The 55,045-nt window shown below is 63.5% G+C and carries 54 protein-coding genes, 3 tRNA genes and 1 pseudogene (1 of these 58 cut by a window edge); 33 read left to right on the top strand and 25 right to left on the bottom strand.

Annotated elements, in window-relative coordinates; genetic code table 11:
• From C6A77_RS12400 to C6A77_RS12390, 3 genes are all read right to left on the bottom strand, one after another.
• On the bottom strand, positions 1 to 1,025 hold the 5' portion of the coding sequence (locus C6A77_RS12400) for an AcvB/VirJ family lysyl-phosphatidylglycerol hydrolase (protein ID WP_114169726.1). Its footprint begins 268 nt before the window's first position; only the first 1,025 of its 1,293 coding nucleotides appear in the window; the start codon lies at positions 1,023 to 1,025; its stop codon lies beyond the left edge, outside the window.
• A complete protein-coding gene (gene mprF / locus C6A77_RS12395) occupies positions 1,025 to 3,667 on the bottom strand; it encodes a bifunctional lysylphosphatidylglycerol flippase/synthetase MprF (RefSeq protein ID WP_114169725.1) in 2,643 nt (880 codons plus the stop codon). The genes C6A77_RS12400 and mprF overlap by 1 nt, the downstream gene beginning before the upstream one ends.
• 260 nt (positions 3,668 to 3,927) lie before the next feature.
• Positions 3,928 to 4,004 (bottom strand) — tRNA-Met (locus C6A77_RS12390).
• Between the two features lie 220 nt (positions 4,005 to 4,224).
• Here C6A77_RS12390 and dinB point away from each other — a divergent pair.
• Positions 4,225 to 5,283, top strand: coding sequence for a DNA polymerase IV (dinB, locus tag C6A77_RS12385; RefSeq protein WP_161959666.1), 1,059 nt, complete (start codon positions 4,225 to 4,227; stop codon positions 5,281 to 5,283).
• Positions 5,284 to 5,387: 104 nt separating this feature from the next.
• Here the strand turns inward: dinB and C6A77_RS12380 are convergent, their stop codons facing one another.
• From C6A77_RS12380 to C6A77_RS12370, 3 genes are all read right to left on the bottom strand, one after another.
• Entirely contained in the window at positions 5,388 to 6,341 is a 954-nt protein-coding gene (locus C6A77_RS12380; protein WP_114169723.1) for a hypothetical protein, read from the bottom strand.
• Positions 6,342 to 6,361: 20 nt separating this feature from the next.
• Complete coding sequence (locus tag C6A77_RS12375) at positions 6,362 to 8,077, bottom strand: proline--tRNA ligase (RefSeq protein ID WP_114169722.1); 1,716 nt, start codon at positions 8,075 to 8,077, stop codon at positions 6,362 to 6,364.
• A 160-nt stretch (positions 8,078 to 8,237) separates the two neighbouring features.
• Positions 8,238 to 9,503 carry an OprD family porin gene (locus C6A77_RS12370; RefSeq protein WP_114169721.1) on the bottom strand — a complete coding sequence of 422 codons (1,266 nt, stop codon included), beginning with the start codon at positions 9,501 to 9,503 and terminating at the stop codon, positions 8,238 to 8,240.
• A gap of 689 nt (positions 9,504 to 10,192) precedes the next feature.
• On the opposite strand from C6A77_RS12370, the gene C6A77_RS12365 reads away from it, so the two are divergent.
• Both C6A77_RS12365 and C6A77_RS12360 read left to right on the top strand, forming a co-directional pair.
• Positions 10,193 to 10,612 carry an HIT domain-containing protein gene (locus C6A77_RS12365; RefSeq protein ID WP_114169720.1) on the top strand — a complete coding sequence of 140 codons (420 nt, stop codon included), beginning with the start codon at positions 10,193 to 10,195 and terminating at the stop codon, positions 10,610 to 10,612.
• Position 10,613: 1 nt separating this feature from the next.
• Positions 10,614 to 10,820: a SlyX family protein gene (locus tag C6A77_RS12360; protein WP_114169719.1), complete on the top strand. Its 207-nt coding sequence runs from the start codon at positions 10,614 to 10,616 to the stop codon at positions 10,818 to 10,820.
• Between the two features lie 58 nt (positions 10,821 to 10,878).
• On the opposite strand, the gene C6A77_RS26120 is transcribed toward C6A77_RS12360, so the two are convergent.
• Positions 10,879 to 11,472: a cold-shock protein gene (locus tag C6A77_RS26120; RefSeq protein WP_114169718.1), complete on the bottom strand. Its 594-nt coding sequence runs from the start codon at positions 11,470 to 11,472 to the stop codon at positions 10,879 to 10,881.
• A 279-nt stretch (positions 11,473 to 11,751) separates the two neighbouring features.
• Between C6A77_RS26120 and C6A77_RS12350 the strand changes: the two genes are divergently transcribed.
• From C6A77_RS12350 to C6A77_RS12260, 18 genes are all read left to right on the top strand, one after another.
• The gene (locus C6A77_RS12350; protein ID WP_084854477.1) at positions 11,752 to 12,225 is read left to right on the top strand and encodes a Dps family protein; all 474 of its coding nucleotides are present in this window, start codon (positions 11,752 to 11,754) and stop codon (positions 12,223 to 12,225) included.
• 252 nt (positions 12,226 to 12,477) lie between these two features.
• Positions 12,478 to 12,807, top strand: coding sequence for a ribbon-helix-helix domain-containing protein (locus C6A77_RS12340; protein ID WP_114169716.1), 330 nt, complete (start codon positions 12,478 to 12,480; stop codon positions 12,805 to 12,807).
• 92 nt (positions 12,808 to 12,899) lie between these two features.
• Complete coding sequence (locus tag C6A77_RS12335; protein ID WP_003254776.1) at positions 12,900 to 13,121, top strand: zinc ribbon domain-containing protein; 222 nt, start codon at positions 12,900 to 12,902, stop codon at positions 13,119 to 13,121.
• A 93-nt stretch (positions 13,122 to 13,214) separates the two neighbouring features.
• Complete coding sequence (gene aspS / locus C6A77_RS12330) at positions 13,215 to 14,990, top strand: aspartate--tRNA ligase (RefSeq protein WP_114169715.1); 1,776 nt, start codon at positions 13,215 to 13,217, stop codon at positions 14,988 to 14,990.
• A 114-nt stretch (positions 14,991 to 15,104) separates the two neighbouring features.
• Positions 15,105 to 15,851 (top strand): YebC/PmpR family DNA-binding transcriptional regulator, encoded by a 747-nt coding sequence (locus tag C6A77_RS12325; RefSeq protein WP_013973810.1) that lies wholly within the window; start codon positions 15,105 to 15,107, stop codon positions 15,849 to 15,851.
• Positions 15,852 to 16,038: 187 nt separating this feature from the next.
• Complete coding sequence (gene ruvC / locus C6A77_RS12320) at positions 16,039 to 16,563, top strand: crossover junction endodeoxyribonuclease RuvC (protein ID WP_085622805.1); 525 nt, start codon at positions 16,039 to 16,041, stop codon at positions 16,561 to 16,563.
• A 109-nt stretch (positions 16,564 to 16,672) separates the two neighbouring features.
• Positions 16,673 to 17,290, top strand: coding sequence for a Holliday junction branch migration protein RuvA (ruvA, locus tag C6A77_RS12315; protein ID WP_114169714.1), 618 nt, complete (start codon positions 16,673 to 16,675; stop codon positions 17,288 to 17,290).
• Entirely contained in the window at positions 17,287 to 18,333 is a 1,047-nt protein-coding gene (gene ruvB, locus C6A77_RS12310; protein WP_114169713.1) for a Holliday junction branch migration DNA helicase RuvB, read from the top strand. The genes ruvA and ruvB overlap by 4 nt, the downstream gene beginning before the upstream one ends.
• 125 nt (positions 18,334 to 18,458) lie before the next feature.
• Entirely contained in the window at positions 18,459 to 18,911 is a 453-nt protein-coding gene (ybgC, locus tag C6A77_RS12305) for a tol-pal system-associated acyl-CoA thioesterase (RefSeq protein ID WP_114169712.1), read from the top strand.
• A gap of 2 nt (positions 18,912 to 18,913) precedes the next feature.
• Positions 18,914 to 19,609: a protein TolQ gene (tolQ, locus tag C6A77_RS12300; RefSeq protein WP_114169711.1), complete on the top strand. Its 696-nt coding sequence runs from the start codon at positions 18,914 to 18,916 to the stop codon at positions 19,607 to 19,609.
• A 14-nt stretch (positions 19,610 to 19,623) separates the two neighbouring features.
• Positions 19,624 to 20,076: a protein TolR gene (gene tolR, locus C6A77_RS12295; RefSeq protein ID WP_003254760.1), complete on the top strand. Its 453-nt coding sequence runs from the start codon at positions 19,624 to 19,626 to the stop codon at positions 20,074 to 20,076.
• Positions 20,076 to 21,182 (top strand): cell envelope integrity protein TolA, encoded by a 1,107-nt coding sequence (tolA, locus tag C6A77_RS12290; RefSeq protein ID WP_114169710.1) that lies wholly within the window; start codon positions 20,076 to 20,078, stop codon positions 21,180 to 21,182. Before tolR ends, tolA begins: the two co-directional genes overlap by 1 nt.
• Before the next feature lie 26 nt (positions 21,183 to 21,208).
• Positions 21,209 to 22,480 carry a Tol-Pal system beta propeller repeat protein TolB gene (gene tolB, locus C6A77_RS12285; RefSeq protein WP_241507417.1) on the top strand — a complete coding sequence of 424 codons (1,272 nt, stop codon included), beginning with the start codon at positions 21,209 to 21,211 and terminating at the stop codon, positions 22,478 to 22,480.
• A gap of 53 nt (positions 22,481 to 22,533) precedes the next feature.
• Positions 22,534 to 23,034, top strand: a complete 501-nt coding sequence (gene pal, locus C6A77_RS12280) for a peptidoglycan-associated lipoprotein Pal (RefSeq protein ID WP_003254755.1) — start codon at positions 22,534 to 22,536, stop codon at positions 23,032 to 23,034.
• Positions 23,035 to 23,040: 6 nt separating this feature from the next.
• A complete protein-coding gene (ybgF, locus tag C6A77_RS12275; protein ID WP_114169708.1) occupies positions 23,041 to 23,847 on the top strand; it encodes a tol-pal system protein YbgF in 807 nt (268 codons plus the stop codon).
• A 160-nt stretch (positions 23,848 to 24,007) separates the two neighbouring features.
• Positions 24,008 to 24,655 carry a 7-carboxy-7-deazaguanine synthase QueE gene (gene queE, locus C6A77_RS12270; RefSeq protein ID WP_114169707.1) on the top strand — a complete coding sequence of 216 codons (648 nt, stop codon included), beginning with the start codon at positions 24,008 to 24,010 and terminating at the stop codon, positions 24,653 to 24,655.
• Positions 24,656 to 24,672: 17 nt separating this feature from the next.
• Positions 24,673 to 25,347 (top strand): 7-cyano-7-deazaguanine synthase QueC, encoded by a 675-nt coding sequence (gene queC / locus C6A77_RS12265; protein ID WP_114169706.1) that lies wholly within the window; start codon positions 24,673 to 24,675, stop codon positions 25,345 to 25,347.
• Positions 25,348 to 25,407: 60 nt separating this feature from the next.
• Positions 25,408 to 25,483 (top strand) — tRNA-Lys (locus tag C6A77_RS12260).
• Positions 25,484 to 25,546: 63 nt separating this feature from the next.
• Here C6A77_RS12260 and C6A77_RS12255 read toward each other — a convergent pair.
• The 5 genes from C6A77_RS12255 to C6A77_RS25515 form a co-directional block, all read right to left on the bottom strand.
• The gene (locus C6A77_RS12255; RefSeq protein ID WP_241507416.1) at positions 25,547 to 26,251 is read right to left on the bottom strand and encodes a CatB-related O-acetyltransferase; all 705 of its coding nucleotides are present in this window, start codon (positions 26,249 to 26,251) and stop codon (positions 25,547 to 25,549) included.
• Positions 26,252 to 26,327: 76 nt separating this feature from the next.
• Positions 26,328 to 27,287 (bottom strand): cation transporter, encoded by a 960-nt coding sequence (locus tag C6A77_RS12250; RefSeq protein ID WP_114169705.1) that lies wholly within the window; start codon positions 27,285 to 27,287, stop codon positions 26,328 to 26,330.
• A 148-nt stretch (positions 27,288 to 27,435) separates the two neighbouring features.
• Positions 27,436 to 29,499 (bottom strand): methyl-accepting chemotaxis protein, encoded by a 2,064-nt coding sequence (locus tag C6A77_RS12245; protein WP_114169704.1) that lies wholly within the window; start codon positions 29,497 to 29,499, stop codon positions 27,436 to 27,438.
• Positions 29,500 to 29,563: 64 nt separating this feature from the next.
• On the bottom strand, positions 29,564 to 30,916 hold the full coding sequence (locus C6A77_RS12240; protein ID WP_114169703.1) for an APC family permease: 1,353 nt from the start codon (positions 30,914 to 30,916) through the stop codon (positions 29,564 to 29,566).
• 285 nt (positions 30,917 to 31,201) lie between these two features.
• Positions 31,202 to 31,360: a hypothetical protein gene (locus C6A77_RS25515; protein WP_161959665.1), complete on the bottom strand. Its 159-nt coding sequence runs from the start codon at positions 31,358 to 31,360 to the stop codon at positions 31,202 to 31,204.
• 2 nt (positions 31,361 to 31,362) lie between these two features.
• On the opposite strand from C6A77_RS25515, the gene C6A77_RS12235 reads away from it, so the two are divergent.
• Both C6A77_RS12235 and nadA read left to right on the top strand, forming a co-directional pair.
• Complete coding sequence (locus C6A77_RS12235; RefSeq protein ID WP_114169702.1) at positions 31,363 to 32,871, top strand: YdgA family protein; 1,509 nt, start codon at positions 31,363 to 31,365, stop codon at positions 32,869 to 32,871.
• A 295-nt stretch (positions 32,872 to 33,166) separates the two neighbouring features.
• On the top strand, positions 33,167 to 34,225 hold the full coding sequence (gene nadA / locus C6A77_RS12230; RefSeq protein ID WP_003254747.1) for a quinolinate synthase NadA: 1,059 nt from the start codon (positions 33,167 to 33,169) through the stop codon (positions 34,223 to 34,225).
• Between the two features lie 124 nt (positions 34,226 to 34,349).
• Here the strand turns inward: nadA and C6A77_RS12225 are convergent, their stop codons facing one another.
• Positions 34,350 to 35,786, bottom strand: coding sequence for a M48 family metalloprotease (locus tag C6A77_RS12225; protein ID WP_114169701.1), 1,437 nt, complete (start codon positions 35,784 to 35,786; stop codon positions 34,350 to 34,352).
• Positions 35,787 to 35,907: 121 nt separating this feature from the next.
• Between C6A77_RS12225 and C6A77_RS12220 the strand changes: the two genes are divergently transcribed.
• A complete protein-coding gene (locus C6A77_RS12220; RefSeq protein ID WP_008097503.1) occupies positions 35,908 to 36,147 on the top strand; it encodes a sulfurtransferase TusA family protein in 240 nt (79 codons plus the stop codon).
• 19 nt (positions 36,148 to 36,166) lie between these two features.
• Positions 36,167 to 37,237, top strand: coding sequence for an AI-2E family transporter (locus C6A77_RS12215; protein WP_114169700.1), 1,071 nt, complete (start codon positions 36,167 to 36,169; stop codon positions 37,235 to 37,237).
• Between the two features lie 115 nt (positions 37,238 to 37,352).
• On the opposite strand, the gene C6A77_RS12210 is transcribed toward C6A77_RS12215, so the two are convergent.
• Both C6A77_RS12210 and C6A77_RS12205 read right to left on the bottom strand, forming a co-directional pair.
• Entirely contained in the window at positions 37,353 to 37,826 is a 474-nt protein-coding gene (locus C6A77_RS12210; protein ID WP_114169699.1) for a peroxiredoxin, read from the bottom strand.
• 11 nt (positions 37,827 to 37,837) lie between these two features.
• On the bottom strand, positions 37,838 to 38,398 hold the full coding sequence (locus C6A77_RS12205) for a glycine cleavage system protein R (protein ID WP_013973793.1): 561 nt from the start codon (positions 38,396 to 38,398) through the stop codon (positions 37,838 to 37,840).
• 259 nt (positions 38,399 to 38,657) lie between these two features.
• Between C6A77_RS12205 and dapA the strand changes: the two genes are divergently transcribed.
• From dapA to C6A77_RS12180, 5 genes are all read left to right on the top strand, one after another.
• Complete coding sequence (dapA, locus tag C6A77_RS12200) at positions 38,658 to 39,545, top strand: 4-hydroxy-tetrahydrodipicolinate synthase (protein WP_114169698.1); 888 nt, start codon at positions 38,658 to 38,660, stop codon at positions 39,543 to 39,545.
• Positions 39,546 to 39,560: 15 nt separating this feature from the next.
• Complete coding sequence (bamC, locus tag C6A77_RS12195; protein WP_114169697.1) at positions 39,561 to 40,682, top strand: outer membrane protein assembly factor BamC; 1,122 nt, start codon at positions 39,561 to 39,563, stop codon at positions 40,680 to 40,682.
• Entirely contained in the window at positions 40,683 to 41,441 is a 759-nt protein-coding gene (locus C6A77_RS12190; protein WP_114169696.1) for an MBL fold metallo-hydrolase, read from the top strand.
• Positions 41,442 to 41,471: 30 nt separating this feature from the next.
• Entirely contained in the window at positions 41,472 to 42,182 is a 711-nt protein-coding gene (purC, locus tag C6A77_RS12185) for a phosphoribosylaminoimidazolesuccinocarboxamide synthase (protein ID WP_011535129.1), read from the top strand.
• A gap of 91 nt (positions 42,183 to 42,273) precedes the next feature.
• Positions 42,274 to 42,363, top strand: a tRNA-Ser gene (locus C6A77_RS12180).
• 94 nt (positions 42,364 to 42,457) lie between these two features.
• On the opposite strand, the gene C6A77_RS12175 is transcribed toward C6A77_RS12180, so the two are convergent.
• The 4 genes and pseudogenes from C6A77_RS12175 to C6A77_RS12160 all read right to left on the bottom strand — a co-directional run bounded on the left by C6A77_RS12175 (position 42,458) and on the right by C6A77_RS12160 (position 43,648).
• Entirely contained in the window at positions 42,458 to 42,805 is a 348-nt protein-coding gene (locus tag C6A77_RS12175; protein WP_114169695.1) for an addiction module antidote protein, read from the bottom strand.
• Positions 42,802 to 42,963 (bottom strand): annotated as a pseudogene (locus C6A77_RS25975) (type II toxin-antitoxin system RelE/ParE family toxin); the annotation flags it as partial. The gene C6A77_RS12175 and the pseudogene C6A77_RS25975, both read right to left, overlap by 4 nt.
• Before the next feature lie 11 nt (positions 42,964 to 42,974).
• Positions 42,975 to 43,247: a DUF3077 domain-containing protein gene (locus C6A77_RS12165; RefSeq protein WP_114169694.1), complete on the bottom strand. Its 273-nt coding sequence runs from the start codon at positions 43,245 to 43,247 to the stop codon at positions 42,975 to 42,977.
• 137 nt (positions 43,248 to 43,384) lie between these two features.
• Positions 43,385 to 43,648, bottom strand: coding sequence for a hypothetical protein (locus tag C6A77_RS12160; RefSeq protein ID WP_114169693.1), 264 nt, complete (start codon positions 43,646 to 43,648; stop codon positions 43,385 to 43,387).
• Positions 43,649 to 44,083: 435 nt separating this feature from the next.
• Here C6A77_RS12160 and C6A77_RS12155 point away from each other — a divergent pair, with 435 nt between their 5' ends.
• Positions 44,084 to 44,275: a YhfL family protein gene (locus tag C6A77_RS12155; protein ID WP_046616491.1), complete on the top strand. Its 192-nt coding sequence runs from the start codon at positions 44,084 to 44,086 to the stop codon at positions 44,273 to 44,275.
• 329 nt (positions 44,276 to 44,604) lie between these two features.
• On the top strand, positions 44,605 to 46,242 hold the full coding sequence (gene mqo, locus C6A77_RS12150) for a malate dehydrogenase (quinone) (protein ID WP_114169692.1): 1,638 nt from the start codon (positions 44,605 to 44,607) through the stop codon (positions 46,240 to 46,242).
• Between the two features lie 140 nt (positions 46,243 to 46,382).
• On the opposite strand, the gene C6A77_RS12145 is transcribed toward mqo, so the two are convergent.
• The gene (locus C6A77_RS12145; protein WP_114169691.1) at positions 46,383 to 46,718 is read right to left on the bottom strand and encodes a helix-turn-helix domain-containing protein; all 336 of its coding nucleotides are present in this window, start codon (positions 46,716 to 46,718) and stop codon (positions 46,383 to 46,385) included.
• Between the two features lie 50 nt (positions 46,719 to 46,768).
• Between C6A77_RS12145 and xenA the strand changes: the two genes are divergently transcribed.
• Entirely contained in the window at positions 46,769 to 47,860 is a 1,092-nt protein-coding gene (gene xenA, locus C6A77_RS12140) for a xenobiotic reductase XenA (RefSeq protein ID WP_114169690.1), read from the top strand.
• Between the two features lie 289 nt (positions 47,861 to 48,149).
• Here the strand turns inward: xenA and C6A77_RS12135 are convergent, their stop codons facing one another.
• The 5 genes from C6A77_RS12135 to C6A77_RS12115 all read right to left on the bottom strand — a co-directional run bounded on the left by C6A77_RS12135 (position 48,150) and on the right by C6A77_RS12115 (position 54,680).
• Entirely contained in the window at positions 48,150 to 49,397 is a 1,248-nt protein-coding gene (locus C6A77_RS12135) for an FAD-dependent oxidoreductase (RefSeq protein ID WP_114169689.1), read from the bottom strand.
• A gap of 2 nt (positions 49,398 to 49,399) precedes the next feature.
• Positions 49,400 to 50,977 carry an aldehyde dehydrogenase (NADP(+)) gene (locus C6A77_RS12130; RefSeq protein WP_114169688.1) on the bottom strand — a complete coding sequence of 526 codons (1,578 nt, stop codon included), beginning with the start codon at positions 50,975 to 50,977 and terminating at the stop codon, positions 49,400 to 49,402.
• A 150-nt stretch (positions 50,978 to 51,127) separates the two neighbouring features.
• Positions 51,128 to 52,075 (bottom strand): dihydrodipicolinate synthase family protein, encoded by a 948-nt coding sequence (locus tag C6A77_RS12125; protein ID WP_114169687.1) that lies wholly within the window; start codon positions 52,073 to 52,075, stop codon positions 51,128 to 51,130.
• A gap of 43 nt (positions 52,076 to 52,118) precedes the next feature.
• A complete protein-coding gene (locus tag C6A77_RS12120) occupies positions 52,119 to 53,045 on the bottom strand; it encodes a 4-hydroxyproline epimerase (RefSeq protein WP_114169686.1) in 927 nt (308 codons plus the stop codon).
• A gap of 24 nt (positions 53,046 to 53,069) precedes the next feature.
• Positions 53,070 to 54,680 carry an APC family permease gene (locus C6A77_RS12115; protein WP_114169685.1) on the bottom strand — a complete coding sequence of 537 codons (1,611 nt, stop codon included), beginning with the start codon at positions 54,678 to 54,680 and terminating at the stop codon, positions 53,070 to 53,072.
• Positions 54,681 to 55,045: the final 365 nt, after the last annotated feature.

Here is a 55,045-nt window from a genome sequence, read left to right as displayed (position 1 = left end):
TCGAAGCTGCCGCTGCGGGCAAAGGCCAACAACATCACGGCGTCGATACGCTGCTGATCCTCGGCCGGCAGGCGGTTGTAGATCGCAGGCAGTACATCGGCACCGAACGAATAGCCGGTCAGCACGAAGCGCTTGGTGCCCCATTTCTGCCGGTAGTGCTGCATCAGCTCGGACAGGTCGGCGGCGCTCTGCTCCGGGGTCTTGTGCTGCCAGTAGTAGCGCAGCGTGTCGATGCCCACCACCGGATAGCCCAGCTTGGCCATTTCCCCGGCCACATCGCGGTCCAGGTCACGCCAGCCACCATCACCGGAGAGGAACAGGGTCACCGTGTCGGTGGTCTGCCCGGCGGGCACCTCCACCACCGGGATGGCCAAGGTGTTGCCGTCGTGGCCGACCAGGGCCTGGGTCAGCTGGGCCTTGAGCACCTGGGGCAGGTGGATGTCATAGTCGCTGATGCTGGTTTCGGCATTGGCCTGGTCGCGCACGAAGGCGGCGCTGGCATCATCCGGGTTGTCGTTCCAGGCAACGTTCCAGTGGCCGTGGGCGGCGGCCTTCGGCAGCGGCGCCTGGCAGCCCGGTTGCTCCAGGCTGAAATCCACGGAAATCGCCCGCGCCTTGTCGTCGTTCTGGCTGGCCAGCCAGCGCCAGGCCTGGGCGGCGCCAGGGCCGATACCGGCGACCAGGGTCGGCTTTTCCGGCAACTGCGCCAGGGCCAGGTCCAGCGCCTGTTGCTGCTTGTTGCAGTCGCTGGGCGGCAAAATCACTTGCACCAGCTGCGCTTCGCCGGCCTGGGCCAGGTCCAGCAACTGCCGGTCGCTCAGCGCCTGGCCCTGGGGTACACCGATGGCCACCCGGGCCTTGGGGTGCACACCAGGGGTGACGCGGGTGATACGGGTATCATTCATGCCCAGTTGCTCCAGGCGCGGCTCGGGGGCCGGGCGCGTCCACAGCCAGAACGCTAGCGCCCCGCCCAGGGCAGCCAGCAGCAGAGGAACCAGCAGGTACAGCCAAAAGCGTCTGCTCATCAACGTTTCACCAATCCAGTCAGGCCGCCCGCGATCAGGGCGGCAGTGTCGGCCAGCGCTACCAGCGGGTCGAGCCCGGCCGGCACGGCCATGTAGCGGGGTTCCCAGTCCGGTTGGAATTTGTCCTTGAAGCGGCGAAGCCCCTGGAAGTTGTACAACTGCTCGCCACGGCGAAACACCATCGAGCCCAGACGCTGGGTCAGGGGCGCGCCACGCCGCGGCTGCAGCCCGGATAGCGGCACCATGCCCAGGCTGAAGCGGGCGTAGTCATGGCTTTTGTAATGCAGGATCAGGCCGATCATCATGAATTCCATGGTCAGCTTCGGCGCCTCGGGGTGCGCACGCATCAGGTCGAGGCTGGCCAGTTCGTTGCCATGGGTTTCGAGCAGGTTGGCGAAGGCCACCGGCCGGCCCTGGAAGCGGATCAGGGCAATGCGGAAGTGTTGCAGGTAGTCCGCGCTGAAGCGTCCCAGCGAGAAGCCTTTCTCGCGTACGTTCTTGCCGGCCAGCCAGGCATCGGAAATTTCTTTCAGCTCTGCCAGGGGCGCATGGCCGGGTTCGTGGATTTCCAGGGTCAGGCCGTCACGGCCGCCGCGGTTCCAGGTGTAACGCAGGTCTTTCATCTCCTTGCCCTTGGCTTCCAGGTCGAAGCGGCGCAAATCGACCCGGGCTTCTTCGCCCAGCTTCAGCGCGGTCAGGCCGATGTCCATATAGAACGGCAGGTTCTCGGCACGCACCTGGTAGAACACCGGGCGGGCATGGTGCAGGTCGCACAGGTCGCGGAACTGCCAGATCATCTCGGCGCGCTCCTGGGCCGGGCCGATCGGGTCGTACAGCGCCACCAGGCTGCGGCCGCGCCGCGCGTACATGAGAAAGGCGTTGTCGGCCGGGTGGAACAGCAACGCCTTGTCGCCGGTCAGCGCCAGGCCGCCATCGGGTTGGTCAGAGGCAAGCAGAATGCGGTTGGCGCGCTGCAGTTCCTGTTCATCGGGCAGGTGGATCACCGGTGGTGCCGTGCGCAGCAGCCAGGTCAGGGCTACCGCCGCCAGCAGCAAGGCGCTGCCCATGGCGGCGCGCAGGCCGCGCGGGGCGTCGGCATCCAGGGTGAACTGCCACCACAGCTGATGGCTGTAGGGCACATCCTGGTAGGCGAACAGCAGCAGCCACACCGATGCGCCAAGCACGCAGGCGCTGGCTACCAGAAACACCGGCGAGAACGGCAGCTCGAGCAAGCGGCTGGGGCGGTAGAAGGAGCGACGGAACAGGGCGAGCAGGGCGGCCGTCAGGGTCAGCAGGCAGGCTTCCTCCCAATCGAAACCTTTGAGCAGCGACAGCAGGGCACCGACCAGCAACAGCACGGTGGTCAACAGCCAGGCGGCGGACAGACGCCGGCGCAGGCCCTGGGCCAGCAGCAGGCACAGCACGCCGATCAGGCTGGCACCGAAGTGCGAGGCATCGATCAGGCGGTGCGGCACCAGAAAGCCCATGTGTTCCAGGCGTGTATCGATCTCTGGCGTGGCCCCGGAGAACAGCAGCACTACCCCGGACAGGAACACCAGAATCGACAGAATCGGCGCCGCCAACCCGGACGCAGCCTTGATCGCCTGTTGCGCGAACAGCAGGCGCCGGGCCTCGTTGGCCAGCAGCAGCACACAGGCCAGCAGCAGCGGCAGCACCACGTAGATCAGCCGATACAGCAGCAGCGCCGCTGCCAGTGGCGCCGCGCCAAGCTGGTCGGCGAAGGCCGCCAGCAGGATCGCTTCGAACACCCCGACGCCACCGGGTACGTGGCTGAGCACCCCGGCGGCCAGCGCCAACAGGTAGACCAGCACGAACGCACCGAACGGCGGTGCCTCGGGCAGCAGCAGGTACAGCACGGTGGCGGCAGCCGCGACATCCAGTGCGGTGATCAGCAGTTGCAGGGCGCTCAGGCGGGCGCCGGGCAGGCGCAGTGTGCGCCGGCCTAGCTGCACCAGCAGGTTATCGGCCAGTGGCTGTTCGGCCAGGCGCCGGCGGTACAGGCCGAACACCAGCACGCTGCACAGCACCAGCACGGCGATGGCGATAGCCGCCAGCAAGCCCGGCGCCAGACCCAGTGCGGCCGAGGCCGCCGGCAGGTCGCTCAGGGTCGCCAAGGCGGCCAGGGGCGGTAGCGCACAGCCCAGCGAAAGGCTGGCGAACACGCTCATCCGCGCCACTTCGCCTGCGCCGACCCCTTGCCGCGCATACAGGCGGTAGCGCACCGAACCTCCCGACAACATCGACAGGCCGATGGCATTGCCGATGGCAAAGGCACTGAAGCCGCCCAGCAGCAGGCTGGGCAGCGGCAGTTTCACACCGGCATAGCGGCTGGCCGACCACTCGTAACCCAGCAGAATCAGGAAACCGGCCACGGTTGCCAGCAAGGCACCCAGCAGTGACTGGGTCGGTACGCTGAGCATGGCATCGTGCAAGGCATAGATATCCAGCTCGCTCAGCAGGTGGCGGCAGGCGATCAAGGCCATGGTGAACAGCACCAGGGTCACTGCCAGGCTGATGGGCTGACGGTAGCGGCTCAGGCGCTCGAGCAGCGGCAGGCGCTGCACGGCCCCCGGCAGCGCCGAGGCGAGCGGCGCTGCGGGTTCTGGGTTTGGCGAAGTCATGGGTTGCCTCGGGCAAGCAGCGCGAGGTGAGGGGAAGGTGCGGCCAAGTGAAAGTCCCTTAGAAAAACGTATCCCATGTTACTCCGGCGTCGGGCGCTTGCAGCGGCCTGGCCGGGTTAAAGATAGTTCATCCAGGGCACGCCATCTCTAGCCTGGGGGGGGGCTGAGGGCGAGGGAATTCAAGGCGAGGAAAAAGCAGAGGGGCGAAAACAACAAACCCCGCGCTGCTGTTACACAGGCGGGGTTTGTTCTGACGAATATGGTTGCGGGAGCCGGATTTGAACCGACGACCTTCGGGTTATGAGCCCGACGAGCTACCAGGCTGCTCCATCCCGCGCCTGTGAGATCGAATTCTACGGATTTGCTTCCCATTGTCAAGCAAATGTTCTGAAAAAACCTTTTTTGTTCAAACCCTTAGCGTCTTCAAATGGGTGCAGCTCAGGCGCGGCGGGGCTTCCAGGCCGATTATCGTGTGCCGATGCGGGTGAGCTGTTTCACAACAGTACGCATGCGATACTATCTGTATGAATTTACAGTGCTGACGGTCATCCATGTCCTTGCGCAAGATCATCCATGTCGACTGCGATTGCTTCTACGCCGCCATCGAAATGCGTGACGACCCGCGCCTTGCCGGGCGGCCCATGGCAGTGGGGGGCTCGCCTGACCATCGCGGGGTGATCGCCACCTGCAACTATGAGGCGCGTGCCTATGGCGTGCGTTCGGCCATGTCGTCGCGGCACGCGCTGAAGCTGTGCCCCGACCTGCTGATCGTCAAGCCGCGTTTCGAGGCCTACCGTGAGGCTTCGCGGGAGATCCACACGATCTTTCGCGACTACACCGAGCTGATCGAGCCGTTATCGCTGGACGAGGCCTACCTGGATGTGAGCGACAGCCAGTGGTATGCGGGCAGCGCCACGCGCATCGCCGAAGACATCCGCCGACGCGTTGCCCGCACCTTGCATATCACCGTTTCGGCCGGCGTGGCGCCGAACAAGTTCCTGGCCAAGATCGCCAGCGACTGGCGCAAGCCCAATGGCCTGTTCGTGATTACCCCGGGTGAGGTGGAGGCTTTCGTCGCCGCCTTGCCGGTAGCCAGGCTGCACGGGGTGGGCAAGGTAACGGCAGACAAGCTGGCACGCCTGGGTATCGAAACCTGCCTGCAGCTGCGCGACTGGTCGCGTTTGGCGCTGGTGCGCGAATTCGGCAGTTTTGGCGAGCGTTTGTGGGGGCTGGCGCGGGGTATCGACGAGCGTGCAGTGCACAATGACAGCCGCCGGCAATCGGTCAGCGTGGAAAATACCTACGACACCGACCTGCCGGACCTGGCCAGTTGCCTGGCACGGCTACCCGAACTACTGGAAAGCCTGGACGCGCGTATCGCCCGTATGGACAGCAGTTACCGGCCGGAAAAACCCTTCGTCAAGGTCAAGTTCCATGACTTCAGCCAGACCACCCTGGAACAGGCGGGGGCGGGCAGGGACCTGGAAAGCTATCGACAGTTGCTGGGGCAGGCGTTTGCCCGTGGTGGCAAGCCGGTGCGCTTGCTGGGGGTAGGGGTGAGGTTGCGCGACTTGCGCGGGGCGCATGAACAGCTGGAGCTGTTTCCGCCTAAATGAAGGCCCGGGCCGCGCTGCGGCCCCAGGTTTCAGCAGTGATGCATCAATTGTCGGGGCTGCTCTGCAGCCCTTTCGCGACACAAGGCCGCTCCCACAGGGAGCAGTTATTGCACACCCGGATCAGCCACCAACCGGCCGGTGGCCTTGGTCAGCGATTGCAGAAACTCCTGCTGCAGCTCCGGGTCGTTGCGGGTCAGTTCGATCAGGCTCTGTTCCATTTCACTGGCTTCTTCTTCCAGGCCCAGCTCGGACAAGCGTTTGACCCGGTGTACCCATTGCCCGACATCGTCATCCTCGAGGTCATCGAAGATCAGCTCATGGGCTTCGAGCAGCTTGTTGCGCAGGGTGGCGCTGACCAGCAGGCTGGCATCGCCACGTACCGCGTTGTCCTCGTCGACCACGCCCAGGTGCAGGGTGCCGATGTGGTTGAGGTTCTGCTCGGAGAACGGGCTGTCGAGCAGGTTCAGGCGCAGCACGCCGTTCCTGTCGGTGGTCAGCTCGTGGGTCATCCGGCCGGCCTTGACCTCGACCAGGCGCTCGCTCCAGGGCACGCTGGTCGATTCCTCGCGCTTGCCTTTCTGCACTTCGCTGATACCAGCCAGGTTCTGCTGGGCGCGGCCGTTGGACGGCACGTTCATGAACGGGTTGAGCCCGTCCACGCCGTAGCTGAGCCAGTCGTGGGTGACGCTTTCCGGCAGGTTGCCCAGGGCGAAGACGTTGACCACATTGGCACCCACGCCCGCCACCACGGCCACCGCACCCAGCGGGATCTCGTAGATCTCCCGCCAGGGTTGGTATGGCGTGTAGCGGTCGTAGCTGCGGGTGACTTCGAATTCGGTGACTTCGAAGCGCTTCTGCTCATGCACGCGCACACGCCGTTGCGGAAGCTCCATGACCTTCGGCTCGCCGACATCGATCTGCAGGGTGTGCTCGAGCAGTTTGCGCTCGACGCGCTCCTCATGGTCGCTGCGCTGGGACATCTGGTTGGCGCAACCGCTGACGAGCAGGGCGCCGCACAGTGCGGCGCCCCCCAGGGGAAAGGTACTTCGCTTGAACATGATCACTCGTGCATTGGTTATCAGCGGCGAACGCGGGCCTGCAGGAAGGTCAGCACTTCATCGAGCGGCAACGCCTGGGCGTCCTGCTCGGTGCGATGCTTGTACTCCAGGTTGCCTTCGGCCAGGCCGCGATCGCTGACGACGATGCGGTGCGGGATGCCGATCAGCTCCATGTCGGCAAACTTGATGCCTGGGCTGGTCTTCTTGTCGCGGTCGTCCAGCAGCACTTCGAAGCCGGCGGCGGTCAGTTCGGCGTACAGCTTGTCGGTCGCCTCGCGGACCACGTCGGTTTCGTAGCGCAGCGGCACCAGGGCGATCTGGAACGGCGCCAGGGCGTCGTTCCAGATGATGCCCTTGTCGTCATAGCTCTGCTCGATGGCGGCGGCGACCACGCGGGACACACCGATACCGTAGCAGCCCATGGCCAGGGTGACCGGCTTGCCGTTCTCGCCCAGTACCTGGCACTTCAGCGCTTCGCTGTACTTGGTGCCCAGCTGGAAGATGTGGCCCACTTCGATGCCACGCTTGATCACCAGGGTGCCCTGGCCGTCCGGGCTCGGGTCGCCTTCGACCACGTTGCGCAGGTCGGCGACCTGTGGAACCGGCAGGTCGCGCTCCCAGTTCACGCCGAAGTAGTGCTTGTCGTCGATGTTGGCGCCGATGCCGAAGTCGCTCATCAGGGCAACCGAACGGTCGATGACGATTTCCAGCGGCAGGTTAAGCGGGCCGAGCGAACCGGCACCGGCACCGATGGCCTCGCGCAGTTCGCTGTCGGTGGCCATGACCAGCGGGTCGGCAACCTGTTCCAGCTTGGCCGCCTTGATTTCGTTGAGCTCATGGTCGCCACGCACGATCAGTGCAACCAGCTTGCCTTCTTCGGCGCCGCGCACGATCAGGGTCTTGACGGTCTTCTCGATCGGCAGGCCGAAGTTTTCCACCAGCTGGGCGATGGTCTTGGCGTTCGGCGTATCGACCAGGCGCAGCTCCTCGGTAGGGGCGGGGCGCACGGTTTCGCGCGGGATGGCCTCGGCCTTCTCGATGTTGGCGGCGTAGTCGGAGCTGTCGCTGAAGATCACATCGTCTTCACCGGACTCGGCCAGTACATGGAACTCGTGCGAGTAGCTGCCGCCGATCGAGCCGGTGTCGGCCTGCACCGGGCGGAAGTCCAGGCCCAGGCGGGTGAAGATGTTGCTGTACGCCTGGTGCATGCGGTCGTAGGTTTCCTGCAGGGAAGCCTGGTCGGCATGGAACGAGTAGGCGTCCTTCATGATGAACTCGCGGCCGCGCATCAGGCCGAAGCGCGGGCGGATCTCGTCACGGAACTTGGTCTGGATCTGGTACATGTTGAGCGGCAGCTGTTTATAGCTGGACAGCTCGTTACGGGCCAGGTCGGTGATCACTTCTTCGTGGGTCGGGCCGACGCAGAAGTCGCGCTGGTGGCGGTCCTTCAGGCGCAGCAGCTCGGGGCCGTACTGTTCCCAGCGGCCGGATTCCTGCCACAGTTCGGCGGGCTGGATGCTGGGCATCAGCACTTCCAGGGCGCCGGCGGCGTTCATTTCCTCACGCACCACGGCCTCGACCTTGCGCATCACCCGCAAGCCCATCGGCAGCCAGGTGTACAGGCCGGAGGCCAGTTTGCGGATCATGCCGGCACGCAGCATGAGCTGATGGCTGATGACCACTGCGTCGGCAGGGGTTTCTTTCTGGGTGGCGAGCAAATATTGACTGGTGCGCATGGGGAGCCGTGTCGATTGCCTAAGACATTGAATTGACCCCGCATTGTACGGGGGCGAAACGAAGGCGTACAGGATGCCCCAGGGCGTGACACTTGTCAGCCAAGAAAAAGCCCGGCGTGATCGCCGGGCTTTTTCAGGTGCGGGGCACTGCAAGCCAGGCTTACAGGATGCTCAGCGGGTACTCCACGATCAGGCGCAGTTCGTCGATCGATGGGGAATCGTAGTAGGTGCCATCGGAAGAACGGTAGGTGGCCTGACGCAGGCGGAAGCTCAGGTCTTTCGCCGGGCCGCTCTGCAGCACGTACTTGACATCGACGTCGCGTTCCCATTCCTTGCCGTTGCTGGTGCCGGTGACATTGGCATCGGTACCACGGACATAACGGGTCATGAAGGTCAGGCCCGGGATGCCGTACTCGGCGAAGTTCAGGTCGTAGCGAGCCTGCCAGGATTTCTCGTCTTCGGCGTTGAAGTCGGAGCGGGCAACGGAGTTGGCCAGGAAGATGGTGCCGCCACCGTCGATGCCGTAGCCGTAGTCGCCGTCACCGGTAACTTTCTGGTAGGCCAGGGTGAAGGTGTGAGCGCCGATGTTGTAGGCGCCCGACAGGCTGAATGCACGGTTGTCCAGCTTGTCGCCATCGAACGCGCGGTATTCGGCCGAGCCTTCGCTCTTGGTGTCATAGATGTTGAAGTCGAACACCAGGCCTTGCTTGTCGGAGATCGGCAGCGCCCAGTTGACGTTGGCGTAGTATTTGCGCCAGTAGTCTTCAACCTTCGAGTAGTACAGGCTGGTGCTGAGGTTGTCGGTGAAGGCGTAGGTACCACCGACCACGTTGGCTTCCTTCAGGCGGAAGCTGTCGCGGTTGGTCTGCTCCTGGGCGGTCAGGCTGGTGAAGTGACCGGCGTGCAGGGTCAGGCCGTCGATTTCGTTGCTGGTGATCAGGGTGCCCTGAGCGATTTCTGGCAGCAGGCGGCTGTCGTCGGTGGCGAAGACCGGCAGCGCGGTGAACTGGTCACCCACTTTCAGCACGGTGTCGGAGATGCGGAATTTGACCGCAGCGCCGCCCTTGGAGTAGTCGTCCTGCGAACGGCCGTCGGAGCCGGTCGGGAACAGGCCGGTGCCGGCACGGCCCTTGCCGCTGTCCAGTTTCAGGCCGAGCATGCCGATGGCGTCCACACCCACACCTACGGTGCCTTGGGTGAAGCCGGACTCGAAGGTGCCGAGGAAGCCCAGGCCGGTTTCTTCGCGACGGCTCTGGCCGCCTTCGTTGTTACGGAAGTCACGGCTGAAGTACAGCATGCGGGTCTTGACGTTCAGCTTGCTGTCTTCGATGAAACCTTTGGACTCGTCCTGGGACGAGGCCACTGCCAACTGCGAGGTCCCTGCCGCAACGGCCAGGGCGATCATGCTCCACTTCATCACGCGCATCGTGATTTGCTCCTTTGGTTTTTAGGAAGAGTACCGCTGCGTCCAAGTTTTTTAGTTATATGGAGCAGCTCTTTCTTGTTATGTCGGCGAAAATGTATAGCACGCTGACTGTTGTTGGCGATATGGCTATAAACATCCTTTGCGGAACTTTTTCACCATGTCGCTTTCAGGTAGTTCCATGTCGCAAATCACGCCCCGGTTTAAGGGCCGTACAACCCCAGCGCTGTTCCTGTCACCGTCATGAATCGGTAACTGCCGATTCCGGTTGCAGAACTCCCTGGTAACCAATGCCGCTGTTGTTATTTGTCGCGCCACCTGGCGTTGCAGGTGCCGTGCCGACCTGCGTGAAAGGAATGCAACAAGCGTGCTCAAAATTCGCAACGCTTCATGAAATTTTCACAAAACCCGCTACCGAAGGTCGGAAAGTGCCGTAAATACGGGGCCGCAGCTGCTTCGATGTTTGTTGCAGCCGAGAATCATTAAAAACTGGAAAGCTGCCATTAAAGTCAATGTGTTACCGCAACTTGTTCATGCAGTGTCATTTGTGGGGTGGCGAGTGGGGTGCGGGGTGTGCGGGCGGCCTCATTTTGGTGCGAAAAGTAGCGCTGTGTTACCGGGAATGTGCAAGGTATCCTTGCAGGCCTGTTTTCCGCGTGCCGCGGGTTGGTTCTGCCTGAAGGAGATTTGCCGTGTTCGTCCTCGATTCGCGTTTGCAGCAGGATTCCCTGGTGCTGGGGGAATTTGCGCTGTGCCAGCTGTTGCTGAGCAAGGATGCCAATTATCCGTGGTTCATCCTGGTGCCCAAGCGCGCAGGTATCAGCGAACTGTTCGAGCTCGACGCTGCCGAGCAGCAGCAGTTGTGGCAGGAAACCACTCGCCTGGCCGAAGCGCTGAAGGCCAGCTACGGCGCCGACAAGATGAACGTGGCCACCCTCGGCAACGTGGTCAGCCAGTTGCACATGCACGTGATCGTGCGCCAGCGCGACGACGCCGCCTGGCCGGCACCGGTTTGGGGCAAGTGCACGGCGGTGGCCTACACCGACGCGCAGGTGCAGGCCATTCGCCAGCGCCTGCGCGGGCTGCAACTCGACGGTTATAAGGAGGCCTGACATGTCGCTGGAGTTGCGAGTGATCGAACTGGAAACCCGCCAGGCGTTCCAGGATGACACCATCCAGGCGCTGAACGACGTCGTGGTCGAGCAGGGGCGGGTGATCGATCGGCTGCAGTTGCAAATGGCCGAGCTGATCAAGCGTTACGAAGAGATGGTTGGCCAGTACGGCAGCGAAGGGGACGAGGCGCCGCCGCCTCATTATTGATCCTTGTGCGGGCGCGGGCATGCTCGCGCCGGCACAAGGATGGTTGCTGCAGATGGAATCAGCGGCGTGTTACCGCAACCACATCCTCGGCCTGCAGGCCCTTGTCACGGTGCATCACAGAAAACTCCACGCGCTGGCCTTCGACCAGGATGCGGTGGCCTTCACCGCGAATGGCGCGAAAGTGCACGAAGATATCCTCGCCCGAGTCGCGCGAGATGAAGCCGAAGCCTTTGGACGTATTGAACCACTTGACCGTGCCGGTATCACGGTTGCCAGCGTCTTGCGCGGTGTGCTGGCTGGCGCGTGGCTTGCGCGGGCTGCGGGCAAAGCCAACGGCCAGGTGCACGGCCACGGCCAGCGCCGCGCAGACCAGGGCGGCCAGGTTGCCCATTTCCGGGCGGGCCAGCAGCGTCAGGGTTTGCAATACCACGGCCACCACCAGCAGGGCACAGGCCAGGTGCTGCAGTTGTTGCCGGGCGCCGCGGTAGTAAAGGGGTACGACCGGGGCCAGCACCAGGTTGAGCAGGCCGAGCAAGGCCAGGTAGACCGCATCGGGTTGTTGCAGGAAGGGTGTCGCGTCGGTTTTCAGGCTGGGTATGAGCGATAGCAGCAAGGCTGCCATGCCCGTCACCAGATGGACGATCTTGAACATGGGGTTGGCTCACAGTTGATAAGGCCGATCACAGGAAGAGCGGGCAGCACGGTGCGCATGAGGTGTAGCGCGCGAACACGTGGCAGCCAGCCTATGCACCCGGCAATGGCAATCCGCACGGGTGGCACCGTGCCTATTTAACAGTAAAGCCGCGGGCTACTCAAACCGCTGGCCGCCGCGGGCGATGTGTTGCGCCATGTCACATGCGTTGCCGGCCAAGTGTTGCTACAGTGGTCGGCGCCCGCTTGAGATCTCAAGCCTTATGGAAAGGGGAACTTCATGGCAATCGATATCGGTATCAGTGAAGAAGATCGCAAGTCCATCGTCGATGGGCTGTCCCGTCTGTTGTCGGATACCTATGTGCTGTATCTGAAAACCCATAACTTCCACTGGAACGTCACCGGTCCGTCGTTCCGCACCCTGCACCTGATGTTCGAAGAGCAGTACAACGAACTGGCACTGGCGGTCGACTCTATCGCCGAGCGCATCCGCGCCCTGGGCTTCCCGGCGCCGGGGTCGTACGCATTCTATGCCAGGCACTCGTCGATCAAGGAGGAGGAGGGCGTGCCGCCTGCGGACGAGATGATCCGCCAGCTGGTGCAGGGCCAGGAGGCCGTGGTGCGTACCGCGCGCAGCATCTTCCCGGTGGTCGACAAGGTCAGTGACGAACCGACCGCCGACCTGCTGACCCAGCGTATGCAGGTGCACGAGAAAACCGCCTGGATGCTGCGGGTGCTGCTCGACGGCAATTGATTACCTGAGACGAACTATTGTCTCTGTGGGAGCGGGTTCACCCGCGAACGAGGCATCGCGGTGCATGGCACCGGCTTTGCCGGTGTTCGCGGCTAAAACCGCTCCCACAGTGGTCTGGCGCCGGCGTTGGAGATCATGGAAGAAAAACCGGCCGGATTGTGCATTTTATGCAGGAACATTTTGCCGCTGCTTTAAGCTCGCCCATCAGCGCTTCATAGGCCACCTGGTACCTGTGACGAGGAAGTGTGGCGCATGATGCAAGCAAGCAAGCGTGTGGCTGGCCAGGGGGGCTGGCCTGGAAAACAGTGCATCGACCCGTTCAAGGCGGATTTCGACATGTTGCAGATTCAGCCGGTATCGCGCTCGGTGCGGCTCAACGGCTTTTCTACCTGTCTGCGCCTGGAGGCCGTCTACTGGGGCATCCTCGAGCGTATCGCCGCGGCCAATCGCTGTTCGGTCAGTGCAGTGCTGTCCTACGTGGACCGCGAAGTCCACCTGCGTCAGGGCGGGGTGCGCAACTTCAGCGGGCTGATCCGGGTCATCTGCGTGGCCTGGCTGCAAGACCCGCCAAGTGCGCGCTGATCGCCTGGCGGGCTGCGCAGTGCTTGCTAACCATATATAATCCCGCTTTTTGCTGCCCCGGCAGCCAGCGTTATGGTTGACGAGAGACACCCATGCCCCTTTACGACTATCAATGTGCATCCTGCGAGCACCGCATGGAAGTGCTGCAGAAGATCAGCGCCGCGCCGCTGACCGATTGCCCGGCCTGCCAGGCGCCGGCACTGAAGAAGCTGTTGTCGGTGCCAGGCTTCCGCCTGAGCGGTAACGGTTGGTACGAAACCGACTTCAAGACCGGGGCGAAAAAGAATCTGGCAGGCGGCGACAAGGCCGACTGAGTTGAATGCTGTGACCGGGTCTTGCAGTATTAGCCCTCCGGGCGGCCAAGGCCTCCACCGAATACACGAATCACGAGAAGCGAAACCACCATCATGATGCGCAGCCATTATTGCGGCCAACTGAACGAGAGCCTGGACGGCCAGGAAGTCACCCTTTGCGGCTGGGTCCATCGTCGCCGCGACCACGGCGGGGTGATCTTCCTCGACATCCGTGACCGCGAAGGCATGGCCCAGGTCGTGTTCGACCCGGATCGCGCCGAAACCTTCGCCGCTGCCGACCGCGTGCGCAGCGAATACGTGGTGCAGATCACCGGCAAGGTCCGCAAGCGCCCGGAAGGTGCAGTGAACGCCAACATGGCGTCCGGTGCCATCGAGATCCTCGGCTACCAGCTGAACGTGCTCAACGAAGCGGAAACCCCGCCGTTCCCGCTGAACGAGTACTCCGACGTTGGCGAGGAAACCCGCCTGCGTTACCGTTTTATCGACCTGCGTCGCCCGGAAATGGCCGACAAGCTGCGCCTGCGTTCGCGCATCACCAGCAGCATCCGTCGCTTCCTCGACGAAAACGGCTTCCTCGACGTCGAAACGCCGATCCTCACCCGTGCCACCCCGGAAGGCGCGCGTGACTACCTGGTACCTAGCCGTACCCACGCCGGTAGCTTCTTCGCCCTGCCGCAGTCGCCACAGCTGTTCAAGCAGCTGCTGATGGTCGCCGGTTTCGACCGCTACTACCAGATCGCCAAATGCTTCCGTGACGAAGACCTGCGTGCCGACCGTCAGCCGGAATTCACCCAGATCGACATCGAGACCAGCTTCCTCGATGAAAGCGAGATCATGGGCCTGACCGAAAGCATGATCCGCAAGCTGTTCAAGGAAGTGCTGGACCTGGAGTTCGGTGATTTCCCGCACATGACCTTCGAAGAGGCCATGCGCCGCTACGGCTCCGACAAGCCGGACCTGCGTATCCCGCTGGAGCTGGTCGATGTTGCCGACCAGCTGAAGGACGTCGACTTCAAGGTGTTCGCCGGCCCGGCCAACGATCCGAAGTGCCGCGTCACCGCCCTGCGCCTGCCAGGCGGCGCCAGCATGCCGCGCAGCAAGATCGACGAGTACACCAAGTTCGTCGGCATCTACGGTGCCAAGGGCCTGGCTTACATCAAGGTCAACGAGCGCGCCAAAGGCGTCGAAGGCCTGCAGTCGCCGATCGTCAAGAACATCCCTGAGGCCAACCTCAACAACATCCTCGACCGCGTTGGCGCCGTAGATGGCGACATCGTGTTCTTCGGTGCCGACAAGTTCAAGGTGGTCAGCGAAGCGTTGGGCGCGCTGCGTATCCGCCTGGGCCACGACTTCGAGCTGCTGACCTGCGAGTGGGCGCCGATGTGGGTCGTCGACTTCCCGATGTTCGAAGAGAACGAAGACGGCAGCTTCACTGCACTGCACCACCCGTTCACCGCGCCGAAGTGCACCCCGGAAGAGCTCGAGGCCAACCCGGCCACGGCCCTGTCGCGTGCCTACGACATGGTGCTGAACGGTACCGAGCTGGGTGGCGGTTCGATCCGTATTCACCGTAAAGAGATGCAGCAGGCCGTGTTCCGCCTGCTGGGCATCGAGGCCGAGGAACAGGAAGAGAAGTTCGGCTTCCTGCTCGACGCGCTGAAGTTCGGTGCACCGCCGCACGGTGGCCTGGCCTTCGGCCTGGACCGCCTGGTCATGCTGATGACCGGCGCCCAGTCGATTCGTGAAGTGATCGCCTTCCCGAAAACCCAGAGCGCCGCGTGCGTGATGACTCAGGCCCCTGGCCTGGTCGATGCCAAGGCCCTGCGCGAGCTGCACATCCGACTGCGCGAACAGACCAAGGTCGAGTAAGCAGTCCCCGGGCGCATCCACATGGATGCGCCTTTGCGTTCCGGCGCAGGCAATTTCCCGTCCCGCCCCGTACAGGGGCGGGGCTGTTTGTGTTTCAAAGGATTCGGAGTCGTTATGGCTGGTCATTCCAAGTGGGCGAACATCAAGCACCGCAAAGAGCGCCAGGATGCCAAGAGAGGCAAGATCTTCACCAAGTGGATCCGCGAACTGACGGTCGCCGCCAAGCAGGGTGGTGCTGACCCAGCCTCCAACCCGCGCCTGCGTCTGGCACTGGACAAGGCCCTGGGCGCCAACATGAGCCGCGATATCATCGATCGCGCCGTGGCCCGTGGTGCCGGCACCAACGAAAGCGACAACGTCGAAGAACTCAGCTACGAAGGTTACGGCCCGGGTGGCGTGGCGATCATGGTCGAGGCCATGACCGACAACCGCAACCGCACCGCCGCCGCCGTGCGTCATGCCTTCACCAAGTGTGGCGGCAACCTGGGCACCGATGGTTCGGTGGCCTACCTGTTCGAGCGCAAGGGCCAGATCAGCTTTGCCCCGGGCGTGGAAGAGGACGCGCTGATGGAAGCGGCGATGGAAGCCGATGCCGACGATGTGGTGGCCAACGACGACGGCTCGTTCGACGTGTTCACCTCGTTCAACAGCTTCTACGCCGTGCGTAACGCTTTGGAAGAGGCGGGCTTCAAGGCCGCTGATGCGGAAATCGTCATGCAGCCGACCACCAGTGCCGAACTCGACCAGGACGGTGCCGAAAAGGTACTCAAGCTGATCGACATGCTCGAAGACCTGGATGATGTGCAGAACGTCTACTCCAATGCCCAGATTTCCGATGAGATCATGGAAAACCTCGGCTAAGGTGTTCTGAGCATTCGGGGTAAGTAGCTTTTTGGGGCTGCTGTGCAGCCCATCGCCGGCAAGCCGGCTCCCACAGGTACAGTGCAGCCCCCATGTCTTGCACTGTACCTGTGGGAGCCGGCTTGTCGGCGATGGGCCGCGCAGCGGCCCCAATGGTGTTAAAAATAAGCTTTGTACGACAGGCGCTATGACTCTGATTCTTGGTATCGACCCCGGCTCGCGCATCACCGGTTATGGTGTGGTGCGCCAGACCGCCCGTGGTTGCGAGTACGTGGCGTCGGGCTGCATCCGCACCGGCAGCGGCGAGCTGCACGAGCGGCTGCAGATCGTTTTTCGTGGTGTCAGTGAAATCATCAGCCAGCACGGCCCGGTGACCATGGGCATCGAGCGGGTGTTCATGGCCCGCAACGCCGACTCGGCGCTCAAGCTCGGCCAGGCCCGTGGCGCGGCCATCGTCGCCGCCGCCGAAGCCGGCCTGGAAATCGCCGAATACAGCGCGACCCAGGTCAAGCAGGCCGTGGCGGGCACCGGCGGGGCCAACAAGGAGCAGGTGATGATGATGGTCATGCACCTGTTGAAGCTGACGCAGAAGCCGCAGATCGACGCCTCCGACGCCCTGGCCATCGCCCTGTGCCACGCCCACACCCGCTCCAGCCTGGTGCCGCATGGCCTGGCCACGGCGCGGCGACGCGGCGGGCGCTTGCGTCTGTAGGCGCTTCATGCGCTGATACACATTTTGTCCGGGGGAAGCATTCACCCGGCGCATTTGCTGATAGGGTTGAGCGGTCTTTGACCGGCTCCCCGAGAGGAAGGATCGGAACGTGATTGGACGTTTGCGCGGCACCCTGGCGGAAAAACAGCCGCCGCACCTGATTATCGACGTCAACGGCGTGGGTTACGAACTGGAAGTTCCCATGACCACGCTGTACCGTCTGCCCAAGGTGGGCGAACCGGTTACCGTGCACACCCACCTGGTGGTGCGCGAGGATGCTCACCTGCTTTATGGCTTTGCCGAAAAGCGCGAGCGCGAGCTGTTTCGCGAGCTCATTCGCCTTAACGGCGTGGGGCCGAAACTGGCCCTGGCGTTGATGTCCGGGCTGGAAGTGGACGAGCTGGTGCGCTGCGTGCAGGCTCAGGACACCTCCGCCCTGGTGCGTGTGCCCGGGGTCGGCAAGAAGACTGCCGAACGCCTGCTGGTCGAGCTCAAGGACCGCTTCAAGGCCTGGGAAACCTCGCCGGCCATGTTCACCCTGGTGTCTGACGGCCCATTGCCTGTCAGCAGTACCTCTACGGCTGAAGCCGATGCGGTCAGCGCTTTGGTCTCGCTGGGCTACAAGCCGCAGGAAGCCAGCAAGGCGATTGCCGCGATCAAGGACAAGGCCGGCCTGAGCAGTGAAGAACTGATCCGCCGCAGCCTGAAAGGGATGATTACCAAGTGATCGAAGCCGACCGTCTGATCGCCGCCAGTGGCCGCGACCGTGAAGAAGTCCAGGACCGGGCGATTCGCCCGTTGCGCCTGGACGAGTACATCGGCCAGCCAGTGGTGCGCGAACAGATGGCGCTGTTCATCCAGGCCGCCCGGGGCCGCAGCGAGTCGCTCGACCATACGCTGATCTTCGGCCCGCCCGGCCTGGGCAAGACCACCCTGGCCAACATCATCGCCCACGAAATGGGCGTGTCGGTCAAGAGCACCTCGGGGCCGATCCTCGAGCGACCGGGCGATCTGGCGGCCATGCTGACCAACCTCGAGCCGCACGACGTGCTGTTCATCGACGAAATCCACCGGCTGTCGCCGGTCGTCGAAGAGGTGCTGTACCCGGCGATGGAGGACTTCCAGCTCGACATCATGATCGGCGAAGGGCCGGCAGCCCGGTCGATCAAGCTCGACCTGCCGCCATTCACCCTGGTGGGCGCCACCACCCGTGCCGGCATGCTCACCAACCCGCTGCGTGACCGCTTCGGTATCGTCCAGCGCCTGGAGTTCTACAGCGACAAGGACCTGGCCACCATCGTCAGCCGTTCGGCCGGCATTCTCGGCCTGGTCATCGAAGACCAGGGCGCCTACGAGATCGCCCGCCGCGCCCGCGGCACGCCGCGTATCGCCAACCGCCTGCTGCGCCGCGTGCGCGATTACGCCGAAGTGCGCGGCAAGGGCCAGATCACCAAGGCGGTGGCTGACATGGCGCTCAACCTGCTGGACGTCGACGAGCGCGGTTTCGACCACTCCGACCGCCGCCTGCTGCTGACCATGATCGAAAAGTTCGACGGTGGCCCGGTCGGCGTCGACAACCTGGCTGCGGCCATCAGCGAGGAACGACACACCATCGAAGATGTGCTCGAGCCGTACCTGATCCAGCAAGGCTACATCATGCGCACACCGCGCGGCCGCGTGGTCACCCGGCATGCCTATCTGCACTTTGGCCTGAACGTGCCAGGGCGCCTGGGGGAGGGTGGGGACTTTTCCGATACGGGCGATGAGTGACAGATCGAAAACGGCTTTTCGTGGTCCTACCGCTGGCATGCCTCGGGTGCGCTGGCAATAAGACATTAATGAACAAAAAACAGTTGCCACAGCGGATTGGCAAGCTGAGGAGTAAGCACTAGAGTATGCGCGCGCAAAATGGCCTGGAACCGTTCGCACACCGTTGTCGCGTCTATTACGAAGATACCGATGCCGGTGGCGTGGTGTATTACGTCAATTACCTGAAATTCATGGAGCGTGCGCGCACCGAGCGGCTGCGGCACCTGGGCTTTTCCCAGGCGCAGCTGGCCGGGGAAAACCTGTTGTTCGTGGTCCATTCCAGCGAAGCGCGCTACCACGCGCCGGCGCGTCTGGACGACGAGCTGCGGGTTACTGCACACGTACTTGAACTCAATCGCGCCAGCCTGCGTTTCGTGCAGCAGGTCTGGCGGGAAAAGGATGAAACGCTGCTCTGCGAAGGGCAGTTCCTGGTGGCCGCCGTGCGTGCCGACACTTTCAAACCCCGAGCCATACCCCCGGAGCTGCGCCACGCCTTTGCGGCGGACGGCTCGGGTACTCAATCGAATGCAGGAGAATAAGCGTGGAAGCTAACGTCGTCGACCATACCTCCATGTGGAGTCTGGTCAGCAATGCCAGCGTGGTGGTACAGCTGGTAATGCTGACCCTGGTGGCCGCCTCGGTCACTTCATGGATCATGATCTTCCAGCGCAGCACCATGCTGCGCGCCGGTCGTCGTGCGCTGGATGCCTTCGAGGAGCGCTTCTGGTCGGGCATCGACCTGTCCAAGCTGTACCGTCAGGCAGGCAGCAACCCAGACCCGGATTCCGGGGTCGAGCAGGTGTTTCGCGCCGGCTTCAAGGAATTCTCGCGTCTGCGCCAGCAGCCGGGCGTCGACCCTGACGCGGTGATGGAAGGTGTCGCCCGCGCCATGCGCGTGGCCATCTCCCGCGAGGAAGAAAAACTCGAGCAGAGCCTGCCGTTCCTCGCCACCGTCGGTTCGACCAGCCCATACATCGGCCTGTTCGGTACCGTCTGGGGCATCATGAACTCCTTCCGCGGCCTGGCCAGCGCCCAGCAGGCCACCCTGGCCACGGTTGCCCCGGGTATCGCCGAAGCGCTGATCGCCACTGCCATCGGCCTGTTCGCGGCAATCCCTGCGGTCATCGCCTACAACCGCTTCTCGGCACGCAGCGAAGTGCTGATCGGCCGTTACTACACCTTCGCCGACGAGTTCCAGGCGATCCTGCACCGCAAAGTGCACACCAGCGAAGAGTAATCAGGTAGAAGCCCATGGCCCGAGTTCGCCACAAACGCAAGCCCGTCGCCGAGATGAACGTGGTGCCCTACATCGACGTGATGCTGGTGCTGCTGGTCATCTTCATGGTGACGGCGCCCATGCTCAACCAGGGCGTGAAGGTCGACCTGCCCAAGGTTTCCAGTGAAGCCTTGCCGCAGGACAACAACGTCCAGATCCTCACCATTTCCATCAAGGCCGACAAGACCTACTACTGGAACCTCGGTAGCGAAGTCGATACCGACAAACAGATGGACAAGGCCATGACCTTGCCGGCCATGACCGACGCAGTGACCAAGATCATTGCCGCCGGCCGTGACCAGGGCAAGCAGACCCAGGTGTTCATTCGTGGCGACAAGGCTGTCGACTATGGCGCGGTCATGGGTGCCATGGGCGGGTTGCAGAAGGCCGGTGTCGGTAACGTTGGCCTGATTACCGAGGCGCCCTGATGCAACAGCGAGAGCCATCCGCCTCGGAAAGCTACTTCTGGCCCAGTGTCTGGGCCATCGGCCTGCATGTGCTGGTGTTCGCCCTGCTGTTCGTCAGTTTTGCCATGACGCCTGAACTGCCGCCCTCCAAGCCGATCGTTCAGGCTACCCTGTACCAGCTCAAGTCCAAGAGCCAGGCGACCACCCAGACCAATCAGAAGATTGCCGGGGAAGCGAAGAAAACCGCTTCGCGCCAGACCGAGGTCGAGCAGCTGGAGCAGAAGAAGGTCGAGCAGGAGGCCGTGAAGGCCGCGGAACAAAAGAAAGCCGACGCCGCTCAAAAGGCCGAAGAGGCTCGCGAAGCTGCCGAGGCCAAGAAAGCCGAGGCTGCTGCCGAAGCCGCCAAGGCCGCCGAGGCGAAGAAAACCGCCGAAGCCAAGAAGGCCGAAGAGGCGAAGAAGGCCGCCGAGAAGCAGCAGGCCGACATCGCCAAGAAAAAGGCCGAGGAAGAAAAGAAGAAAGCCGAAGAAGAGGCCAAGAAAGAGGCCGCTGAAGAGGCGAAGAAACAAGCCGCCGAGGATGCCAAGAAAAAGGCAGCCGAAGAGGCCAAGAAGAAAGCAGCCGAGGACGCCAAGAAGAAAGCGGCGGCCGAGGACGCGAAGAAGAAGGCAGCTGAAGAGGCCAAGAAAAAGGCCGCTGCAGACGCCCAGAAGAAAAAGGCACAGGAAGCGGCCCGCAAGGCGGCGGAAGACAAGAAAGCCCAGGCCCTGGCCGAGCTGTTGTCCGACACCACCGAACGGCAGCAGGCGCTGGCCGACGAGCAGGGTGACCAGGTGGCCGGCGACTTCGACGACCTGATTCGCTTGCGCGCGGCCGAGGGCTGGGCACGTCCGCCTTCCGCGCGCAAGGGCATGACGGTGGTCCTGCAGATCAACATGTTGCCGGACGGTACCATCACCAACGTCAGCGTGGCCCGGTCCAGTGGTGACGGCCCGTACGACAGTTCGGCGGTGGCTGCGGTGAAGAACATTGGTCGTTTGACCGAGATGCAGGGTATGAAGCCGAGCGATTTCAACCAATATCGTTCGTTCAAGATGACATTTACACCTGAGGATCTAGCGTTGTGATTAAACGTCTGAGAGGACTGCTGGTCATGCTGTGCTGCGTGGCAGGCATGGCCGTGGCAGAGGAAAAGAACATCCTGGTCACCAGCGGCAGCGACCGGGCCACGCCCATCGCGGTAGTGCCGTTTGGTCTGCAGGGCGGCAGCGTGCTGCCCGAAGACATGGCCGACATCATCGGTAACGACCTGCGCAACTCCGGCTACTACTCGCCGATTCCGCGGCAGAACATGATCAGCCAGCCGTCGCAGGCCAGCGAAGTCATCTTCCGTGACTGGAAAGCGCTGGGTGCGCAGTACGTGATGGTCGGCAGCATCGTGCCGTCGGGCGGTCGCCTGCAGGTGCAGTACGCACTGTTCAACGTCGCCACCGAGCAGCAGGTGCTGACCGGTAGCGTGGCGGGCAGCGTCGACCAACTGCGCGACATGGCGCACTACATTTCCGACCAGTCGTTCGAAAAGCTCACCGGCATCAAGGGCGCGTTCTCCACCCGCATGCTGTACGTGACCGCCGAGCGCTTCTCCACCAACAACACCCGCTACACCCTGCAGCGTTCGGACTACGACGGTGCGCGTGCGGTGACCCTGCTGCAATCGCGTGAACCGATCCTGTCGCCACGCTTTGCGCCGGATGGCAAGCGTATCGCCTATGTCTCGTTCGAGCAGAAGCGCCCGCGCATCTTCGTCCAGCACATCGATACCGGCCGCCGCGAGCAGGTCACCAACTTCGAAGGCCTGAACGGCGCGCCAGCCTGGTCGCCGGACGGCACCCGCCTGGCGTTCGTGCTGTCGAAGGACGGCAACCCGGACATCTACGTAATGAACGTGGCTTCGCGGCAGATCAGCCGGGTTACCGCTGGCCCGGGCATCAACACCGAACCGTTCTGGGGCAAGGACGGCAACACCCTGTACTTCACCTCCGACCGTGGCGGCAAGCCGCAGATCTACAAGCAGTCGGTCGGTGGCGGTGGTGCCGAGCGCGTGACCTTCGTGGGCAACTACAACGCCAACCCGAAACTGTCGGCGGACGAAAAGACCCTGGTGATGATCCATCGCCAGCAGGGCTTCACCAACTTCAAAGTTGCGGCCCAGGATTTGCAACGCGGAAGTGTAAAGATTCTCTCGGAAACAAGTCTTGATGAGTCTCCCACTGTTGCGCCAAACGGCACCATGCTAATCTACGCCACCCGCCAGCAGGGCCGGGGAGTCTTGATGCTCGTGTCGCTTAATGGACGCGTGAGGCTCCCACTTCCTACCGCTCAAGGCGAAGTCAGAGAACCGTCCTGGTCCCCTTACCTGAACTGATTGCGGCGTAATACTTTTGCTTAACACACTGGGGTTTCATTAGGAGTTTCACGATGGAAATGCTGAAGTTTGGTAAATTTGCTGCGCTGGCTCTGGCCATGGCCGTAGCTGTAGGTTGCTCCTCGAAGGGCGGTGACAACGCAGGCGAAGGCGCTGCTGTAGACCCGAACGCTGGCTACGGTGCCAACACTGGCGCAGTTGACGGCTCTCTGAGCGAAGAAGCTGCCCTGCGCGCAATCACCACCTTCTACTTCGAATACGACAGCTCGGACCTGAAGCCAGAAGCCATGCGCGCTCTGGACGTTCACGCCAAGGACCTGAAAGCCAACGGCAACCGCGTTGTTCTGGAAGGCAACACCGACGAGCGCGGCACCCGCGAGTACAACATGGCTCTGGGTGAGCGTCGTGCCAAGGCCGTTCAGCGCTACCTGGTTCTGCAGGGCGTTTCCCCTGCTCAGCTGGAGCTGGTTTCCTACGGTGAAGAGCGTCCGGTTGCCACTGGCAACGACGAGCAGTCCTGGGCTCAGAACCGTCGCGTAGAACTGCGTAAGTAAGTTCTCATGCGTATGGGCCGCCGTGTAGTAACCGTCCTCGCACTCAGCCTGCCGCTCGCGGCCTGGGCTGAGGTTCCTGTAGTTGATGACAACGCAGGCAGTTATCCGCCTGCGGGTTATGGCACGAGCGGCGCCTATGCCGGGTCAGGGGCTTCGGCCCCTGCCTCTGCACAGGGCCAGCTGTTCATGCAGCTGCAACAGATGCAGGATCAGCTTTCCCGCCAGCAAGGCATCATCGAAGAGCTGCAGAACGATGTGTCGCGCATGAAGCAGGAAAACCTGGAGCGTTACCAGGACCTGGACCGTCGCATCAACAGTGGCGCCGCGCCTGCCGCGACCCCTGACAATTCCTCCGGTGGTGGTGCATCCAGTGCCGCCCCCGATGCAGCAGCAGGTGCTGCTGCGCAACAACCGGCCGCCAGTAGCGAGCCCGGTGATCCGGCGAAAGAAAAGCTCTACTACGATGCCGCTTTCGACCTGATCAAGCAGAAAGACTTCGACAAAGCCAGCCAGGCGTTCAACGCCTTCCTGCGCAAGTACCCCAACAGCCAGTACGCCGGCAACGCCCAGTACTGGCTGGGTGAAGTGAACCTGGCCAAGGGCGACCTGCCCGCTGCCAGCCAGGCCTTCGCCCAGGTCAGCCAGAAGTACCCGAAGCACAGCAAGGTGCCGGATTCGCTGTACAAGCTGGCTGACGTCGAGCGCCGCATGGGCCACACCGACAAGGTCAAGGGCATCCTGCAGCAGGTCATCACCCAGTACCCCGGCACCTCGGCCGCGCAACTGGCCCAGCGTGACATGCAGAAGCTCTAGGTCGTATCGTTTGAAAGAAACCCGCGCTTGTCGCGGGTTTTTTCGTTAGAATCACTGCCCTTTTTTCGTAAACACGCTGTTGCGGATAACGCCATGTCGAGTCCGCGACAGTGCCTGACGGAGGCGGACAGCCTGTTTAGCTGTCACGCCCGTGGCGAGCATGCAAGACACATTACGCATCACCGAAGTCTTTTACTCCTTGCAGGGTGAAACGCGAACGGCTGGGCTGCCCACGGTATTCGTGCGCCTCACCGGTTGCCCCCTGCGTTGCCAGTACTGCGACAGTGCCTATGCCTTCACTGGCGGCACCCTGCGCACCCTCGACTCGATCCTTGAGCAGGTTGCCGGCTTCAAGCCGCGCTACGTCTGCGTCACCGGTGGCGAGCCGCTGGCCCAACCCAACGCCTTGCCGCTGTTGCAGCGCCTGTGTGACGCCGGTTACGAGGTTTCGCTGGAAACCAGCGGGGCACTGGACATTTCCGGCACCGACACCCGCGTCAGCCGCGTGGTCGACCTGAAAACCCCTGGCTCCAAAGAGTCGCACCGTAACCGCTACGAGAACATCGAGCAGCTGACCCGCAACGACCAGGTCAAGTTCGTCATCTGTTCCCGCGAGGATTACGACTGGGCGGTCTCCAAGCTGATTCAGTACAACCTGGCCGAACGTGCCGGCGAGGTGCTGTTCTCGCCCAGCCACCACCAGGTCAACGCCAGCGACCTGGCCGACTGGATCGTCGCCGACAACCTGCCCGTGCGCTTCCAGCTGCAGCTGCACAAGCTGCTGTGGAACGACGAACCCGGACGTTGATTGAGGAGCAAGCACACATGAGCGAAAAACGCGCAGTCATCCTGTTGTCCGGTGGCCTGGACTCGGCCACCGTGGTCGCCATGGCCAAGGCCGAAGGCTACAGCTGCTACACCATGAGTTTTGATTACGGCCAGCGCCACCGCGCCGAACTGAACGCCGCTGCCCGGGTTGCCCGCGACCTGGGCGTGGTCGAACACAAGGTCATCGGCCTGAACCTGGACGGCATCGGCGGCTCGGCGTTGACCGACAGCAGCATCGATGTGCCGGAAACCCCGGGCGAAGGCATCCCGGTCACCTACGTGCCGGCGCGCAACACCGTGTTCCTGTCGCTGGCTCTGGGTTGGGCGGAAGTGCTCGAAGCCCGCGACATCTTCATTGGCGTCAACGCCGTGGATTATTCCGGCTACCCCGATTGCCGCCCCGAGTTCGTCGAGGCCTTCGAGCGCATGGCCAACCTGGCGACCAAGGCCGGTGTCGAAGGGCAGGGCTTCCGCATCCAGGCGCCGCTGCAGAACATGAGCAAGGCGCAGATCGTGCAGGCCGGCCTGGCCCGTGGCGTGGATTACAGCCTGACCGTTTCCTGCTACCAGGCCGACGATGACGGCCGCGCCTGCGGCAAATGCGACAGCTGCCGCCTGCGTGCCGACGGTTTCAAGGCGGCGGGCGTGGATGACCCGACCCGGTATTTTTGAAAAATCTGTGATGGGGTGTTGATTTCCCGTTAGAAATCAGTATTATACGCGCCATCCAACGGGTCGTTAGCTCAGTTGGTAGAGCAGTTGGCTTTTAACCAATTGGTCGTAGGTTCGAATCCTACACGACCCACCATATGCAGTACGTCAAAGCCCGCTACCGGCAACGGTCGCGGGCTTTTTCGTCTGGCGCTCAACTTTACAGTTCGGTTGCGCTGCGTTTATTCAGGCGCAGGGTCTTGTAGCTGGCCGCAGGTTTGCGCTCGAGGGTTTCGATGGCCTGCAGAAACTGCGACGGGTTGTCGAGTGGCAGTGCCTTGAGCGTGTCGATTTCCAGCTCCCACCATTTGCTGGCCAACAGCCGCGCGATCAGCTCGTCCGGGTGGCGAAAGCGGATGATCCGGGCCGGGTTGCCGCCTACGATCGCATAAGGCGGAACGTCGCGTGTCACCAGCGCGCGTGTGGCGATGATCGCGCCTGTGCCGACCGTCACGCCTTCGAGCACCGTGGCTTCAGCACCGATCCAGACATCGTGGCCGATGTTGGCATGGGTCACTGCCGGCGCGTAGGCAAGCCGATTGTTTTCATACTGGAACGGATGGCTGCTGACCCAGGCTGACGGGTGCGTGTTCTTTTCCTGGCCAAGGGTGCAGCCGGAACCGATCGAGCAGAAGCGGCCGATCGAGGCGACCAGCGACAGCGTGCTATCACTGCGTATGTAGGTATGGGCACCGATGCTCACCTGCCTCGACTCGATACGAATATGGCCGAGCTGGACCGGGGCCTCGATGCGGGCTTCCGCGGCCTTGCTGAACGTATCGGTGCCGCCTGCGAGCTTGCCACCTGATTTTCTGATCACTCTCTTGTAGCGATTTTCTTTCAGGATTTTCAGGGGGTTAAGCATGCGTCAGGCTCCGCCAAATTTTGCCCGATCATAGCAAATCGCCTTGCTCATGATCTGCAGTGCGTTGCGATCAGGGTCATTCTGCCCATTCCGGGTCCCCGGTAAACACTACCGTCAGCCAACGGTCCGGCCCTTCGCCACCCACGGCATCACCGATCTCGTTGCGCCAGGCATCCCATTCATCGATGGTCTTCGCGGCCATGGCCTTGGGCACGATGAAGTACAGTTCGATCTCTCGCGAGCGGCCGACCTTGGCCACATAGGCGCGGTACGACTGCAGCCCGTGGCGGGCGACGAAGGCCTTGGCCACTTCATCCACATGCAGCTTGAGGTCGCCGGGCGTCACCAGGAAAATTTCCGACAGCGCCTGGCGCACCACAGACAGCGGCAGCGGGATGATCACCAGGCAGACCAGCGCCAGTACCGCCGGGTCGATATACGGCGATAGCCATTCCAGCGACGTGCCCTGTACCGCGTAGCCAAAGCAGAAGGCGATCAGCAAGGCGGCGGTGATACTGGCCGACATCACCCAGCCCTTGACGTCCATGCGTACGAAGTCCGAGCATAGCTTGCGGTTGGCGCGGGCTTCGACCAGGGCGATGGTCACGCAGGCGACCACCGTCAGCAGGGCGTAGACCATGGCAATGCCGAACTCCAGATGGCGGCCGCCTTGCAGCAGGCTGCTGACGGCGTTGATCAGCGCATAGATGGCCACGCCGCTGAGCAGGATGCCGTTGAGCGCCAGCACCATCGGCTCCAGGTGCCAGAAGCCCATGGTGAAGCGCTCGCGTAGCTTGCGCGACATCTGCACGCTGGTGGTGTGCGAGGTAATCAGCTTGACCACCACCAGCGACAGCCCGCTCATGCTGGCATCGACCAGCGAATAGACGCCGTCGAAAACGATCGAGAATGAACCGGAGGCCAGGCCGAAGGCGATGCCGATGGTGGCGATGAACAGGGTGACGGCGATCGAGGTGCGTAGCAGGCCTTGTTCGCTGGTGATGTCGAAGAAGGTGGATCGGGTTGCGGTTTGCATGAGATGTGCTCGGTAAATAGCCCTGCTGCTGTGTTGTATGTGCTGGCCTGTTCGCGGGTAAACCCGCTCCCACAGGGTTATGCTCTGACCTTGAAAGCAGCGTCGGACCTTGTGGGAGCGGGTTTACCCGCGAAAAGGCCTTAACAGGCTAGACGCGGAACTGCTCCATCAGCGCCTGTTGCTGGTTGGCCAGCCGGTTCAAGGCCTGGCTGATGCGCGCCGATTCGTCGGCCTGGCCGGCCAGCGATTCGGTCACATCGCGGATGCCGGCCACGTTGCGGTTCACTTCCTCGGCCACCGCGCTCTGCTCTTCGGCCGCCGAGGCAATTTGCAGGTTCATGTCGCTGATCACCGCCACCGCCTCGCCGATACGCTGCAGCGCTGGCAGTGCCTGGACCATCCGGGTGGCGCTGTCCTGGGCCTGGCGCTGCCCTTCGTGCATCGCCCCCACCACATCCTGAGTGCCTTGCTGCAGGCCTTCGATGACCTGGCGAATTTCTTCCACCGACACCTGGGTGCGCTGGGCCAGGCCGCGCACTTCATCGGCGACCACGGCAAAGCCACGCCCGGCCTCGCCGGCGCGGGCAGCCTCGATGGCGGCATTGAGCGCCAGCAGGTTGGTCTGCTCGGCAATGGTGCGGATCACCTCCAGTACCGAGCCGATCTGCCCGCTGCGGTCTTCCAGGGCGCGCGCCTCGTCCATGGCGGTGTTCATGCCGGCCGCCAGGCGGTCGATACCCTGGCGGGTGCTGTCGACCAGTTGCAGGCCCTCGCGGCTGGCCTGGTCGGCGGCGCGTGCCGCCTGGGCCGCCTGCGCGGCGTTGTGCGCGACATCCAGGGCGGTGGCGCTCATTTCGTTGGCCGCAGTGGCGACCTGCTCGATTTCCCGGTGCTGCTGCTGCATGCCATCACTGGTCTGGCTGGCGATGGCAGCCGACTGATCGGCGGTACTGCGGGCCTCCTGCAATGAGCCTTTGACCTGGGCGATGACCGGCTGCAGCTTGTCGAGAAAGCGGTTGAACCAGCCGGTGAGCTGGCCCAGTTCGTCCTGGCGGGCGTAGTCCAGGCGGCGGGTGAGGTCGCCTTCGCCGCTGGCGATGTCTTCCAGGCGCGCCGCCACGGCCAGGATCGGCCGGGTCACGCCGCGCGCGGTCAGCCACACCAGCAGCAGGCCGACCACTGCAGCGGCCAGGCCGATCAGCAGGCTGGTGAGGTTGGCGCTGTGGTTGTGTGCGTCCAGGCGCTGGTTGAGGGCGACGGCAGGTGCCTGCAACACGCTTTCTGGCAATTCCAGCAACACCTGCCACGGCGCGGCGTCGGGGATTGGCGTGAACGGGTGGGCCACACGCAGCAGGCCGTCGGCTACCGCCTTGTCCATTGGCTTGCCGAGCGCGCTGGCATCGCGGCTGTTGCCGGCCAGCAGGCCGGCTGCGCTGGCGATGCTGACCTGGCCATGGCCATCGAACACTTCGCGGCGACCGTCCAGGCTCAATTGCTGCAGGTTGGCCAGGCTGATGTCGAGGCCGACCACGCCCACGACCTTGCCGTCTTCCATCAGCGGCAGGGCGATGCTGGTCATCAGCACTTCGCGGCCATTCACCTCGTCGAGGTACGGCTCGAGGATACAGGTTCTGGCGGTGTCCTGAGGGCAGGTCAGCCAGCGGTTCTTCGCCGCGCCGTTGCTGCCGATGCTGGCATCGCCGAGCATCGACTCCGGCATGGCTTCGAGCTCGAGCGTAGCGGGCTCGGGGCGCGACCAGTACAGCGAGAAGCGCCCGCTTTCGTTGCTACCCAGGGCATCCTGGCCGCGGTACTGGCTGTCTGCGTCCAGGGCGTTGGGCTGGAACACCAGGTACAGGCCGATCACGTCCGGGTTGCCGGCCAGGCTGGCGCGGGCCTGGCGGGTCAGCTCGGCGCGCAGGTCGCTGCCACCACGGGCTTTGAGCACCTGCACCAGGCGAGCGAAACCATTGCCGTACTGGTAGGCGTCCATGAAGTAGCGCTGGATGCGCAGCGCCTGGGTTTCGGCATGGGCCTGCAGGCGCAGGCGCGCGCTGCTGTCGAGCATTTCGGTGTTGGCCTGGTTGACCAGTGCCGCGCTGCGCCGCGCCTGGGCCAGCGAGGTGGTGACCAGCAGGGCGACGATGGCCAGCAGGCACAGGCCGGCGAGGAGGGTGATCTTCCACTGGATGGAGAGGCGGCGCAGCGGCATGAGGGCGTTCCTTTTCGATCAAATGCAACGCCCGCGTAGGCGCGGGCGTGGTCGGCAGCATGGGTCATTCAGCGACGTAGTTGGGCGGCGCGTTCCTGAAAGCCTTGGTCAGCCAGGCCAGGTAGAGCAGGCCGAGCACTGCCCAGACGCCACCGAACAACAGCGAATGCGCGTTCAGGTCCAGCCATAGCGAGACGATGATGCAGAAGCCGATGGTCGGCAGTACCAGGTACTTTAGCTGGTTGGCCAGGCCTTGCCGCCTGCCTTCGCGCAGGTAGCAGTGGTTGATCACCGACAGGTTGACGAAACTGAACGCGACCAGCGCACCGAAGTTGATGATCGAGGTGGCGGTGACCAGGTCGAAGAAGATCGCCGACAGCGAGATCAGCCCCACCACGGCGATGTTCAGCACCGGCGTCTTGTAGCGTGAGTGCAGGCGGGCGAACAGGCTGGCCGGCAGCACGTTGTCGCGGCCCATCACGTACAGCAGGCGCGACACGCTGGTCTGCGAAGCCAGGCCGGAGGCGATGGTGTTGATCACGGTGCAGGCGATGAAGATCGACTGGAACAGCTTGCCGCCGACGTACAGGGCGATTTCCGGCAGCGCCGCTTCGTGGTCATGGAAGCGCGCCATGGTCGGGAAGTAGGCCTGAATGAAGTACGACACGGTGATGAACACCACGCCGCCGATCAATGCGGTGAGGAAGATCGCCCGTGGGATGGTCTTGCCCGGGTTGTGGGTTTCTTCGGACAGGCAGGTGACCGCGTCGAAACCGAGGAACGAGAAGCACAGGATGGTCGCGCCGGCCGCCAGCGCGCTGAACTGGGTCTGGCTGTCGGCGAACGGCAGCAGGCTCCAGGCGGTACCCAGCCCTTCACCCTGGTCCAGACCGCGCAGGCACAGGTAGATGAACACCGCGATGATCGCCACCTGGACGCCCACGAACAACAGGTTGAAGTGTGCCACCAGGTTCACGCTGCGCATGTTGATCAGGCTGATCAGGGTGACGAAGCCGGCGACCCATATCCACTCCGGTACTTCCGGGAACATGGCCGAGAGGTACAGCTTGGCCAGCAGCGCGTTGACCATTGGCAACAGCAGGTAGTCCAGCAGCGACGACCAGCCCACCAGGAAGCCCACGTGCGGGTTGATCGCCCGTTGGGTGTAGGTATAGGCCGATCCCGATTGCGGGAAGCGCTTGACCAGGGTGCCATAGCTCACCGCCGTGAACAGGATCCCGGTCAGCGCCAGGATGTAGGCACTGGGGACATGGCCGGCGGTAATCCCGGAGACGATGCCGAAGGTGTCGAACACGGTCATCGGGGTCAGGTAGGCCAGGCCGATGATGATCACGTGCCAGAGGCGCAGGGTCTTGCGCAGTTGGCCGTGGCCGGAAGCGCTGTGGTCAGGCTGCATGCTGGCATGGCTCCTGCGGCTGGGCGTAAACGGCGGGCACGGGGTATTGCGCATGCGGCAAGGGCGAGCGGGTGGGCTCCATGTTGTTCACCTTTTTATGTCGGAGCGGCGGGGGTGCGCGGTGGGGCGCGCAAAGTGGTGAAAATAAAAAACGATAGGTAGGTTGGTGTCAAGTTAAACATGACAAGATGTTACTAAGCTGAAACATTTATCGATATTCGCGAAGATTTGTTCGGTTTTTGCGCGGTTTTTTGCGTTTATGATCAATTTTGGTGTTCGTAAAAATTAACGAATCTCACTGTTCGGAAGGGCGGTATCAGCCCTTTCCGAAAATTCGTTTTTCCGGGCCTCGGCCAGCGTCAGGCTGGGCTGGCGGTGATACTCTTGGCGCTCCGCGTGGCCCTTGGCCGCCACAAAGCCCCTTACGGACAGCATCGGTTCCATTCATGAAGAAATCAGTTGGCATCCTTTCCGGCCTGGCGATCGCCATTGCCGTCGCAACCACCGCTGGTGCCTGGTACACCGGCAAGCAGCTGCCTGCGGAGCTGGACAACGCCCTCGTGCGCAGCAACGCCGAACTCCAGAAGGCCCTGCTGGGCACCGGTGGCAGCATGAGCATCGAGCGGGTATCGCTGGAGCAGCGCTTCTTCAGCAGCACTGCCCAGTACCGGCTCAAGGCCCGCGACATCAACCTGGGCGAAGGCGAAGTGCTGAACTTTGACGTCGGCGTTACCGACCAGATCGAGCACGGCCCGTTCCCCTGGTCGCGGGTCAAGGCACTGAAGCTGATGCCGGTCATGGCGGTCAGCAACAGCACCTTGCAGAAGGACGACGCCAGCGCGCCGTGGTTCGCCGCAGCGGGCGAGCAGGCCCCGGTCAGTGCCCAGAGCAGCCTGGGCTATGACGGCAGCGTGGACAGCCAGATTCGGCTGGCGCCGGTCAAATTCAACCAGGCCGATGGCAACAGCCTCGACTTTTCGGGCATGCAATTGCAGGTCAGTGGTGACCGCCAAGGCAAGGCCTCGACCTTCAGCGGCCAGGCCGAGCGTTTGGTGATGAAGCTGGTCAGCGAAGACCAGCCGCCTGCCACCTTCGAGCTCAACGGCTTGAAAGTCGCCGGCCAGCTGGCGGCCACCGCGCACGAGGCCGTGTATGTGGGCAATGTCGACCTGGCGCTGGCTGAAACCAAGGTCACGCTGGGGCCGAGGCAGCAGGTGCTGCTGTTGAAGGGGCTGGAGCAGAACGTCCAGCAGACCCTCGACGGCCCGGATACCGTGGGTGGCCGCGTGGAGTACAAGGTAGGTGATATCAGCTGGGATGGTCGCGCGGTGGGCAAGGCGCAGATGGCGGTGAGCATCACGTCGCTCAGCGCGCCGGCGTTGCAGGCGTTGTCGACCTGGTACCAGGCGCACCTGCCGGAGTTCGAAGCCGCAGCGGCAGCCGGCCAGCCGGTACCGGAAATCCAGATGGACGAAGCCGAGAAGGCCCGCTTCCACGCCGACCTGCAGAAACTGCTGGCTGCCAAGCCCAGGGTGGCGGTGGAAAACCTGTCGTTCAAGACTGCCAATGGCGAAAGCCGCTTCGACCTGTCGATGGGCTTCGCCGCCCCGGCCAGCTTCGACCTGCCGCCTGACCAGCTCGGCAAGCAACTGATCACCGAGGTGAAGGGCAAGCTGTCGCTGTCCAAGCCGATGATCGGTGACCTGGCGACCTTGCAGGCGCTGCTGGATGGCCAGACCGACGCCCAGGCGATTGCCATGCAGTCGAGCCAGGCCGGGGAAATGGCCGGCATGATGGCGCTGCAAAGCGGTATGGCCACTGTGCAGGGTACCGATGTGGTGAGCAGCCTGCACTACGCCGACGGCATGGTCGATTTCAACGGCCAGAAAATGACCGTGGAAGAGTTCGCCATGCTCATGGCCTCGCACCTGGGGGCGCTGTCGCCGCAGGGTTGATCGCTCTCCTGTACTGGCCTTTTCGCGGGTAAACCCGCTCCCACATGGGCGGCACTGTTCTCACGGGTGGTAGATAACCTGTGGGAGCGGGTTCACCCGCGAAAGGGCCGTCACAGGCAACACAAAAACCACTTTAGAAATCGCCGGATTATCTGTAGCCTTCGGCCTCCGATAATAATCCGCGCCCGCAGAGGGCCGTGGCGGCCTGCGAGCCGTCCGGCGCCCTTAGCCGATCTGTCAGGGCCGGGTGATACACTCGATTTGATGCGCGCGCGCGCCTGCAGGTCCAGCGATCATGACCCAGATTTCCGAACGCCTGTTGGTTCAGGCCCACCTCGACGCCAAGCAGCCCAACCCGCTGACAGCCGAGCAGGAGGCCGAATACCGTGCGGCCATCGCTGCCGAGCTCAAAGCCCAGAACGCCGTGCTGGTAGCGCACTATTACTGCGACCCGGTCATCCAGGCGCTGGCCGAAGAAACCGGCGGCTGCGTCTCCGACTCGCTGGAAATGGCCCGCTTCGGCAAGAACCACCCGGCCGAAACCGTGATCGTTGCCGGTGTGCGTTTCATGGGCGAGACCGCAAAAATTCTCACCCCGGAAAAGCGCGTGCTGATGCCAACCCTGGAGGCCACCTGCTCGCTCGACCTGGGCTGCCCGGTGGAAGAGTTCTCGGCCTTCTGCGACCAGCACCCGGAACGCACCGTGGTGGTCTACGCCAACACTTCTGCGGCAGTGAAGGCCCGGGCCGACTGGGTGGTCACCTCGAGTTGCGCGCTGGAAATCGTCGAAAGCCTGATGGACAACGGCGAGACCATCATCTGGGGGCCGGACCAGCATCTGGGCCGTTACATCCAGAAGCAGACCGGTGCCGACATGCTGCTGTGGGACGGTGCCTGCATCGTTCACGAAGAGTTCAAGTCGCGCCAGCTGGCCGACATGAAGGCGTTGTACCCGGATGCGGCGATCCTGGTCCACCCCGAATCGCCAGAGGCGGTGATCGAACTGGCCGACGCAGTGGGTTCTACCAGCCAGCTGATCAAGGCTGCCCAGACCCTGCCGAACAAGACCTTCATCGTCGCCACCGACCGCGGCATCTTCTACAAGATGCAGCAGCTGTGCCCGGACAAGGAGTTCGTCGAAGCGCCCACCGCCGGTAACGGCGCGGCATGCCGCAGCTGCGCGCACTGCCCGTGGATGGCGATGAACACCCTGGAGCGGGTGCTGGATTGCCTGCGTAATGGCACTAACGAGATTTTTGTCGACCCGGCGCTGGTGCCGAAGGCGATCAAGCCGCTGAACCGCATGCTGGACTTTACCCAGGCGGCGCGCCTGAAGTTGTCCGGTAACGCTTGAGATGGCTGGGGCCGCTTTGCGGCCCAATCGCGACGCAAGGCCGCTCCCACAATGATCGGCGTACGCAGGACCATGTGGGAGCGGCCTTGCGTCGCGATAGGGGCGCAAAGCGCCCCCAACATCCTCAACGCCCCATCATTTCCTGAACCATACGCTGCTGTTCCATGATCTCGCGCTGGCGCTGGTCAATCTGCGCGGCCAGCGGGAAGTTGCCGCCCGACCGGCGCTTGGCGTAATCCAGCTGCTGGATCGCCTGGTCAAAGTCCCCCACCAGGGTGAAGTATTCCGCCCGCGCCCGGTGCAAGCCGATGGTGTTGCCCGAGAGGCCCCGCACTTCGGCCATGTCGTACCACACGTCCGGGTCATCCGGCCGGCTCTTCACCAGCTCGTTCAACACCTTCTCTGCCTCGGCGGGCTTGTTCTGCTTCACCAGCAAGTCGGCACGCACCTGTTTCAGCGGGTAGTTGCCCGGGTACAGCCCCTGCATGCGCTCGGCGCGCTGCTGCGCGTCGGCCAGGCGGTTGTTGGTGATGTCCAGGTCGATCTGCGCCAGGTTGTAGGTGATGTCGTTGGGCGCTTTGGCCAACAGCGGTTTGAGCAGCTCCCGCGCCTCGTTCAACTGGCCTCCCTTGATTTGCGCCAGGGCCAGGCCATAACGCGCAGCGTCGAGCTTGGGGTCTTCGTCGAGTTGGGCGCGGAAGCGTTTGGCCGCCAGCCCCGGGGTGCCTTCGTAGGTCAGCGCCACCCGGGCCCGGACCAGCTGGTAGCGCATGCTGTCTTCGACGCCGCCCTTGGGCGCCTGTTCGGCACGGTTGCGGGTGTCGGAGATACGCGATTCGGTTACCGGGTGAGTCAGCAGAAATTCCGGCGGCTTGGCGTCGTAGCGGTATTGCCGGGCCAGGCGTTCGAACATGGTCGGCATGTTGCGTGGGTCGTAGCCGGCCTTTTCCAGGTTCTGGATGCCGATGCGGTCGGCTTCCTGTTCATTTTGCCGCGAAAAACGCCGTTGTTCCTGGATCGCGGCCGCCTGGGTGCCGGCGATCATGCCGATACCGGCATCGCCAGCGCCGCCGGCCGCCAGCACGATACCGGCCAGCAGCGCCGCCATCATCGGCAGCTGCATGCGCTGCTGGGCCTCGACGCCACGGGCGAAGTGGCGCTGTGACAAGTGCGCCAGTTCGTGGGCCAGTACCGAGGCGTACTCGCCTTCGGTCTGGGCGTTGAGGAACAGCCCGCCGTTGACCCCGACGATGCCGCCCGGGGCGGCAAAGGCGTTGAGCTCGCGGCTGTCGATGAGGATGAACTCCAGGCGGCGGTCCTGCAGCTGGCTGGTTTCGGCCAGGCGATAGACGCTGGTTTCGACGTAGTCCTTCAGCTGCGGGTCGTTGAGCTGGTTGACCTGGCCGCGCAGCAGGCTCAGCCAGGCACGGCCGAGCTGGTGCTCCTGTTGCGGCGAGACGATCGCGGAACTGGCGTCGCCCAGTGATGGCAGGTCGTCAGCATGGCCGGGAAGGGCCAACAGGCAGGCCAGCGTCAGCAGGGTAGGGCGCAGTAGATTCATGCATGAAGCTCGCGTCGGTCAAAGATACCTACTGTAGCGGGCTCACACGTTGGCGACCAGTGGCGCTATCCTAGCCGGCCCGATCAAGCTGCAGCCCGGCAATGCTTTTGGAGAGCCCGCGATGAGTGACACCCTGACCTGTGACGCCGAACTGGACGCCAGCGGGCTGAATTGCCCGTTGCCGCTGTTGAAGGCCAAGATGGAGCTCAACCGCCTGGCCAGCGGCGCGGTGCTCAAGGTGATCGCCACGGACGCCGGCTCGCAGCGCGACTTCCGCACTTTCGCCCAACTGGCAGGTCATACCCTGCTGCGGGAAACGGCCGAGGCCGGCACCTACACCTACTGGCTGCGCAAGGCCTGAGTCTTTCCAAGGATCACCCATGTTCAAAGTGCTTCGCGACTGGATGCAGCGCTACTTCTCCGATGAGGAAGCGGTGGTGCTGGCGGTCCTGTTGTTCCTGGCGTTTACCGCGGTACTCACCCTGGGTGGCATGCTCGCGCCGGTGCTGGCCGGCATGGTGCTGGCGTTTCTGATGCAGGGGCTGGTCAATGCCCTGGAGCGCCTGCGGGTGCCGAGCCGCCTGGCCGTGATGCTGGTGTTCGCCCTGTTCATGGGCGCGCTGGCGGTGGTCATGCTGGTGCTGGTGCCGCTGCTGTGGCACCAGCTGATCACCTTGTTCAACGAGCTGCCGGGCATGCTCGGCAAGTGGCAGTCGCTGCTGTTGCTGTTGCCCGAGCGCTACCCGCACCTGGTGTCGGACGAGCAGGTGCTGCATGCCATCGAGTCGGTGCGCGGGGAAATCGGCAAGTTCGGCCAGTGGGCGCTGACCTTCTCGTTGTCGAGCCTGCCGCTGCTGGTGAATGCCATGATCTACCTGGTGCTGGTGCCGATTCTGGTGTTCTTCTTCCTCAAGGACCGCGAGCTGATCGGCCGTTGGGTCAGCGGTTACCTGCCGCGTCAGCGCACCCTGCTGAACCGCGTGGGCAGCGAGATGAACCGGCAGATCGCCAACTATATTCGCGGCAAGGGTATCGAAATCCTGATCTGCGGCATTGCCACCTACATCGCGTTCATCAGCCTGGGCCTCAACTACGCCGCACTGCTGGCGCTGCTGGTCGGGCTGTCGGTGGTGGTGCCTTACGTGGGCGCGGTGGTAGTCACGGTGCCGGTGACCTTGATTGCGCTGTTCCAGTGGGGCTGGGGCGACCAGTTCATCTACCTGATGACGGTGTACGCGATCATCCAGGCGCTGGACGGTAACGTGCTGGTGCCGCTGCTGTTCTCCGAGGCAGTGAGCCTGCACCCGGTGGCGATCATCTGCGCGGTGTTGCTGTTTGGCGGGCTGTGGGGGTTCTGGGGGATCTTCTTCGCCATCCCGCTGGCGACCTTGATCAAGGCGGTGCTGGATGCCTGGCCGCGGCATGAGCCTAGCGTTTCACCGCTGCTTTGATGCAACCGGGGCCGCTTTGCGGCCCTTCGCGGGCACGCCCGCTCCCACAAGGCCCTGCACAACTCCTGTGGGAGCAGGCGGGCCCGCGAAGGGCTGCAAAGCAGCCCCAATCATTTCAACCTTTGTTCAGGGCCTGAGCAGCAGCCAGCACGGCATCCACATGCCCCGGCACCTTCACCCCACGCCATTCCTGGCGCAGCACACCGTCCTTGTCGATCAGGAAGGTGCTGCGGTCAACGCCCAGGTATTCCTTGCCATACAGCTTTTTCAGCTTGATCACGTCGAACAGCTGGCACAGGGCTTCGTCCTTGTCGCTGATCAGCTCGAACGGGAAGCCTTGCTTGGCCTTGAAGTTCTCGTGCGACTTGATGCCATCGCGCGATACGCCGAACACCACGGTGTTGGCGGCGGCAAAGGCTTCATGCTGGTCACGGAACCCCTGGCCCTCGGTGGTGCAGCCCGGGGTGCTGTCCTTCGGGTAGAAGTACACCACCACCTGGCGGCCCTTGAGCTCGGCCAGGCTGACGGTCTGCCCGCTGGTGGCCTGGGCCTGGAAGTCGGTGACGGGTTGGTCGAGTGCTACAGCCATGGTCGGTTTCCTTACATCGGGTTCTGTGGACGCCATGGCTCGATCAGCGCATCGAGGTTCAGGGCATCGGCAAAGTCCAGGAACTGGTCACGCAGCCAGCTGATCTGGGTGCCGGCCGGCAGAATCACGGTGAACTGGGCGTTGAGCATGCTGCTGCCGGTTTGCGGCGCCAGGTAGGTGTCGCAGGTCATGGCTTCCAGCTCGACGCGGTGGTCGAGGAAGAACTGGCACAGTTCGTTGATGATGTCCGGGCGGTAGGCGGCGCTGACATAGGCCACGTAGGGCAGGGCCTGCGGGCGCACTTCCTGGTCGGCGCTGCGCACCACATCGAGGGTCAGGCCGTGTTTCTTGCCCAGGCCAGGCAGCATGGCTTCGAGGCGCGCCAGGGCGTCCCAGCTGCCGCCCACCTGCAGTACCAGGGCACTGGTCTCGCCGTGGCGGCTCAGGCGCGAGGTGACCACCGCGCAGCGGTTTTCGAAGGCAGCGCGGCTGAGGACGTTGGCCAGCTCCATGGGGTTGGGGCCCAGGGCGCTGATGACAAGGAATTGTTCGCGGACGGTGGGGGTGGACATGCAGCATTCCTAAAGCGATGAGCGGTCGGCGCAGGACGGGCGAAAGCCTCCTGTCGGCAGGGCCCGGGGCTCGCATGCGAGGTCGTGGACACTGGCGGGGAGCAAGGTCGACGGCCCGGCGGGCCGCGCTGCACCGATCAAAGCATCAAGGGTAGCGAAATAAGCCGCCGAGGGGAATGCTCCGCCTGCCTGCTTCGCTTGTGCAAGGCCGATGCCCCCAGTACCATTACCGCTCTCTTTTTCCGGCAGGAGCAGTTACATGATTGCGGGCAGTATGGTGGCATTGGTCACACCCATGGATGCACAAGGGCGTGTGGACTGGGGCAGCCTCGACAAACTTGTAGACTTCCACCTGGAAAACGGCACCCACGCGATCGTCGCTGTCGGCACCACCGGTGAGTCGGCCACGCTGGATGTCGAAGAACACATCCTGGTCATCAAGCACGTGGTCGAGCGCGTCAAGCGCAGCAACAAGCCGATCCCGGTCATCGCCGGCACCGGTGCCAACTCCACTGCCGAAGCCGTGCACCTGACCCAAAACGCCAAGAATGCCGGCGCCGACGCCTGCCTGCTGGTGGTGCCGTACTACAACAAGCCGACGCAAGAAGGCCTGTACCAGCACTTCAAGCACATTGCCGAAGCCGTCGACATCCCGCAGATCCTCTACAACGTGCCCGGCCGCACCTCCTGCGACATGCAGGCCGAGACCGTGATCCGCCTGTCGAAGGTCGACAACATCATCGGTATCAAGGAAGCCACCGGCGACCTGGCCCGGGCCAAGGCGATCCTCGCTGGCGTCGACAGCGACTTCATCGTCCTGTCCGGCGATGACCCGACTGCCGTCGAGCTGATCCTGATGGGCGGCAAAGGCAACATCTCCGTCACCGCCAACGTCGCTCCGCGCGAAATGGCCGATCTGTGCGAGGCCGCCCTTGCGGGCAATGCCGAGAAGGCCCGCGCGATCAACGAAAAACTCATGCCGCTGCACAAAGACCTGTTCTGCGAAGCCAACCCGATCCCGGTGAAATGGGCGCTCGTCGAAATGGGCCTGATGCAAAAGGGCATTCGCCTGCCGCTGACCTGGCTGAGCGAAAGCTGCCACGAAAAAGTCCGTACTGCCTTGCGCCAGTCCGGCGTACTGGTTTAAGAGGAAGTACACCGCATGAAGCGACTGGCTGGTCTTTCCACCCTTGCCCTGATCATCTCCAGCACCAGTGGGTGTGGCTGGCTGTGGGGCGAGGATGGCTATTTCCGCGACCGCGGCAGCGATTACCTGCAAGCGCACCCGACCGCGCCGATGCAGCTGCCGCCGGACGCCAGCAACGTCAAGCGCCTCGACCCGCTGCTGCCGATCCCGCGTAACGTCGCCGACGGCAGCGCCACCGGCGAGTACGAGGTGCCGCGCCCGCAACCGTTGACCGGTAGTGGCGCCCAGGTTACCGACTACAGCCTGCAGCGCAGCGGCAGCAGCCGTTGGGTACTGGCCCAGCATTCGCCGGCCGAAGTGTGGCCGGTGGCTCGCCAGTTCTTCGAAGACAACGGCTTCCGCATCGCCGAAGAGCGCCCGCAGACTGGCGAATTCAACACCACCTGGCAGCGTTTCGACGAACTGTCGGCATCGCTCGGCCAGCGCCTGGCCAGCACCGCCAGCAGCGCTGACAGCGAAGTGCGCGTGCGGGTACGCATGGAGCCTGGCGTGCAGCGCAACACCTCCGAGGTGTACGTGGTCAGCGTCGAGCGCCCGGCCGGCAGCACGGCCGAGCCTGATTTCCCTTCCACCTCCAGCAACACCGGCGCCGATGCCCTGTTGGTCGACGAAATGCTTGCCAGCATGAACCGTAGCGCCGAGAAGGGCGGTTCGGTGTCGCTGCTGGCCGCGCGCGATTTCGACGCGCCAAGCCGCGTCAGCCTGAGCGAAGACGGCAGCGGCAACCCGGTGCTGTACCTGGGCGCCGACCTGGACCGCGCCTGGTCCAGCGTGGGCCGTGCCCTGGAACAGGGCGGCGAGTGGCGTGTCGAGGACATCAACCGCAGCCTGGGCCTGTACTACATCAACCTGTCCGAAAAGCCTGAAGACAAGCAGAACCAGCCTGGCTTCTTTGGCCGTGTGTTCGGCAGCGAGCCGACCAAGGAAGAGCGTGAAGCGCGTGCCGAGCGTTATCAGGTGCGCCTGAGCAAGGTCGGCGAGAGCGTGCAGGTCACTGTCGAGAAAAACATCAACACCGTGGCTCCGGCCGATGTCGCCCGCCGCGTGCTGAGCGCCATTCAGGACCACCTGGGTTAAGTGCGCTTCGCGGTACTCGGAAGCGGCAGCCAGGGAAACGGCACGCTGATCGCCAGTGGTGACACCTTCATCCTGGTCGATTGCGGGTTTTCCCTGCGCGAGACCGAGCGGCGCCTGGCGCTGCTCGGGGTGTCGGCGGCGCAGCTCAGTGCGGTGCTGGTCACCCACGAACATGCCGACCACGTGCATGGGGTCGGCTTGCTCTCACGGCGCTACAATGTACCGGTCTACCTCAGCCAAGGGACCTTGCGCGGCATGCGCAAGCCGGTGGAGGTGGCCGGTTTTCTCGCGTGTGGTGAAAGCCTGCCGATCGGCAGCCTGGAAGTGACGGCGGCGCGGGTCGAGCACGATGCCTACGAGCCGCTGCAATACGTGGTCAGCGATGGCCGGCGGCGCTTCGGCATGCTGACCGATCTGGGCTCGTACGACACGCGGCTGCTGGAACGTTACCAGGGCCTGGATGCACTGTTGATCGAGGCCAACCACTGCCGCGACCTGCTGGCACGCGGGCACTACCCGGCGTTCCTGAAACGGCGCGTGGGTGGCATGCAAGGGCATTTGAACAATCACCAGGCCGCGCGCCTGGTGCACGAGTTGGGCTGGAGCAACCTGCAACACCTGGTGCTGGCCCACCTCAGCAGCAAGAACAACCTGCCACATCTGGCGCGCCAGTGCTTCGTCGACACCCTTGGGTGCGACCCGGACTGGCTCCAGGTGGCGAATCAGGAACACGGGCTCGACTGGCGCGAAATCGCCTAGCCCAACACCTCAAGCAAGCGGAGCCCAATCATGGAAAAACGCGACGAACTCTACCGCGGCAAGGCCAAATCGGTTTACAAGACCGACGACGCCGACCGCTTGATCCTGCTGTTCCGTAACGACACTTCGGCGTTCGACGGCAAGCGCATCGAACAGCTCGACCGCAAAGGCATGGTGAACAACAAGTTCAACGCCTTCATCATGCAGAAACTGGAAGAAGCCGGCGTGCCGACCCAGTTCGACAAGCTGCTGGGCGACAACGAGTGCCTGGTGAAGAAGCTGGACATGATTCCGGTCGAATGCGTGGTGCGCAACTACGCCGCCGGCAGCCTGGTCAAGCGCCTGGGCGTGGAAGAGGGCATCAAGCTGGAGCCATCCACTTTCGAGCTGTTCCTGAAGAACGACGAGAAGGGCGACCCGTTTATCAACGAATCGCACGTTGTCGCGTTCGGCTGGGGCACCGCCGAGCAGCTGGTCGAAATGAAGAAGCTGTCGCTGAAGGTCAACGAAGTGCTGAGCAAGCTGTTCGATGACGCCGGCCTGCTGCTGGTCGACTTCAAGCTGGAGTTCGGCGTCTTCCACGGCCAGATCGTGCTGGGCGACGAGTTCAGCCCGGACGGCTGCCGCCTGTGGGACAAAGAGACCCGCAAGAAGATGGACAAGGACCGCTTCCGCCAGGGCCTGGGCGACGTGATCGAAGCCTACGAAGAAGTTGCCAAGCGCCTGGGCGTGCCGCTGTAAGCGCCACGTTCACGCAAGCGCCTGATACCACGCGATTTTTTTGAAAAAAAGATTTGCGTTTTAAAAGAACGCTGGTATGATGCGCGGCATTGGAGAGATGCCGGAGTGGTCGAACGGGACGGATTCGAAATCCGTTGTACTGGCAACAGTACCTAGGGTTCAAATCCCTATCTCTCCGCCATACAAGATGAAGCCCCTGGAAATGAAAGTTTCCAGGGGCTTTTTCGTTCTTAAGCCAACAGGTAGTTCAGCAACCCGTTTGGTGGGCGATTCTATCAAGAGGCTGGAAGCTTCTGCAGTGGCCTCACTGTTAGCTCAACCCCCAAGGCCAGCATCAGCTTCTGAATAGTGGAGAAGCGTGTTTTATCGCCCCCCCTCAAAGTTTTGTAAAGGGATTCGCGATTGACCCCCGCGTCTTGCGCAAACTGGTTTACACCTTTGGCTTTTGCCACTTCGCCCAAGGCATGCATCAGAATTTGGGCGTCGTTAGACTTCATTGCTTCTGCCAGGAAAGCCGCGATGGTTTCGGGGCTGTCTAGAAACCGGGAAGCCTCGAACCGTTTGGTATTGCTCAAGTCCAGCTCGAGGATTGGCATGTCCTCTGGAGTGAATTTGTCGCTCATCGTTGTTTACCTCGTACTGCATCAAGAATTTCCTTGGCTCGCTTGATGCCTCTGGGTTGATCCGTTTTATCGCTGCCATAGAGCATCAGGTAGTGGGTAGAGCCCGTTCGTACGAAGTAGATTCGATATCCGGGCCCGACAAAAACGCGCATTTCACTATTTCGGCGTCTTACTTTTTCATCATCCCCAACTCGGCATCATCGAGCAGCGCTTTGGCCATCGCACTCAGGTAATGCGAAGCCCAGATCAGTTTCTGGTCGCCTTCCATCAGGCCGGTGATGATCAGGTCGCGTACGTAGCCCATCAGTTCGGATGCCTGTTCACGGGCGTCTTGGCAGGGGATTCCGGGTTCGATGCGGAACAGTGGGTGGGTGTTGTTTTCGCCTTGGTAGAAGCAGGTCTTGCCGACTGTGGTGGGTTCTTCGGTGTTGTCGGTGGGCATGGGGAATCTTCCTGAGATCTTGGTGGTCTGGGTTGGCCTCTTCGCGGGCGCGCCCGCTCCCACAGGGATGGGTGCAGTTCTTCAAGGCAGTGATCAACCCTGTGGGAGCGGGCAAGCCCGCGAAGAGGCCAGGCCTGCTAGTGCAAGGTTCGGGGCTCGGCGGGCAAATGTTGCTGCATCTGAACCTGCATCAATGCCGACTCGAGCAGCCCCTGTACCGCCTCCATTTCATGGATCACGGCCTGCATCACGATCGAACTCGGGGCGGTGGGCTTGAGTTGTACGGACTGGCGCGCCACGAACAGGGCGCAGAGTGCGTACTCGGAAGATTGGACCAGGGTGTCTTGCAGGGCCTGGATGGAGTCGAGGGCGTGGGGTGGATCGGGGACTATCTTGCGCATAGTTAGCTCCAGAGTCAGTCGAGCTGCTACGGACTTGCTGTCAAACAAGAGGGTGGCAGCGGTACGCGGGTTGACAGACCGAGGACTCCGGAGACTCGGCGCACACGAGGTGCCCCACGTACTGCCGCCATAACGGTTGTACGCACACGGAGAGGAAATCGGCCTGTCAAAGCCGGCCGTTGATTTTGCAACGACAAGCCGGAGACTAGAGCGCGACCCAATCCGTCGCAACAGTTTGAGCGGTTTGGCAGTATGTTTGGGAAATGCCCTACACGGAAGGGAATAATTCTGAGTTTTCGCGGAAGGGCGGCCCGCTGCACGGCACATCACGACACAAAGCCGCTTCCTTAACAGCTTGGATCCAATGCCCGGGTTATGTATCATCCCGCCGCCATCAGAATGATGGCCGAAGATGATTCATATAAAGGATTTAGTATGAAAAAGCTGTTCAAGGCTACCGTAGCCGTTGCTGTCGTTTCGGGTGTTGCCCTGCTGTCGGGTTGCACTGGCCAAGTTTACAACCAGCCAAAAAACTGCAGCTACGACTACCTGTTCCACCCTTCGGTTTCCATCTCCAAGATCATCGGTGGCTGCGGCCCGATCGATAAACTGCCTCAGCAGCAGTAATCTTGGCGGTACCCTGATCGCGACGCTTGCGGCGTGATCCAAGGCCCCCGGTCATGCACATGGCCGGGGGTTTTTGTTTGCCGGCGCGGCAATCCGCCACTGGGGCAAACCGCCGTCTTGACGCGCCGGGCGGCAATTTGTTTGTGCTGGCAATTCGGTTACAATCCAGAAAAACGATTCAGCCAAGTCGGTCAATTCGACAAAAGGCCGAGTCGTTTTCTGGTTCTCTGGCTGCTGAACAATGATCAACAACAAGCCTGCGCTGAAGAACAAGGAACACCTGGGCCAGCCACAGGCCCGCCATCCGTTCTCCTGACTGGAATTGATCAATGTTCAAGAAAGCTGGCAAGACCTTGCTGGGTCTGGCTGTCGCCGCAAGCTGCATGCAGGCGCACGCCGCAGAAACCAAGAAAGTAGATGTGCTGCTGGTTGGCGGCGGCATCATGAGCTCCACCCTGGCCGTGTGGCTGCACGAGCTGGAGCCAAGCTGGTCGATGGAAATGGTCGAGCGCCTGGATGGCGTGGCCGAAGAAAGCTCCAACGGCTGGAACAACGCCGGTACCGGCCACTCTGCGCTGGCCGAGCTGAACTACACCCCGGAAGACAAAGACGGCAACGTCAACATCAGCAAGGCCATCGAAATCAACGAAGCCTTCCAGATCTCCCGCCAGTTCTGGTCCTGGCAGGTACGCCAGGGCGTGCTGAAGAACCCGCACTCGTTCATCAACACCACGCCGCACATGAGCTTCGTCTGGGGTGATGACAACATCAAGTTCCTGAAGAAGCGTTACGAGGCGCTGCAGGCCAGCCCGCTGTTCCGCCCGATGCAGTACTCCGAGGACCACGCGCAGATCGCCAAGTGGGTCCCGCTGATGATGGAAGGCCGCGACCCGAACCAGAAGCTGGCCGTGACCTGGACGCCGATCGGCACCGACGTCAACTTCGGCGAAATCACCCGCCAGTTCGTCGGCCACCTGAAAACCCAGGAAAACTTCGACCTGAAGCTGTCCAGCGAAGTGCAGGACATTACCCGCAACCAGGACGGCTCCTGGCACGTCGAATACAAGAACCTGAAGGACGGTAGCGAATCGGCCACCGACGCCAAGTTCCTGTTCATCGGCGCTGGCGGCGGCGCGCTGAAGCTGCTGCAGAAGTCGGGCATTCCTGAGGCCAAGGAGTACGCAGGCTTCCCGGTGGGTGGCTCGTTCCTGGTGACCGAGAACCCGACCGTGGCCATGCAGCACATGGCCAAGGCCTACGGCATCGCCTCGACTGGCGCGCCACCCATGTCGGTACCGCACCTGGACACCCGCGTGCTGGACGGCAAACGGGTGATCCTGTTTGGCCCATTCGCCACCTTCTCGACCAAGTTCCTGAAGAACGGCTCGTACCTGGACCTGCTGAGCAGCACCACCACCCACAACGTGTGGCCGATGACCAAGGTCGGTATCGACCAGTACCCGTTGGTGGAGTACCTCGCTGGCCAGCTGATGCTGTCTGACGACGACCGCTTCGAAGCCCTGCGCACCTACTTCCCGAACGCCAAGAAGGAAGACTGGCGCCTGTGGCAGGCCGGTCAGCGCGTGCAGATCATCAAGCGTGATGCCGACAAGGGCGGCGTGCTGAAGCTGGGCACCGAAGTGGTCGCTTCCGAAGACCGCACCATCGCCGGCCTGCTGGGCGCCTCGCCAGGTGCTTCGACCGCTGCACCGATCATGCTCAACGTGCTGGAAACCGTGTTCAAGGAGAAGGTCGCGACCCCTGAGTGGCAGGCCAAGATCAAGCAGATCGTGCCGAGCTATGGCACCAAGCTGAACGACTCGGCAGCGGCCACCCAGAAAGAGTGGAACTACACCGCTGAAGTGCTGCAACTGGAGAAACCACCGGTGATCGACGCCAGCGTGGGTACTGTCGTTGCGCCGAGCCAGGCGGTTGAAAGCAAGCCTGAGAATGACATGGCGCTGTAATTGGCCATGGTTGTGACAAGAAAGCCACGGGGGTGACCTCGTGGCTTTTTTGTTGCCTGTTCGGGCCTCTTCGCGGGCTTGCCCGCTCCCACAGGGGGCGAACAGGCCTTGAAGGCGCGAAGAGGCCAGCCCAGGAAAAATCAGTTCTGCCGCAGAATGCAGTCCAGCAACCCGGGAAAACGCTCGCCCAGCATCTCGCTGCGCAGCGAATTCATATGGGTCGTGCCGACATTGCGGGTATGCACCAGCCCCGCATCACGCAACACGCGGAAATGGTGGGACATGCTCGACTTCGGCCGGCCGCCGTCGAGCTCGCCGCAGCTGGCTTCGGCAACGCCTGCCAGGCGGCGCACTATATCCAGGCGCACCGGGTCGCTCAGGGCATAGAGCAGGCGTTCCAGGGTCAGGTCTTCAGGATTGGGGTGTGGGTAGGCTCGCATGGTCGTCATGATAACGGGGCTATCATTAATTGCCATAGTTCGATTATGATCGAACTACCGTAATCAATCAGCTTGGGAGCTTGCCCATGTCCGCCTTGTTCGAACCGTACACCCTGAAGGACGTCACCCTGCGCAACCGCATCGCCATCCCGCCGATGTGCCAGTACATGGCCGAGGACGGCATGATCAACGACTGGCACCACGTGCACCTGGCCAGCCTGGCCCGTGGTGGTGCCGGCCTGGTGGTGGTCGAGGCCACGGCAGTGGCACCGGAAGGGCGCATCACCCCCGGTTGCGCCGGTATCTGGAGCGATGCCCACGCCCAGGCCTTCGTGCCCGTGGTGCAGGCCATCAAGGCCGGCGGTTCCGTGCCGGGCATCCAGATCGCCCATGCCGGGCGCAAGGCCAGCGCCAACCGCCCATGGGAAGGTGACGATCACATTGCCGCCGATGACGCCCGTGGCTGGGAAACCATCGCCCCGTCCGCCATCGCCTTTGGTGCACACCTGCCGAAAGTACCGCGCGAGATGACCCTGGACGACATCGCCCGGGTCAAGCAGGACTTCGTCGATGCCGCACGCCGTGCGCGCGAAGCCGGCTTCGAGTGGATCGAGCTGCACTTTGCCCATGGTTACCTCGGCCAGAGCTTCTTCTCCGAGCACTCCAACAAGCGCACCGACGCTTACGGTGGCAGCTTTGATAACCGCAGCCGCTTCCTCCTCGAAACCCTGGCCGCAGTGCGTGAGGTATGGCCAGAGAACCTGCCACTGACCGCGCGTTTCGGTGTGCTGGAATACGATGGCCGCGACGAGCAGACCCTGGTGGAGTCGATCGAGCTGGCACGCCGCTTCAAGGCTGGCGGCCTCGACCTGTTGAGTGTGAGTGTCGGTTTCACCATTCCTGACACCAACATCCCGTGGGGCCCGGCGTTCATGGGGCCGATCGCCGAGCGCGTGCGCCGTGAGGCGAAACTGCCGGTGACCTCGGCGTGGGGCTTCGGTACCCCGCAACTGGCGGAAGGTGCATTGCAGGCCAACCAGCTGGACCTGGTGTCGGTAGGGCGTGCACACCTGGCCGACCCGCACTGGGCTTACTTCGCGGCCAAGGAGCTGGGGGTGGAGAAAGCCTCCTGGACCCTGCCGGCACCGTATGCGCACTGGCTCGAGCGTTATCGCTGAGGCATAAAGGGGCTGCTTTGCAGCCCATTCGCGGGTAAACCCGCTCCCACAGGTACTGCATATGGCTTGAGGCCTATGGGGTCTAGGTGGGAGCAACTGTCTTGGTCAATTTCTAACAGCTGGCGCGATCCCTGTGGGAGCGGCCGTGGCCGCGAACACCGGCGCAGCCGGTGCCATCCACCGCGTCGCCTCCTTCGCGGGCTTGCCCGCTCCCACAGGGAAATGCGTATGACGCTGCACCTGTGGGAGCTGGCTTGCCGGCGAATGGGCCGCACAGCGGCCCCCGAAGCTAAAACCGATCCAACCGGTAAGCCGCCATCTCCATGCCACCGGTCTGGTCAGCCAACCGCCCCACCCATTCCGCCGTCACCGCCGCCTGGGTCAGCCCCAGGTGCTGATGCCCGAACGCCAACAGCACCCGCCCATCACACACCCGATCAATCACCGGCAGCGAGTCCGGCAACGAAGGCCGCATGCCCATCCATGGCGTTGCGCCGTCCACACTCAATTCCCGCTGGAACAAGCCCTTGCTCAAGCGATGCAACTGCCACGCCCGCTGCATGCTCGGCGGCGCGTCCAGCCCGGCGAACTCCACCGTGCCGGCCAGGCGCAAGCCCGCGGCCATGGGCGTCATGATGAACTTGCGCTCAAGCGATGTGACTGCAAACGGCAAACGCTGATGCTCGTCAGGCAACATCAGGTGGTAGCCGCGCTCGGTGTCCAGTGGCACCTGCTTGCCGGTCAGCGCGGTGGTCAAGCACGCAGAATGCGCGCCACAACTGATCAGCACCTGGCGTGCATCGAGCGGGCCCTGGTCGCTGGCCAGGCGGACCCCGTTGCCGTGCAACCGGCCGTCATTAACCTGCGCCCGGACGAAGCGCACGCCGCTGGCCTGGGCCGCTTCGAACAGTTCGCACACCACCCGGTAGGGGTCGATGAAATGCCCGGTGCGCGGGAAGAACAGCCCGCCCAGCAGCGCCGGGCTCAGCTGCGGCGCCGCCGCACGCACCTGGTCGGCCGACCACAGGTCGACCGCCACCGCCTGCTGTTGCATGCGTGCGCGCAAGGCCTCCAACGCCTGGCGCGACTCGGGCCGCTCGAACACCAGCAGCGAGCCATCGGCCTGGAACAGCTCGCTGCGCCCGATCGAGCCCAACAGCCGCTGCCATGCGCCGAGGCTCTCTTCGTTCAGCCTGCGAATGCCGGCCACACTGCGCTGGAACGGCATCGGCCGCAGGTTGAGCAACAGCCGGGTGAACCAGGGCATGGCCTTGGGCAGGTACTTCCAGTCCAGGCGCAGCGGGCCCATCGGGTCCAGCAGCATGCGCGGCAGGCGTTTGATGATCGACAGGTCGGCAATCGGGAACACCTGCTCGGTGGCCAGGTGCCCGGCGTTGCCGTAGGACGCGCCCTGGCCGGGGGCCTGGCGGTCGATCAGCGTTACCCGGCGGCCCTGGCGGGCCAGTTGCAGGGCGCAGGCAACGCCGACGATGCCGGCGCCGACCACGGCGATATCGGTTTCAGCGGTTTCAAGCATGCTCAGCCTTCCCGTTTACCGTCGAGCAGGCGCCGCAGTTGCAGCGGGTTGCCGTGCTGCAAGGCCTGCGGCAGCAGGGCGTCGGGGAAGTCCTGGTAGCACACCGGGCGCAGGAAACGCAGGATCGCCGCGGTGCCCACCGAGGTGCTGCGGGCATCGGAGGTGGCCGGGAACGGCCCGCCGTGCACCATCGCATCGCAGACTTCGACGCCGGTCGGCCAACCGTTGACCAGGATGCGCCCGGCCTTGCGTTCAAGCGTCGGCAGCAGGGCGCGGGCGCTGTCGATGTCGGCGTCGTCGAGGTGCAGCGTGGCGGTCAGCTGGCCTTCCAGGTGTTCGGCCAGCTGGCGGACCTGCTGGTCGTTGGCGCAGGCCACTACCAGTGACGCCGCGCCGAACACTTCGGCCTGCAAGCCCGGGTCGGTGAGGAACGCTTCGGCCTGGGTGACGAACAGCTGCGCCTGGCACTGGTTGGGGCCTTGGCCGGCCTGGCCGGTGGCGGCGACCTGGGCATTGGCGTTGCTGGCCAAGGCGCCGACACCGGCCTGGTAGGCACTGAAGATGCCCGGGGTAAGCATGGTCTGCGCCGCAGCCTGGCGCACGTGTTCGCTGGCGGCGTCGATGAAACGCTGCAATGCCGGCCCCTGGCGGGCGATCACCAGGCCTGGGTTGGTACAGAACTGGCCGGCGCCCTGGGTCAGCGAAGCGACGAAACCTTGCGCGAGTGCCTCGGCGCGGGCCTGCAGGGCGGCGTCGAACAAGAATACCGGGTTGATCGAGCTCATTTCGGCGTACACCGGGATCGGCTCCGGGCGGGCCTGGGCCGCCTGGCACAGGGCAATGCCGCCGCTGCGCGAACCGGTAAAGCCGACGGCCTTGATACGCGGGTCGCTGACCAGCGCAATGCCCACCTCGCGGCCAGCGCCGTACAACAGCGAGAACACGCCGGCTGGCAGGCCGCAGAGTTTTACCGCTTGCGCCACTGCCTGGCCGACCAGCTCGCTGGTGCCCGGGTGGGCGCCATGCGCCTTGACCACCACCGGGCAACCGGCAGCCAAGGCCGAGGCGGTGTCGCCGCCGGCCACCGAGAAGGCCAGGGGGAAATTGCTGGCGCCGAACACCGCCACCGGGCCCAGCGCCACCTGGCGCTGGCGCAGGTCGGCGCGGGGCAGGGGCTGGCGTGCGGGCTGGGCGTTGTCGACCCGCACGTCCAGCCATTCGCCGGCCCGCACCACACGGGCGAAGGTGCGTAGCTGGGTGCAGGTGCGGCCACGCTCGCCCAGGATGCGCGCCTTGGGCAGGCCGGTTTCGGCCACGGCGCGGTCGACCAGGGTGTCGCCGAGGGCTTCGATCTGCGTGGCGATGGTTTCGAGGAATTGTGCCCGTTGTTCGAGCGAAGTTTCGCGGTAGGCGTCGAGCGCCGCCCAGGCCAGGGCGCAGGCCTGGGCAACGTGTTCGCCGGTGCCGCCGAGGTAGGCCGGCTCCAGCGCCTGGCCGGTGGCCGGGTCGATGGCACGGATGGCTTCGCGGCTGCCGGTTACCGGCGTCTGGCCGATCAGCAGGTTGCCTGTGAGGGTCATGGAGCCTCCTTTGGATAGCAGATTTGAATAGCACGCAGGCCGTGTGGGAGCGGGTTTACCCGCGAAGCAGGCGACTCGGTGCCTGGCACCGGCTTCGCCGGTGTTCGCGGGTGAACCCGCTCCCACAGGGGACTGCGGTTCGGCTTGAGTTCAGGCGATGTTCTGCTCGGCCGACCAGCTGGCATACCAGCTGCGGAACAGCGCGTACTGCTGCTCGGCATAGTTGCGCTGGGCGTCGGTCAGTACGTCGGTTTCGTTGAAGTGCAGGCGGTACTCGCTGTCGCCGTTCAGCACCATCAGGTGCTTGTAATACAGCACCAGGTCGCAGCCCTCATCGAACGATGACAGCACCGCCAGCGCCGCTTCCAGTTCGCGGGCCAGGCGGCGGGCCTTGGCGTCGCCCTTGGCCGCCTGCTTGCTCAGGCTCACCAGCTGCAGCACTTCCCGTGGCAGGGCGTTGCCGATGCCGGTAATGGCGCCGGTGGCGTTGCAATTGACGAAGCCATGCACCACCTGGGTGTCGACACCGACCATCAGGGTCACGGCGTCATCCTTGGAGGTGATGTGCTCGGCGGCGTAGCGCAGGTCGGCGCCACCGCCGAACTCCTTGAAACCGATCAGGTTGGGGAACTCGCGGCGCAGTTCGAAGAACAGGTCGGCGCGGGTGGCGAAGCCGTAGTAGGGGCTGTTGTAGATCACCGCCGGCAGCTTCGGCGCTGCGGCGAGAATCGCCGAGAAGTGGTGCTTCTGGGCAATCAGCGAAGCCCCGCGGCTGAGCACCCGGGGGATGACCATCAGGCCGGCGGCGCCGACCTTGGCCGCATGCGCGGCATGGGCCACGGCTTCCCGGGTGTTCACCGCGCCGGTGCCGACGATGGTCGGGATGCCGGCGGCCACCAGGCGTGCCACGCCTTCCTGGCGCTCGGCCTCGGTCAGCAGCGGCCAGTCACCCATCGAGCCGCAGTACACCACGGCGCTCATGCCGGCCTCGACCAGTTCGCGGCCCTTGCGCACCAGGGCGTCGAAGTCCGGCTGGCGCTGGGCGGTACACGGGGTCATCAGGGCAGGCATGGTGCCGGTGAAGATGTTGTCAGTCATTGTTGTCACTCCTGGCGATATTCAGTCGTTGGCAAAGCCGAGGTCAGATGCCCCAGGCGAATGGATCCTGTTCGTCGATCAGCAGGGTGCTGTCGGCGGTCATGCAGGCGCGGCCGGTAATGAACGGGCGAATGCGCTCGCCGTCGCGCTCGTAGCGGCCATGGAACTGGCTGCCGGTAATGCTGGCCTGCACCCAGGTCTGGCCTTCTGCGAGCTTGCCGTCGGCCGCCAGGCAAGCCAGCTTGGCACTGGTGCCGGTACCGCACGGCGAGCGGTCGTAGGCCTTGCCGGGGCACATCACGAAGTTGCGGCTGTCGGCGTTGGCGTCGTCGGCGAACAGCTCGACATGGTCGATGGCGGCGCCGTGCTCACCGGTGATGCCCTGGGCTTCGAGGGCCTTGAGCATCGCCCAGGTGTACTCGGTCAACGCCTCACGGTTGTCCAACTCGATACGCTGGCCGTGCTCGGACACGAGGAAGAACCAGTTGCCCCCCCAGGCGATGTCACCGCGCACCAGGCCATGCCCGGGCACGTCCACCGCCACTTGCTGGCGATAGCGGTAGGACGGCACGTTGCCGACGGTGACGGCGCCGTCTGCATGCAGGGTGGCGCTGACCTGGCCGACCGGCGTGTCGATCTTGTGCACGCCCGGTGCGATCAGCCCCAGGTGCTGCAGCGAGGCGATCAGGCCGATGGTGCCGTGGCCGCACATGTTCAGGTAACCGGCGTTGTTGAAGAAGATCACCCCGCAGGTGGCATCGGCCGAAACGGGCGGGCAGTACAGCGCACCGACCAGCACATCGTTGCCGCGCGGCTCCAGCAGGCAGGCGCGGCGCCACTGGTCGTGCAGCTCGCGCAGTTCGTCGCGCTGCTCGGCCATGCTGCGCCCGTGCAGCGGCGGGAAGCCTTTCATCACCAGGCGGGTCGGTTCGCCGCCGGTATGCGAGTCGATCACGTGAATCTGTTTCATGGGCTTGTCCATTGGGTAGAGGGGTCAGGACGCGACGGCGGGGCGGCCGGGGTAACTGTCCACGGGGGCTTCGCTTTCATCGTCGCCTTCCAGGCGTACCAGGTGGGCAGGCACGCCGGTGGCTGCGCCCCAGTAGTAGATGGCCAGCGCACTGGCGGCCACGACCACGGTGTCGAACGGATGGCCGAGCACGCCCAGGCCACCGAAGCTGCCCAGCCACGACAGCAGGATGGTCACCGCGTAGAAGCCGATCAGCCACGCCGACGAGCGCACTTGCTGGGCCAGCGACAGGTGCTCGGTCGGTACGAAGCGGGCGCACAACAGGTACAGCACGAACATCACGATCTGCAGGGCCAGCAGCCACGACACGGTGTTCCAGCCGGACCAGTACACGATCAGCGCGGCGATGATGAACGACAGCGGGCCGAGCACGCCCATGCCCTTGACCCGGAACGGGCGAGGCATGTCGGGGGCATTGCGGCGCAGGGCGGCGACGGTGACCGGGGCCACGGCATAGCTCAGCACCAGGGCGGCGGAGACCACGTTGATCAGCGCTTCCCAGGACGGGAAGGGCAGGGTCCAGAACACCGACAGGGCAAAGGTCAGCCACAGCGCCGGGCGCGGGATGCCGGATTCTGCATCGATGCGGGTGAAGTACTTGAAGAAGGTGCCGGTCTGCGCCCAGCCATAGACCACGCGCGGGGTGGCGTTCATGTAGATGTTGCCGCAGCCGCTGGGCGAGATCACCGCGTCGGCCACCACCAGGTAGGCCAGCCAGCCGACACCCAGGGTCAGGGCGATATCACGGTAGGGCAGGGCCAGTTCCTTGGTCACCGCGGCCCAGCCGTTGCTCAGCATTTCGGTCGGTACGCTGCCGAGGAACGCCAGTTGCAGCAGGGCATAGATGGCAGTGGACAGCAGCACCGAGAGGATCAGCGCAATCGGGATGGTGCGTTGCGGGTTCTTCACTTCGCTGGCCACCGAAATGATCGGCGTCAGGCCCAGGTAGGCGAAGATGATGCCGCCGGCCGACACCGCCATTTCGACGCCGGACAGGCCGAACGGCGCAAAGCCCTGGACCTCGAAGTTTTCCGGCTTGAAGAAAGTGAACAGCACGCCGATCACCAGCAGCGGCACGATGAACTTGAACACACTGACCAGGTTGTTGGCCTTGGCGAAGGTCTTCACGCTGCGGTAGTTGAGCAGGAAGAACAGCCCCAGCAGGGCGAACTGCACCAGCCAGCCGAGCACGCTGGGGTCGCTGGAGCCAGCCTTGGTCAGCCCAGGGAACCAGGCGGCGGCGTACTGGCGTGAGGCGACCACCTCGATGGCGATCAGGCTGGAAAAGGCGATCAGGGTGATGAAGCCCATCAGGTAACCGAGCAGCGGGCCGTGCGAATACACCGGGTAGCGCACCACGCCCCCGGCACGCGGCAGGGCCGCGCCCAGCTCGCAGTAGACGATGCCCAGCAACAGCACGGCGAAGCCGCCGAGGAACCAGGACAGGATGCCGGCCGGGCCGGCGATGGCGGAAACGTGGCTGGCGGCGAACAGCCAGCCGGAGCCGAAGATGGCGCCGAGGCCGATGAAGGTGAGGTCCAGCAATGACAACTGTTTCTTGAATTTGCCTGACATGGTTGCGCCTTTTTGTTGGTTATTGGATAGGCAGGTCTGATGTCACGAGATGCGGCTTTTGGCCGCGCTCTTGTAGGACTTGGGGCGGCTTGCGTGGGGCATAGAGTGGACCGAACGGGGCGGCGGTTCTTGATGGTTTTCTGCAGGGGGGATGACGAAATCGGCACAGTTGCTGAAAAGCAGTGGCTTGGGGGAGGGCGGGTGGTTAGGTTGTAGACCTTATAGGACAAGGGTTGTAGAAATGTATTGGAGTGCTGGCCACATACCCCGCAATCCCCCAACCCCCAAATTTTAACGAAACCAGGGGGGAACGGCCCGCCAACGCAACACCCCCCACCCCCCGCCCCCACCAAAAAAAAATACCA

This window comes from Pseudomonas sp. AFG_SD02_1510_Pfu_092 (assembly GCF_003331055.1).
Classification (GTDB): Bacteria; Pseudomonadota; Gammaproteobacteria; order Pseudomonadales; family Pseudomonadaceae; genus Aquipseudomonas.
The sequence above is the reverse complement of the archived record's forward strand: the minus strand, read 5'-3'. Positions and strand labels throughout refer to the sequence as shown.

Excerpts from the sequence above, each read along its gene's own strand:
- mprF (WP_114169725.1), bottom strand. The coding sequence starts at position 3,667 with ATGACTTCGCCAAACCCAGAACCCGCAGCGCCGCTCGCCTCGGCGCTG.
- C6A77_RS12380 (WP_114169723.1), bottom strand. The coding sequence starts at position 6,341 with ATGTTCAAGCGAAGTACCTTTCCCCTGGGGGGCGCCGCACTGTGCGGC.
- C6A77_RS12375 (WP_114169722.1), bottom strand. The coding sequence starts at position 8,077 with ATGCGCACCAGTCAATATTTGCTCGCCACCCAGAAAGAAACCCCTGCC.
- C6A77_RS12370 (WP_114169721.1), bottom strand. The coding sequence starts at position 9,503 with ATGCGCGTGATGAAGTGGAGCATGATCGCCCTGGCCGTTGCGGCAGGG.
- C6A77_RS12360 (WP_114169719.1), top strand. The coding sequence starts at position 10,614 with ATGTCGCTGGAGTTGCGAGTGATCGAACTGGAAACCCGCCAGGCGTTC.
- C6A77_RS26120 (WP_114169718.1), bottom strand. The coding sequence starts at position 11,472 with ATGTTCAAGATCGTCCATCTGGTGACGGGCATGGCAGCCTTGCTGCTA.
- C6A77_RS12350 (WP_084854477.1), top strand. The coding sequence starts at position 11,752 with ATGGCAATCGATATCGGTATCAGTGAAGAAGATCGCAAGTCCATCGTC.
- C6A77_RS12340 (WP_114169716.1), top strand. The coding sequence starts at position 12,478 with ATGATGCAAGCAAGCAAGCGTGTGGCTGGCCAGGGGGGCTGGCCTGGA.
- C6A77_RS12335 (WP_003254776.1), top strand. The coding sequence starts at position 12,900 with ATGCCCCTTTACGACTATCAATGTGCATCCTGCGAGCACCGCATGGAA.
- aspS (WP_114169715.1), top strand. The coding sequence starts at position 13,215 with ATGATGCGCAGCCATTATTGCGGCCAACTGAACGAGAGCCTGGACGGC.
- C6A77_RS12325 (WP_013973810.1), top strand. The coding sequence starts at position 15,105 with ATGGCTGGTCATTCCAAGTGGGCGAACATCAAGCACCGCAAAGAGCGC.
- ruvC (WP_085622805.1), top strand. The coding sequence starts at position 16,039 with ATGACTCTGATTCTTGGTATCGACCCCGGCTCGCGCATCACCGGTTAT.
- ybgC (WP_114169712.1), top strand. The coding sequence starts at position 18,459 with ATGCGCGCGCAAAATGGCCTGGAACCGTTCGCACACCGTTGTCGCGTC.
- tolR (WP_003254760.1), top strand. The coding sequence starts at position 19,624 with ATGGCCCGAGTTCGCCACAAACGCAAGCCCGTCGCCGAGATGAACGTG.
- tolA (WP_114169710.1), top strand. The coding sequence starts at position 20,076 with ATGCAACAGCGAGAGCCATCCGCCTCGGAAAGCTACTTCTGGCCCAGT.
- tolB (WP_241507417.1), top strand. The coding sequence starts at position 21,209 with ATGCTGTGCTGCGTGGCAGGCATGGCCGTGGCAGAGGAAAAGAACATC.
- pal (WP_003254755.1), top strand. The coding sequence starts at position 22,534 with ATGGAAATGCTGAAGTTTGGTAAATTTGCTGCGCTGGCTCTGGCCATG.
- ybgF (WP_114169708.1), top strand. The coding sequence starts at position 23,041 with ATGCGTATGGGCCGCCGTGTAGTAACCGTCCTCGCACTCAGCCTGCCG.
- queE (WP_114169707.1), top strand. The coding sequence starts at position 24,008 with ATGCAAGACACATTACGCATCACCGAAGTCTTTTACTCCTTGCAGGGT.
- queC (WP_114169706.1), top strand. The coding sequence starts at position 24,673 with ATGAGCGAAAAACGCGCAGTCATCCTGTTGTCCGGTGGCCTGGACTCG.
- C6A77_RS12255 (WP_241507416.1), bottom strand. The coding sequence starts at position 26,251 with ATGCTTAACCCCCTGAAAATCCTGAAAGAAAATCGCTACAAGAGAGTG.
- C6A77_RS12250 (WP_114169705.1), bottom strand. The coding sequence starts at position 27,287 with ATGCAAACCGCAACCCGATCCACCTTCTTCGACATCACCAGCGAACAA.
- C6A77_RS12245 (WP_114169704.1), bottom strand. The coding sequence starts at position 29,499 with ATGCCGCTGCGCCGCCTCTCCATCCAGTGGAAGATCACCCTCCTCGCC.
- C6A77_RS12240 (WP_114169703.1), bottom strand. The coding sequence starts at position 30,916 with ATGCAGCCTGACCACAGCGCTTCCGGCCACGGCCAACTGCGCAAGACC.
- C6A77_RS25515 (WP_161959665.1), bottom strand. The coding sequence starts at position 31,360 with ATGGAACCGATGCTGTCCGTAAGGGGCTTTGTGGCGGCCAAGGGCCAC.
- C6A77_RS12235 (WP_114169702.1), top strand. The coding sequence starts at position 31,363 with ATGAAGAAATCAGTTGGCATCCTTTCCGGCCTGGCGATCGCCATTGCC.
- nadA (WP_003254747.1), top strand. The coding sequence starts at position 33,167 with ATGACCCAGATTTCCGAACGCCTGTTGGTTCAGGCCCACCTCGACGCC.
- C6A77_RS12225 (WP_114169701.1), bottom strand. The coding sequence starts at position 35,786 with ATGAATCTACTGCGCCCTACCCTGCTGACGCTGGCCTGCCTGTTGGCC.
- C6A77_RS12220 (WP_008097503.1), top strand. The coding sequence starts at position 35,908 with ATGAGTGACACCCTGACCTGTGACGCCGAACTGGACGCCAGCGGGCTG.
- C6A77_RS12215 (WP_114169700.1), top strand. The coding sequence starts at position 36,167 with ATGTTCAAAGTGCTTCGCGACTGGATGCAGCGCTACTTCTCCGATGAG.
- C6A77_RS12210 (WP_114169699.1), bottom strand. The coding sequence starts at position 37,826 with ATGGCTGTAGCACTCGACCAACCCGTCACCGACTTCCAGGCCCAGGCC.
- C6A77_RS12205 (WP_013973793.1), bottom strand. The coding sequence starts at position 38,398 with ATGTCCACCCCCACCGTCCGCGAACAATTCCTTGTCATCAGCGCCCTG.
- dapA (WP_114169698.1), top strand. The coding sequence starts at position 38,658 with ATGATTGCGGGCAGTATGGTGGCATTGGTCACACCCATGGATGCACAA.
- bamC (WP_114169697.1), top strand. The coding sequence starts at position 39,561 with ATGAAGCGACTGGCTGGTCTTTCCACCCTTGCCCTGATCATCTCCAGC.
- purC (WP_011535129.1), top strand. The coding sequence starts at position 41,472 with ATGGAAAAACGCGACGAACTCTACCGCGGCAAGGCCAAATCGGTTTAC.
- C6A77_RS12175 (WP_114169695.1), bottom strand. The coding sequence starts at position 42,805 with ATGAGCGACAAATTCACTCCAGAGGACATGCCAATCCTCGAGCTGGAC.
- C6A77_RS12165 (WP_114169694.1), bottom strand. The coding sequence starts at position 43,247 with ATGCCCACCGACAACACCGAAGAACCCACCACAGTCGGCAAGACCTGC.
- C6A77_RS12160 (WP_114169693.1), bottom strand. The coding sequence starts at position 43,648 with ATGCGCAAGATAGTCCCCGATCCACCCCACGCCCTCGACTCCATCCAG.
- C6A77_RS12155 (WP_046616491.1), top strand. The coding sequence starts at position 44,084 with ATGAAAAAGCTGTTCAAGGCTACCGTAGCCGTTGCTGTCGTTTCGGGT.
- mqo (WP_114169692.1), top strand. The coding sequence starts at position 44,605 with ATGTTCAAGAAAGCTGGCAAGACCTTGCTGGGTCTGGCTGTCGCCGCA.
- C6A77_RS12145 (WP_114169691.1), bottom strand. The coding sequence starts at position 46,718 with ATGGCAATTAATGATAGCCCCGTTATCATGACGACCATGCGAGCCTAC.
- xenA (WP_114169690.1), top strand. The coding sequence starts at position 46,769 with ATGTCCGCCTTGTTCGAACCGTACACCCTGAAGGACGTCACCCTGCGC.
- C6A77_RS12135 (WP_114169689.1), bottom strand. The coding sequence starts at position 49,397 with ATGCTTGAAACCGCTGAAACCGATATCGCCGTGGTCGGCGCCGGCATC.
- C6A77_RS12130 (WP_114169688.1), bottom strand. The coding sequence starts at position 50,977 with ATGACCCTCACAGGCAACCTGCTGATCGGCCAGACGCCGGTAACCGGC.
- C6A77_RS12125 (WP_114169687.1), bottom strand. The coding sequence starts at position 52,075 with ATGACTGACAACATCTTCACCGGCACCATGCCTGCCCTGATGACCCCG.
- C6A77_RS12120 (WP_114169686.1), bottom strand. The coding sequence starts at position 53,045 with ATGAAACAGATTCACGTGATCGACTCGCATACCGGCGGCGAACCGACC.
- C6A77_RS12115 (WP_114169685.1), bottom strand. The coding sequence starts at position 54,680 with ATGTCAGGCAAATTCAAGAAACAGTTGTCATTGCTGGACCTCACCTTC.